The organism is Imhoffiella purpurea (assembly GCF_000585215.1).
GTDB classification, from domain to species: Bacteria; Pseudomonadota; Gammaproteobacteria; order Chromatiales; family Chromatiaceae; genus Imhoffiella; species Imhoffiella purpurea.
In genome coordinates this window covers 1-57265 of sequence record NZ_AONC01000010.1, presented here as the reverse complement: position 1 = coordinate 57265, position 57265 = coordinate 1, and the positions used below count along the sequence as shown (strand labels likewise).

Below are 57265 nucleotides of genomic sequence, written 5' to 3'. Positions count from 1 at the left end.
GGCGTCGTTTAGGTCGTGGTTTTGACTTTGCCATAGCGGAGCCCGTCTGTCTTCACGTCCCCAAGGGAGGAGGAGGGTCTGAACGCTTACCTTTCGATCGACTCGATGCGGCGGTGATAGCTTGCGATAGCGCTAACCGTCAATGTCGGGCTCGGCACTATGTCATGAGCGGGTCGGGTCAGGAATATTATCGGGGTTTCTGGATCGATTGATCGACACCGTCCTCTTTGTTTTTCGCAATCGGCTTGCAGTTAGCCGAAGAGCTTCTCTACAAAGCTTTGTTGGCATGTTCAATGTCCACCCTGTCCAATGAACAGGCTAGTGGTGGTTCTTCGAAGATATCCTGCTCGAGTTGATTTGGCCTTATTCGGCCAAAGCCCGGACGTCTCGTCCATCTCAGATCGATAGACCGTAACGTATCATCAAACCGATGCTCTTGCGTAAAGAGCATCGGTTTGATCGTGCGTCTGCAGTCAGACTGCTGTTTTCCTATAACGATAATCCTTACAGACGAGGACCCCGCATGTTCGAACGACTGAAATCTCCCGCGACGCTCGCCGTATTGATGGGGGCGAGTCTCATCGCAAGCGCTGGTTATGCCCTGGCATTCGATATGGGCAACATGATGAACCCTTCCAGGTGGATGGACGGAGACCGCAACGACGGCCGAGGCAGGTCTTTGCCGGGCAGCTATGGCGCACCGGAGGGTTACCGACCTCCAGGAAGCTACGGCCGCCCAACTGACTGGAACACGCCCTACGGGTACGGTGGCGGCGGTCGTGGCCAGCATGGAGCCCCTGTTCCTGGTTTCCATGGTTTGCCAGGCGGGCAGGGAATGCCCCCCGGATATGCCGGTCCCGGCGTTTATGGCAACGCCCCGGGCGTGCCTGGCCAATTTGGTCGAGCTCCACTCGATTCGCCTCCGTCTTTCTTCAATCATGCCGCGCCCTCCATGTCTCCTGGTCGTGATGCGATCTATGGATCGGGCAATCCGGGTATGAGTGGTCGTTCCGAATTGGACGCCCTGAAAGAGCGGGTTCGGGTCTTGGAAGGCCGCTAGCGTTCTTGAAGCCGCTGGTCAGCCTCCCCGTCAAGTCGTGGGCACCTCGCGTGGGGATCCTCGGATGAGGGGGGCAAAATCGACGAGGGATACGTTGGTTTCTGCTCGTTCTCGCTCAAGATCCTCGGGCTGGGGGCAGGGCGCTTTGGTCGTGGGATCGGTAGTCAGTCATGTCTCGTGCTCATGTGCGTACTCGTTACGGAGTCAAGTTCCTGCAGCGTACGCATCCGCTGGTTCGCTTGCTCAGCAAGGAGCATTCACTGCCGACCATGCATGGCACTCAAGTCTGGCGATCCAGTTTCATGCTGATGGATTATCTGGCTCAGAATCCCCTGACAGCAGGCGAGCGGGTCATGGAGCTCGGTTGCGGATGGGGTTTGCTGGGGATCTATTGCGCCAAGCACTTCCCTGTCGACGTCATGTTGGTCGATGCGGATCCATTGGTCTTTCCCTTCGTCGAGGCGCACATCCGTCTGAACGCCGTCCAGGTGCGGACCCATGAGGTCACCTTCGATCGGCTTGCCGATCAGACCCTCAGAGAGCATGACGTTCTGCTGGGTGCCGATATCTGTTTTTGGCCGGAACTCGCAACGCAGCTTCGGCGTTTGATCGCGCGTGCGCTGTCTCAGGGGGTCCGGCGGATCCTGCTGGCCGATCCTGGGCGAATATCCTTTTTGCGCCTCGCCGAAGAATTCGAACACCGTCACGAGGGAAGGCTCATCTCTTGGAAGGCCCACCGCAAAGTCGGCACGCGCGGATATCTGCTCGTCATCGACCGTTGACCTTGTCGTGCTGGCCGCTCTATTTCGAACCGGTTTCGTTTCCCGGCCCCGCGAAGATCCGATAGGCCGGATTGTCGGTCTCCTCCCAATAGGGATACCCCAGGCCGTCGAGCGACCGGCGAAAGGCTTCGCGTTCCTCGGGCGGCACCTGGGCGCCCATGAGCACGCGCCCGTAGGCCGCACCGTGATTGCGATAGTGGAACAGGCTGATGTTCCAGCGCTTGCCCAGGGCCGCCAGGAAGTTCAGTAGCGCGCCCGGGCGCTCGGGGAATTCCAGTCGAACCAGCGTCTCGTGCTCGATCCCCGGGGCGTGGCCGCCGACCATGAAGCGGACGTGCTGCTTGGCCGTCTCGTTCTCCGTCATGTCGACGACCTCGAAATCCTTCTCGGTGAAGCGGGCGATCAGCTCGGCGCGTTCCTCGTCCCCTCGGGCCAGCTCGACCCCGACGAAGACCTGAGCCCTGCGCGGGTCCGCAAAGCGATAGTTGAATTCGGTGACCTGGCGCTTGCCGAGGGTGCGGCAGAAGGCGAGGAAGCTGCCCGGACGCTCGGGGATCTCGACGGCCAGCAGGGCCTCGCGGTGTTCGCCGAGCTCGGCGCGTTCGGCGACGTGACGCAGCCGGTCGAAGTTGATGTTGGCGCCGCTCTCGATGGCGATCAGATGGGCGCCCCGGATACCGTTGCGCTCGACCCAGCGCTTCAGCCCGGCCACCGCCAGGGCGCCGGCCGGCTCGGCGATACCTCGGGTGTCGTCGAAGATGTCCTTGATGGCGGCGCAGATCTCGTCCGTGCTGACCAGAACCACCTCGTCGACCCGCTCGCGGGCGACGCGGAAGCTCTCCTCTCCGATCCGTCTCACCGCCACCCCGTCGGCGAAGAGACCGACCTGCGGCAGTTCCACCCGCTCTCCCGCCGCCAGCGCGGCATGCAGGGTCGGCGCCTCGGCGGGCTCGACCCCGATGATCTTCACCTGCGGATAGAGCCATTTGACGTAGGCCGCGACGCCGGCGATCAGCCCGCCTCCGCCCACGGGAACGAAGATGGCGTGGGGCGGCTCCGGGTGCTGGCGCAGGATCTCCATGCCGATGGTGCCCTGCCCGGCGATCACGTCCGGGTCGTCGAACGGATGCAGGAAGGTCAGTCCCTTCTCCGCGACCAGTTCCATGGCGTGGGCATAGGCCTCGTCGTAGGAATCGCCGTGCAGCACCGCCTTGCCGCCGAAGGCGCGCACCGAGCGCACCTTGATGCCGGGCGTGGTGCGGGGCATGACGATGGTCGCCTGGACGCCGAGCCGGCTGGCGCCGAGCGCGACCCCTTGGGCGTGGTTGCCCGCGCTGGCGGCGATCACGCCCTTGGCACGGATCTCGGGGGCGAGCTGGGCGAGTTTGTTGTAGGCGCCGCGGAGCTTGAAGGAAAAGACCGGCTGCAGGTCCTCGCGCTTGAGGAAGACCTCGTTGCCCAGACGGCTGGAGAGCTGGGGCGCGCGGGTCAGCGGCGTTTCGTGAGCCACGTCGTAAACGCGCGCCTTGAGGATGCGTTCGATATAGGTATCGGGCATGGCGAACCTTGGTACTGCTCGGTGATGGCGTCATGTTACAGGAACGAATGGCGCTTCATGTCCTGGATCTTGGCGGTCTGGCTGCGAAGGATCGGCGGCCGATGCCGATGTACGGCGTCTCTGGGGCCGGACCCTTCTTGTCCTTGGAGCATGGGCCCGGGGACACCATCTCCACCCTCTGTTGCAGCTGTTCGACTTGATCTCCGCGCTGTTGCGGGGCATGTCGGCGTCGTTGAACCAGCGCAGGGAAAAGGGATCCTATGGGGATGCGGTCATGCGTGGCCGGTTGCGATTCACCTTCGAGCCGTGCTGGTGCGACTCGCCGCGCGTGCTGCACCAAGGAAGTGCGAATTGGATGTTCCGCCGGGCGTGGCGGTCTCGGGTGTGCGGGATCCGCCATGGGTGGCGGCGATACGACACCCCGCTGCAAGGTCGTGGCGCGATTTTTGCAGCAAAGCAGCGTGCCTTGTCTTTTCTTCCTCCCGCCCCGAACGTCCTATCCACTGAGTGACGCGGCCGGCACGAAGGGCGGGCGAGCATCATCAGCTTCCGAGCGAGGTTATGTCTATGTCGATCTTCGAGCGCTATCAGGCACGTTACGAGTCCTCCCGCGAGGAGGTGATGAGCCTGAACGAGTATCTGGATCTCTGCAAGGAGGATCCGAGCGCCTACGCGGGCTCGGCCGAGCGTCTCCTGATGGCGATCGGAGAGCCGACCCTGGTCGATACGCGTGACGATCCGCGTTTGAGCCGTATCTTCCAGAACAAGGTGTTGCGCCGATACCCCGCCTTCTCAGAATTCTATGGCATGGAGGAGTCGATAGAGCATCTCGTCTCCTATCTGAAACATGCCTCACAGGGACTGGAGGAGAAGAAGCAGATCCTCTATCTTCTGGGGCCGGTGGGCGGCGGCAAGTCGTCACTGGCCGAGAAGCTCAAGGAGCTGATGCAGGAGAGGCCCTTCTATGCCATCCACGGCTCGCCCGTGTTCGAGTCGCCGCTCAGCCTCTTCTCGCCGGAAGAGGATGGGGCCATCCTCGAGGAGGACTACGGCATCCCGCGCCGCTACCTGCGCACCATCATGTCGCCCTGGGCGGTGAAACGGCTGCAGGAGTACAACGGCGACATCACCCGATTCAAGGTGGTCAAGCTCTATCCGTCCATCCTGGAGCAGATCGCCGTCGCCAAGACGGAGCCGGGCGACGAGAACAATCAGGACATCTCCTCCCTGGTCGGCAAGGTCGACATCCGCCAGCTGGAGCGCTATGCCCAGAACGATGCCGACGCCTACAGCTATTCGGGCGCGCTCTGCCGGGCCAATCAGGGCCTGATGGAGTTCGTCGAGATGTTCAAGGCGCCGATCAAGGTGCTGCATCCGCTGCTGACCGCGACCCAGGAGGGCAACTACAATGGGACCGAGGGGCTCTCGGCGCTACCCTTCCAGGGGATCATTCTGGCCCACTCGAACGAGTCGGAATGGCAGAGCTTCCGCAACAACAAGAACAACGAGGCCTTCCTCGACCGCGTCTTCATCGTCAAGGTGCCCTACTGCCTGCGGGTCGACGAGGAGGTGCAGATCTACGGCAAGCTGCTGCGCAACAGCTCGCTCTCGCACGCCACCTGCGCCCCGGGCACGCTGGAGATGATGGCCCAGTTCTCGGTGCTCACCCGCCTCAAGGAGCCGGAGAACTCCAGCATCTTCTCCAAGATGCGGGTCTACAACGGCGAGAACCTCAAGGACACGGATCCCAAGGCCAAGTCGGTCCAGGAGTATCACGACTATGCCGGGGTCGACGAGGGCATGTCGGGCATCTCGACCCGCTTCGCCTTCAAGATCCTCTCGCAGGTGTTCAACTTCGATCACGCCGAGGTCGCCGCCAACCCGGTGCATCTGCTCTACGTGCTGGAGCGCCAGATCGCCCGCGAGCAGCTGCCGCCAGAGACCCAGGAGCGCTATCTCGGATTCCTCAAGCAGTACCTGTCCCCGCGCTATGCCGAGTTCATCGGCAAGGAGCTGCAGACGGCCTATCTGGAGTCCTATGCCGAGTACGGTCAGAACATCTTCGATCGCTACGTCACCTATGCCGACTACTGGATCCAGGATCAGGAATACCGGGATCCGGACACCGGCGAGATGATGAACCGCTCCACCCTCAACGAGGAGCTGGAGAAGATCGAGAAGCCGGCCGGCATCTCCAATCCCAAGGACTTCCGCAACGAGATCGTCAACTTCGTGTTGCGCGCCCGCGCCAACAACGCCGGGGCCAATCCCAGGTGGACCAGCTACGAGAAGCTGCGCGTGGTGATCGAGAAGAAGATGTTCTCCAACACCGAGGATCTGCTGCCGGTCATCTCCTTCAACGCCAAGGCGTCGGTGGACGAGCAGAAGAAGCACGACCAGTTCGTCGACCGCATGACCGACAAGGGCTATACCGCCAAGCAGGTCCGGCTTCTGTCCGAATGGTATCTGCGGGTCCGGAAGTCACAGTGATCCGCGGCGGGCCGCCGGAACGGATGCGCGAGCGTCCGCACCGGTGCCGGCGAGTCGATCGCCGAAGGCTGGCGGCAGCCGGCTGGTCGCCCATCGAACGATCAACCGCCTAGACGCAGAGAAAGCAGCGCATATGTCACATTTCATCGATCGGCGTCTGAACGGCAGGAACAAGAGCGCGGTCAACCGCCAGCGCTTCCTCAAGCGCTACAAGACGCAGCTCAAGCGGGCCGTGGCCGATGCGGTCGACAACCGGAGCATCACCGACATCGATTCGGGCGAGAAGGTGGGCATTCCCTCTCGCGACATCACCGAGCCGGTCTTCCATCACGGCAAGGGCGGCGTGCGCGACATGGTCCACCCGGGCAACAAGGAGTTCATGCGTGGCGACAAGATCCGCCGGCCCGAGGGCGGGAGCGGAGAGGGCTCCGGTCAGGGCAAGGCCGGGAAGGGTGGCGCCGGAGAGGACGACTTCGTCTTCGAGCTCTCGCGCGAGGAATTCCTCGATCTGCTCTTCGACGATCTGGAACTGCCCAACCTGGTGCGCAACCAGTTGATCGGGACCACCGAATTCAAGACGGTCCGCGCCGGCTACGCGACCCAGGGCGCGCCCAACAACATCGATGTGGTGCGCTCGCTCAAAGGCGCCATCGCGCGCCGTACGGCCCTCGGTGCGCCTTCGCGGTCGCGCATCCGCGAGCTGGAGGAGGAGATCGAGGGGCTGCTGGCCTCCGGGGTGGCCGAGGACGATATCCAGGTGCGCGAGCGGCGCGAGGAGATCGACCGGCTCAAGACCCGCATCGCCGCGCTGCCCTTCATCGATACCTTCGACCTGCGCTTCCAGAGCTTCGTCAAGGATCCGCAGCCGACCAGCAAGGCGGTGATGCTCTGCATCATGGACGTCTCCGGCTCCATGGACCAGGTGCGCAAGAACCTGGCCAAGCGCTTCTTCATCCTTCTCTATCTGTTCCTGCAGCGCAATTACGACAAGATCGAGGTGGTCTTCATCCGCCATCACACCATCGCCCAGGAGGTGGACGAGCAGGAGTTCTTCTATTCGCGCGAGACCGGCGGAACCGTGGTGTCGAGCGCGCTGAACCTGGCCTACGAGGTGGTGAAGGAGCGCTATGACTCGAGCGTCTGGAACATCTATGCGGCCCAGGCCTCGGACGGCGACAACTGGGATTCGGATTCGGGCGTCTGCCGCGACATCATGATCCAGCAGCTGATGCCGCTGATGCGCTACTTCGCCTATGTCGAGATCACCCCGCGTCAGCACCAGAGTCTCTGGTATGCCTACCAGGAGGTGATGGCCGCCCATCCGCATTTCGCCATGCAGGAGATCGGCGGGGCCGAGGACATCTTTCCCGTGTTCCGGGAGCTGTTCAAGAGGCAGGAAGCATGACCAAGAAACTCATCACCGACTCCTCCGAATGGTCCTTCCCGCTGCTCGAGCGCTTCGATCGCGAGATCGCCAATCTGGCCCACAACGTCTACGGATTGGACACCTATGCCAACCAGGTCGAGGTCATCAGTTCGGAGCAGATGATCGACGCCTATTCGTCGGTCGGTCTGCCCATCTATTACCATCACTGGTCGTTCGGCAAGCAGTTCGTCTCGACCGAGCAGACCTATCGTCGCGGCCAGATGGGGCTCGCCTACGAGATCGTCATCAACTCCGATCCCTGCATCGCCTATCTGATGGAGGAGAACAGCCTGCCGATGCAGGCCCTGGTGATAGCGCACGCCTGCTACGGACACAACAGTTTCTTCAAGGGCAACTATCTGTTCCGTACCTGGACCAGCGCCGACGCCATCATCGACTATCTGGTCTTTGCGCGGAAATACATCGCCCAGTGCGAGGAGCGCTACGGTCACGAGGAGGTCGAGCTGCTGCTCGACTCCTGTCATGCGCTCATGAATCACGGCGTCGACCGCTACAAGCGTCCGGCGCCGCTTACCATGGCCGAGGAGCAGCGCCGTCAGCGCGAGCGCGAGGACTATCTGCAATACCAGATCAACGATCTCTGGCGCACCCTGCCGCTGCACGGGGGTGCGGCCGAGGAGCAGGCCGAGCGGCGCTGGCCCGAGGAGCCCCAGGAGAACCTGCTCTATTTCATCGAGAAGAACGCGCCCTTGCTCGAGCCCTGGCAGCGCGAGGTGGTGCGCATCGTGCGCAAGATCGGCCAGTACTTCTATCCCCAGCGTCAGACCCAGGTCATGAACGAGGGCTGGGCTACCTACTGGCACTACACCCTGCTGAACCATCTCTACGACGATGGCCATGTCACCGACGGCTTCATGATGGAGTTCCTGCAGTCGCATACCGGCGTGGTCTTCCAGCCTCCCTTCGATGTGCCCTATTACAGCGGCATCAATCCCTACGCGCTCGGCTTCGCCATGATGCGCGACATCCGCCGCATCTGCGAGGAGCCCACCGACGAGGACCGCTACTGGTTCCCTGACATCGCCGGAGGCGACTGGAAAAAGGTGCTGGACTTCGCCATGCGCAACTTCAAGGACGAGAGCTTCATCGCCCAGTTCCTGTCGCCGACGCTGATGCGCGAGTTCCGCCTCTTCTCCATCTGCGACGACGATCGCGAGGAGCACATGCAGGTGACGGCCATCCATGAGGAGCAGGGCTATCGGGCCCTGAGGCAGTCGCTGGCCGAGCAGTACAACCTCGGCAGCCGCGAGCCGAACATCCAGGTCTTCAGCGTCGACCGTCGAGGCGATCGCTCCATGACGCTGCGTCACTTCACGCACAACCGCCGGCCCCTGGGGGATTCGGTCGAGGAGATGCTGCGTCATATCCGTCGGCTTTGGGGATTTGCCGTACGGCTGGAGACCGTCGACGATCAGGGGCGGGTCCAATTGATCGGAGAGGCGTGATTGGAGGACGCGGTCGGCCTCCAGCTGGCGGCCGCCAGCCAATTCAGTTGCACGGGGATCTCGTCTAACATCCACATCCTGGCGATCATTGCTGAGTCCGCATCAGAGGCCCGCCGATGAAGTATCGTGCCTATCCGAGATTGGTCTGCCTGTTCCTGGTCCTGACGCCCGCCTGGGCATTCGCGAACGATCTCTTGACCCGTACCCTGGACGCGGTGAGGGATGCCGAGACGGTCGAGATGGCCGGTGTCCCTCTGCTATCCGGCCGCCTTCTGGCCGATTTCTACGCCAAGCGTGGCGGCGAGTTCGTATGGACCGATCCGCGCCGCGTTCGGGCGCTGCTCGATCTGGTCGAGGAATCCCGGTCGGCAGGGTTCTCGCCCCATGATTTCCATGCCGAGACGCTGGGGGGCATGGTTGCCGGGGGCGCGCTCGACGAAGTGGGCGAATCCGAGCGGATCGCGATGGATGTCCTCCTCAGCGATGCGCTGCTGCGCTATGTCCACCATACCCGCTACGGCAAGGTCGATATGGTCGCCATCGACCCGAAATGGAACGACCGTGCCCCGGCCCCAGCGGAGAAGCTCATCGCCGAGATGTCCGGCGCGCTGGAGGCCGAGAACATGGGCGCCTTCATGGCCTCCCGATTCGAGGAGCCTTTCTGGTATCGCGATCTCAAGAAGGGATTGGCCGCCTATGCGGCCAAGGCTCATCTCGAGGACCTGCCTCCGCTGCCTGGCGGACGGTTGCTGACACGGGGCGACCGCAATTCCCGCGTTCCCCCGATCCGCGAGCGTCTGATCCTCTTCGGCGACGAGGATCTGGTCGAGCCCGAGGATCCGACGCTGTTCGACGAGGCGCTGCGCCAGGCGGTCATGGGGTTCCAGCGCCGCTCCGGTCTGTCTGCGGACGGCATCGTGGGGCCGGCGACCGTCGGGGCCATGAACGCCCCGTTCGACGAGAAACGGCTGGCGCAGATCCGTATCAACCTGGAGCGGATGCGCTGGCTCTACGAGGATCTGCCTCCGGACTATCTTTTCGTCGACGTCGCCGACTATCAGGTGCGTCTGATCCGGGACCGGCGGATCCAATGGGAGACGCGCGTCATCGTGGGTACGGCGGAAGCCCAGACGCCCATGTTTCGCGACGAGATGGACCACCTCGTCTTCAATCCGACCTGGTCGGTACCCATCTCCATTCAGAAGAAGATGGGGCGCGTCTCGGCGAGCTATACCCTGATCGATCGTCGTACCGGTCGCAAGGTCTCGGGAGGAGACGCGAGCAACTACAGACGCTATCAGCTCGTGCAGAAGCCGGGACCGCGCAACGCCCTGGGGCGGGTCAAGTTCATGTTTCCCAACCGTCACTCGGTCTATCTCCACGATACCCCGAGCCGCGGGCTCTTCGGGCGCTCGCGGCGAGCCCTGAGTCACGGCTGCGTGCGGGTGCAGGATCCGGAGCGTCTGGCCGAACTCGTGCTCGATGGCTCATCCTGGGATCGGGCCGCCATCGATCGCATCATCGGTGCGCAGCGCACCCGCTACATCAATCTCGATGAGCACCTGCCCGTGCTGCTCTACTACCTGACGGCCTATGCGGACGCATCCGGAACGCATTTTCGGCCCGATATCTACGGTCGCGACGCGGCCCTGCGCGAGGCGTTCCTCGCGGGTCCCGCGCGCGGTGCCCGCATCGCATTCCCCGAACCCCAGGAGCCCGCCGAGGACGAGAGGCACCCACCGAACTCGTCCGGCGACGAGGATGGGGCGTCATCGAATGGTGTTCGTCTCACCCGGGCCGAGCGCTAGAGATATGCAGCGTTTCATGTGGGTAGACGCGCTCGTCTCCTCTGCTCCGCGTCTGGGCTCGAAACCGGAATTCTCGAAATTCCAGAAGGCTGGACGCGATATCTATTAATTGATCTTAATCTTCCCGTGGGCTGTTTTTGCTGGCCGCCGTGTCCTTCCGCCGGTTAGAATGCCGCGTCTTTCACCAGCCGAGGGGTTTTTCCGAGGCGCCCAAACACCAAGTGATACGCGGAGGAAGCGTTTTGGTCAACCGACGCATCTGGCTCACGCCCTTGTTTTTCATCTGTTCGCTCCTGCCCTTCGCCCAGGCCAATGCCATGGTCACCCAGGGCGTCGCCTCCTATTACGGAGAACGCTTCAACGGACGCCAAACCGCCAGCGGCGAGCGATTCAACATGAATGCACTGACGGCGGCTCATCGGACCCTCGAGTTCGGTACCCGCGTCATGGTCACCAACACCTCCAACGGGCGTTCCGTCGAGGTGGTCATCAACGATCGCGGTCCCTACATCAGGGGGCGCACCATCGATCTTTCCAAGGGTGCCGCCCGCGAGCTCGGAATGCTCGGCAGAGGGGTTGCCAAGGTTCGGCTCGAGATCATGGGTGGCGGACGTGCCCCGTCCTCGACAGGGTCCGGCCTGACGGTCGCCGACGCTCAGCAGATGATGATGGATCTCTTCTGATTCGGTTGGGGGTGGGCGGCCTCGATTCGTCCATCCCCCATTCGCTTGTTCCCTTGCAAGACCCCCTGCATGATCGTTCGGCGTGCATCAGCTCTCTGAACGAATCCCCCGCGAGCCTTCGGTAGATCCTTTTCCTCACCGGTCTACGCCAAGCCTCTTGCGGCATCATCCCCGCAGCATCTCCCCTACGACCGGTCATGGTTTACACTTCTGACCGCACGACAGGGCGTGAAGATCGTCTTGGACGGTCTCTTTTCGATAGAGCGGCGGATTCAATGCCCGGGCATGCGCCGATGCGCGCTCTCGGATTGGAGCCGGTGTCCATGGATCAGTGTGAGGGGGTATCGTATGAAGAGGATCGCCGCAGTCTCGTGTCTGATCGCGCTGTTTTTCGGCGGCATCGTCTTGGCCGATGACGACGAGGATGTGGTTCTGAAGCCCGTCCAGAGCAGCCGATGTATCGTTCAGGGGAATTTCGGCTGCGTACTGGCCGAGACGGTCTACGGCGTCAGGGGTGTCTCGTGCGTCGAGGACTGTCTGTCGGTCAGCACTCTCAATACCTGCCGCTTGAGCAACCAGTGCAATTGGGACGCCGCGAGCGGTTGCTTCATCAAGAGCGTTTGCGTCGAGATCAGCGCACTGAACAGTTGCCGCCGTTGGGAGAGGCAAGCCCTTTGTCGTTGATGCGGTCAGGTGCCGCGCGTCTTGAAGCTCGCGAATCGTTGCGTCTTGATCAAACCGATCCGCTCGCTCATTCCCGCCAAGGACATCTCCAGTCCTTGGTCGAGAGCATGGTCGGTATCGCACGCCTGGATGCAGTAATGCTCCACGCCTGCATCGGCGATTCCATGCGCGAGTTCGGCGATCTGCTCGGGCGTCCAGTCCGGCATCAGGGTGGTGCGGACCTCCACGGGCACGCGGGCGGCGAGCAGCAGGTCCAGACTCTCCCAGGCACGCAGGCCCGAGTCGGCGACGCCCGTGATGGCGGGATACTCCCGGGGCAGGGCCTTGATGTCGAGGCCGACCCAGTCGACCAGCGGAAGCAGTGCGCGAAGTCGGTCCGGATAGGCGCCGCCAGTATGCAGGCCGACCTTGAATCCGAGCGCGCGGGTCTCCCGTATGGCCGCGCCGAGTGCGCTTTGGGCGGTGGGTTCGCCGCCGCTGAAGACGAGTGCGTCGAGCAGGCCGATGCGCTGTTCGAGAAATCCGCGGATGTCCGGCCAGGGGATGAATCCCGGTGTGCCAGCGTCCAGCAGGTCGGCGTTGTGGCAGTATCGGCAGCGCCAGGGGCAGCCCTGGCAGAAGACGACGGCAGAGAGTTCGCCCGGATAGTCGATGGTCGTAAGCCTGGTGAATCCGCCGATGCGGAGCCTGTCGGCGTCGGGCGTCGGGGTCGGCTTCAAGCGGGACTCGGTGCAATCGAGCGAATGCTGCTGCGTCGCTTGGTTGAGAGGATGGCTCATGAGGCTTTTCGCTGGTCTCGCCTGTTGGCCAAGGCGCTGAATTCGACGAGCTGGTCGGCTGACGGCAGACAGCGCTTTCGGTTCCAACCCTTCTGGCCGTAGGAGCCGACTTGCCGGCGATTGCGCCAGCGTGTCCCACAAGAGATTCGCCCGCAAGCGGGCTCCTACGGTTCGTCGGGACCGTCTCCTTGGCAGAGACGGGGCCTGTTGCTCTGTACTAGGCGGCGGCCAGCTGCTCGCGGCGCTGCACGGAGCCCTTGGGGCTCTCGTTGAAGTAGCAGCGGTCGGCGTGCTCGGCGCGTTTGCCGGTGTTGAAGGCAGAGACCGGACGATGATAGCCCATGACGCGGGTCCAGACCTCGCAAGGGGTGCGTTCTTCGTCGGTGAGTTGGATGCGTGCGTCGTTCATGGTGGCGATCTCCTTGTATTCGTGCGGGTTGGCGACCCGGTGGTCGTTCATGCGTGTGCTTCGGTAGCCGAGGTCTCGGCCTGTTTGCGCGCGATCAGCTCCTTGTCGCAGATCGGGCAGTATTGGTGCTCGCCGGCGATGTAGCCGTGCTTGGGGCAGATGGAGAACACCGGCGTGATGGTGATGTAGGGCTGGCGGAAGTTTTCCAGCGCACGGCGCACCAGACGGCGGCAGGCGTCGGTCGACGAGATCTGCTCGCTCATATAAAGGTGCAGCACGGTACCCCCGGTGTACTTGGTCTGCAGATCCTCCTGCATGGCCAGGGCCTCGAAGGGATCGTCGGTGTAGCCGACCGGCAGCTGCGAGCTGTTGGTGTAGTAGGGGGTCTCCCGGGTGCCGGCCTGGATGATGTCCGGATAGCGCTTCTGGTCCTCGCGGGCGAAGCGGTAGGTCGTCCCCTCGGCGGGGGTGGCCTCCAGGTTGTACATGTTGCCTGTGCTCTCCTGGAACTCCAGCATGCGGCTGCGGACATGATCGAGCAGACGGGTCGCCAATGCATGACCCTGTTTGGTCGTGATGTCGTCGGCGTCGCCGCTGAAGTTGCGGATCATCTCGTTGATGCCGTTCACCCCGATCGTCGAGAAGTGATTCCGCAATGTGCCCAGATAGCGCTTGGTATAGGGGAAGAGCCCGGCGTCCATGTGACGCTTGATGACCTTGCGCTTGATCTCGAGGCTGTTGCGGGCGATGTCGAGCAGTTCGTCGAGCCGCGCCAGGAGGCCGGCCTCGTCACCCTTGTGGGTGTGGCCGAGACGGGCGCAGTTGATGGTGACCACCCCGAGCGATCCGGTCTGCTCGGCCGAGCCGAAGAGTCCGTTGCCGCGCTTGAGCAGCTCGCGCAGGTCGAGCTGCAGCCGGCAGCACATGGAGCGCACCATGTTGGGCGTGAGTTCGGAGTTGATGAAGTTCTGGAAGTAGGGCAGGCCGTACTTCGCGGTCATCTCGAACAGCAGTTCGGCGTTCTCGCTCTCCCAGGGAAAGTCCGGGGTGATGTTGTAGGTCGGGATCGGGAAGGTGAAGATCCGGCCCTTGGCGTCGCCCTCGGTCATGACCTCGATGTAGGCGCGATTGATCATGTCCATCTCGGCCTGGAGATCGCCGTAGGTGAATGGCTGCTCCTGGCCGCCGATCACAGGCACCTGATCGCGCAGATCCTCCGGGCAGACCCAGTCGAAGGTCAGATTGGTGAAGGGCGTCTGGGTGCCCCAGCGCGAGGGTACGTTCAGGTTGTAGATCAGCTCCTGGATGTACTGCTTGACCCGTGAATAGGACAGCTCGTCGACGCGCACGAAGGGCGCCATGTAGGTGTCGAAACTCGAGAATGCCTGGGCGCCCGCCCATTCGTTCTGCAGCGTGCCGAGGAAATTGACGATCTGCCCGACGGCGGAGGACATGTGCTTGGGCGCGCCGGCCTCGACCTTTCCGGGCACGCCGTTCAGTCCCTCGTTGAGCAATGTGCGCAGCGACCAGCCGGCGCAATAGCCGGAGAGCATATCCAGATCGTGTATGTGTAGGTCGCCCGCGCGGTGGGCCTGACCGATCTCGGGCGGGTAGACATGGCTCAGCCAGTAGTTGGCGATCATCTTGCCCGAGGTGTTGAGGATGAGCCCTCCGAGCGAGTAGCCCTGGTTGGCGTTGGCGGCCACGCGCCAGTCCGAGCGGTCCAGGTACTCGTTGATGGAGCCGCTGACATCGACCAGGGTGCGGCTGTCGGTCCGCAGCTTCTTGCGCTGCTCGCGGTAGACGATGTAGGCGCGCGCGGTCCCGAAATGGTTGGCCGCGATCAGGGTCTGCTCGACGACATCCTGGATGTCCTCGATGTCGGGCAGGCGTCCCTCGCTGAAGCGGTGTGCCAGCACCTTGACGATCTGAGCGGTGAGCAGACCGGTCTCGAGCTGTCCGAACTCGCCCGTGGCCTGTCCGGCGCGCAGGATCGCAGATTCGATCTTGGAGGCGTCGAAACGGACCTCGGAGCCGTCGCGCTTGCGGATGCGCGTCGGCAATGTTGGAAAGCTTGACTGACCGGTTCCCATGGTGACTCTCTGAAAAAAGTGACGCTATATCTTGTGGCGCGAAGTTTAGCCTCAACTAGATGCTGTGTCGACCGGCTTTTGGATTCATTGACAGGGATCAACCTGGAGTCATCTGGGTCTTGCGCTCGAGCGGCCCGTCGTGCGGCGGGAAGACCGCCGGCCGACCTGGAACTGCGCCCATATCCGGGACGGCCGATAGGGGGCGTTTCTGGGTAAGACCTTGAAGATCGCCCATTTGCGACTAGCCTTGACCGTGCCTCCTTCCGATGCCTTCCCCAATTAGGAGTCGGTCTTCTCTTCCGATTCCATCATGATCGAGCGACGCACTCAGGGGTATGATGATGAAAAAACCTAGCTTCACGATGGGATTAAAGGCCGTCACCCTAATCGGGGCGACCGGTCTGGTGGCCATGGGCGCCGTCGTTCCCCGGCAGGGCCATGCGGATGCGATGCTGTTTCCCGTGATGACGCGGAGCCCGTCGGTCGCGACCATCGTGTCGGTCGTCAACAAAGACCCCCAGGGGGTGGTGAATCTCAACTATTTCACCAAGTCCGCAGACCTTGCTTCACCCTGCATCGACGAGGGTGTCAAGCAGGTCGCCGCATCCGGGCGTGAAAACGATATGTTGACGTTCGACGCCTCCGGCGTCTTCCTCTCCAGCGAGGGAGGCGGACCCCTGTTCAACGATCCAGAGACGCTGGCGCCCTATGGCGCCGTTCAGTTCAGCACCACCAACACCGGCGTGGCGCGCGGATTCCTGATCGTCGACGACGGCGACGATACCAGCCAGGGCGGTACCGGGGCCGACCTCTACGGCGAGGCGGTCATGCTCGAGATCGCCGGCGGCGCCGCCTTCGGCTACCGCGCCCTGAATCCGGCGCAGGACGTGGCCTATGCGCCGGCCGCCATTCTTGGCAACTGGGGAGGGCTCACTGCCCTGCTGGGCGAGGTGCTGGATCAGGATCTCGGCACGGGCTTCGCCGGCACCACCTTCATGCCGCCGAACGAATGGACCACCCGTTTCTTCGTGACCCCCGTGGCGGACGGCACGGGTACGGCCGCCGGGCAGCGCGACTGCGAGAACTGCAGCGTGAGCATCTACATCTCGCCCGACCAGGCTGGAACCGTGGCCGGCATGCACGACCGGGATACGGTGATGCGCTCCGAGCCTTTCGCCCCCGCGGCACTGCCGACCTCGGCCAAGAACGTCGTCTGTACCGGCGCGGTCGACATGACGGATATACTGCCGCAGGCCGTGGTCAATCAGATCGCCAGTCAGGGCGGATGGGGCTATGTGCAGATCCGCGCGGGAACCTCGGGGAACGTCGAGAACTCGGCGACCGTCCTCAAGCTCGAATACAACCTGGTCGGCGGTACCGCGACCACCATGCTTTCGCCCGACAGTTCCACCAGCTTCACGGGCACCGTGAACAACGGCGTCTGGCTGCGCAATGCGGGCGTCCAAGGTATCAGCCTCTTTTAGCGGCCGGCTCTGATCCGGCGGCTCTCGGGTGACCGACGTCTGGCGAGCTGCCGATCAGGCTGGGCATGGTCTCCTCGGCCGCTCGTTGGCCGGCCCGGGAGTCATCTATAAGGCGATTCGGGCCGAGACGATATGATTCGAAGACTGCTCTTGGCGGCGGGGCTGATGGCCTCGCCGCTTCTTTTCGCCGCCTCCTCGGAGTGGCGGGTCAACCCGGACGGCTTCAATCCCAGGCTGACGCCGAGGCTGGCGGTGACCCCCTCGGGCAAGCCCTATGTCGCCTATGGCGATCCTCAGGGCCGGCTGCTGGTGCGTCAGCCGGATTCGAGCATCCAGACCTTGACGGCGCCGAACGCGAAGGCGGCGGGCTTCGTGCTGGAGTCGTTCGGCCAGCGTCTCCATGCCGCATGGCTCGAGGGTCGCGCCGGCTCGGCCCCTGTCATCAGACTGCGGACCCTGGAACCCGGTAGCGGCTGGTCGGAGGCCGTGTCGCTCGGCTCGGCGTCGAGGCCCTTGCCGCGTATCCGCATCGCGGGCGACGCTGCTGGTCAGGTCGCCGTCGTCTGGCTGGGGGATGCGCCCGACGAGCCGCAGCCGAGCGCCGAAACGTCTGCCTCGGAGACCTCGCCCAACTACCATCTCTACGGGCGGCGCTCCGTCGACGGCGGGCGGACCTGGGGCGAGACGAGTCGTCTGACGGCCGGCTACGACATCGGGTTCTGGCCGGCGCTCACCATGGCCTCGGGGCGCGTCCATCTCTTTGCCGATGCCCGGCGGGGCGGGGAGACCCTGATCGTCCATGCCGAGGGCGACGAGGCATCGGGCTGGACCCAGGCCGAGCCCGTGAAGGCCATCGGCGGGGTGCTGCTGATCGAGGCGGTCGAGGCCGGGGGCGAGCCCCTGGTCGTCTGGTTCGGCTCCCATGGCAGCGGGAACCGGCTTGAATCGGCGGTGCGCGCTCAGGGCGAATGGAAGTCCTATGCCTTTCCAGGCAGCGAGGCCTACGATATCGGCTCGCTGAGCCTGGCCGCCCGCGGCGAGCACGTCTATCTGGCATTCAGCGCGCGCGGCGCGCAGCAGACGAGCCAGCCGCGCAAGAACCACGTCTATTTCACCCGCTCCTCGGACGGGGGACTGAGCTGGGAGCCGATACGACCCTTCCGCCATTATCCCTTCGCGGTCACTCAGGATACCTTCCCCCAGATGGCGCTGGGGCTGGACGGCAATCCGGTTCTGGCGTGGAACGATTATCGGAATCTGCGCGGCGACCTCTATTACAACCGCTCGGTCGACGCGGGCGCTACCTGGCTGGATCAGGATATCCCGGTGGACGATCCGGGCCGATTCGAGGACCAGCTCTTCCCCTTCGTCGACAATCTGCGCTCCTCGGACAGCGGCTTCTGGCTGATCGGCTCGCGCTACCGCACGGACGACCTGGCCGGGGCGGATCTCTATCTCTATTCCCTCTCCGCCGAACCGCCCTCTCCGGGGAAGAAAGAGCCAGGCGCGGCTCAGGGCGAGGCGCGGCTCGAGGCGCGCGTCACGGATTTCTGGGGCGCCTTGGTCAAGGCCGACTACGAGAAGGCCTATGCCCTGTTCGACCCCTACTTTCGCCGCCGCATGCCCGTCACCCAGTATGTCGGTCAGTCCGGGCGCGTCAAGCAACTGGATTTCAATGTATTGGATACCAACATCGAGGGTCGGGTGGCACGGGTGGCCGTGGAGCTCACCTACGAGATTCCGGAGCTGAGGTTTCCCCGAGGAGGAACCTATTCCAGACCCCCGACCCGAACCAGGCTGGAGGAGACCTGGATCTTCATCGACGGCGACTGGTACAAGGAATATCGAAACGAAATCGGCGATTTCTCCTTCACGCGCTACTGAGGATGCCAGGGTGGCAGCGCATTGCCCCGGCGCGAAGGCTTGACACTAAGCCGCTGTTTTAGCAGGATACCCGCCCTTGCTATCCGGATCTCGATTCCGGTCCGGGATTGACGACCCTGCATCCCATCCCTATCCAAGTCCTGACGAACTCCCCCGACCCACTGCCCCCGATGGCGGATATCCATGTCCCCTAAGCTCTATATTCAAACCTTTGGCTGTCAGATGAACGAATACGACTCGGCCCGCATCGCCGATGCCCTGCGCGAGTCGATGGGGCTGGAGCTGACCGAGACGCCGGAAGAGGCGGATGTGCTGCTACTCAACACCTGCTCGGTGCGCGAGAAGGCCCAGGAGAAGGTCTTCTCCCAGCTCGGCCGCTGGCGTCCCTGGAAGGCCGCGCGTCCCGATCTGATCATCGGGGTCGGCGGCTGCGTGGCGAGCCAGGAGGGCGAGGCGATCCGCACGCGGGCGCCCTACGTGGATCTGGTGTTCGGTCCCCAGACCCTGCACCGTCTGCCGCGCATGATCGAGGACCTGCGGGCCGAGCGGCGTCCGCAGGTCGACGTCTCCTTCCCCGAGATCGAGAAGTTCGACTGTCTCCCAGAGCCCAAGGCCGACGGCCCCAGCGCCTACGTCTCGGTGATGGAGGGATGCTCCAAATACTGCACCTACTGCATCGTTCCCTACACCCGGGGCGAGGAGATCAGCCGACCCTTCGACGACCTGATCGCCGAGGTGGCGGGTCTGGCCGAGCAGGGCGTGCGCGAGATCCATCTGCTCGGGCAAAATGTCAATGCCTATCGTGGCGAAATGGCGGATGCTGAGGGTGAGACGGCCGATCTCTCGCTGCTGATCCGCTATGTGGCGGCGATCGATGGGATCGACCGCATCCGTTTCACGACCAGCCATCCGGTCGAGTTCTCGGACGACCTGATCGAGGTCTTCGCCGAGGTTCCCGAGCTGGTGAGCTTCCTGCACCTGCCGCTGCAGTCCGGCTCGGACCGTATCCTGGCGGCTATGAAGCGTGGGCACACGGCCGCCGACTATGCCGACAAGATTCGCCGTCTGCGCCAGGCGCGTCCCGACATCAGCATCTCCTCGGATTTCATCGTCGGCTTCCCCGGCGAGACCGAGGAGGACTTCGCCGCCACGCTCGCCATGGTCGAAGAGATCGGATTCGATCACAGCTTCAGCTTCGTCTACAGCCGTCGCCCCGGAACCCCGGCGGCCGACTATCCGGACGAGGTTCCGCTGGCGGTCAAGAAGGAACGTCTCGAGCGTCTGCAGCGGCTCATCAATACCAATGCCCAGCGCATCGGCCGCCAGATGGTCGGCACGGTGCAGCGCGTGCTGGTCGAGGGACCCTCGCGCAAGGATCCGGCTCAGCTCTCCGGCCGAACGGAGAACAACCGTGTGGTCAATTTCGACGGCGATCCGGATCGAATCGGCACCTTCGTGGACCTCAGCATCAGCGAGGCCCTTCCCAATTCACTTCGCGGACATCCTACGTCCTGAGCCTACTTGTCTACTCAACCCGAAACGCTGGATCTGCAGCTCGAACCCGAGGACAACGCGCGTCTCGCCAACCTCTGCGGTCAGCTCGATCAACATCTGCGCCAGCTGGAGCGCCGGCTGGGCATCGAAATCAACAATCGCGGTCTCTCCTTCCGTCTCATCGGCGAGCGGCAGTCGATCCAGCTCGGCGAGCGGCTGCTGATCGACCTCTATGCCGATACGGCGCAAGAGGTGCTGACGCCGGAGACGATCCATCTCGCGCTTCAGGCGTCCGGTGCCGACCTGCTGGCCGACGCGGTCGAGGACCGTCTTCCCGAGGTCGTCATCAAGACCAAGCGCGGGCTCGTCCGAGCACGCGGGCCGAACCAGCAGGAATATCTGCACGCCATCCTGAAGCACGACATCAACTTCGGCGTGGGACCGGCGGGGACGGGCAAGACCTATCTCGCGGTCGCCTGCGCGGTCGAGGCACTGGAGTCTGATCGGGTGCGCCGTCTGCTGCTGGTGCGTCCGGCGGTCGAGGCAGGGGAGCGGCTCGGTTTCCTGCCGGGCGATCTGGCCCAGAAGATCGACCCCTATCTGCGACCCCTATACGACGCGCTCTTCGAGATGCTGGGTTTCGAGAAGGTCAACAAGCTGATCGAACGCAACGTCATCGAGGTCGCGCCCCTGGCCTACATGCGCGGGCGGACGCTTAACGAATCCTTCATCATCCTCGACGAGGCCCAGAACACCACGCCCGAGCAGATGAAGATGTTCCTGACCCGGATCGGTTTCGGCTCGACCGCCGTCATCACCGGCGACGTCACCCAGATCGACCTGCCGCGCGGTCAGCCATCCGGCCTGCGCCAGGCGGTCGAGATCCTCAAGGAGGTGAATGGCATCAGCTTCACCTTCTTCAACGCGCGCGACGTGGTGCGCCATGCATTGGTTCAGCGCATCGTCAATGCCTACGATGCCTTCGAGAATCCGCAGCCGCTCCAGGCTCCGCCCCAGGAGAAGACATGAGCGTCTTTTCTCGCGTCCAGCTGGATCTGGACCTGCAGGTCGCGACCGATTGCGCGGATCTGCCGCTGCCGCCCCAGTTCGAGCGCTGGGCCAAGGCCGTGCTGGATGGTCGCCGCGAGCGCGCCGCGATGACCATTCGGGTGGTGGATCGGGACGAAGGCGCCGCTCTGAATCTGCAATATCGCGGGCGCGACCATGCCACCAACGTGCTGTCCTTCCCCTTCGATCTGCCCCCTGGCGTGAGTCCCGAGGATCCGGTGGCCGAACTGATCGGGGATCTGGTCGTCTGCGCCGATGTGGTGCGCCGGGAAGCACTCGAACAGGGCAAGGAGCCGCTCGCCCACTGGGCCCACATGGTGGTGCATGGCGTCTTGCATCTGCTTGATTACGATCATATTACCGACCAGGAGGCGGAGCGGATGGAGACCCTGGAAACATCCATACTGTGCGGGTTAGGATTCCCGCCTCCCTACGAGAACCAGGAAGACCTGGAGGATCATTGACACCTCATGACGAGCGATCGATCTAGCGAGGGCTCGCGATCACGCAATTGGTTCGAACGAATCGGCCAGATGCTGGGCAGCGAGCCTCAGGACAAGGAGCAACTCGTCGAGTTGCTGAAGGACGCCCGGCAACGGGAGCTTCTGGACACGGACGCCTTGAGCATGATCGAGGGCGTCCTGCAGGTCTCCGACCTGCGCGTCCGTGACATCATGATTCCGCGCGCGGAGATGGTGTCGCTTAAGCGGGACGATCCGCTGGAGCGGATCCTCCAGATCGCGGTCAAGTCCGCCCATTCGCGTTTTCCCGTCACCGGCGACGACAAGGGCGAGGTGGTCGGGATCCTCCTGGCGAAGGATCTGCTGTCGTTCTGTCTCGATTCGGGACGCCGCGCCTTCAATATCCGCGACCTGCTGCGCTCGGCCGTCTTCGTTCCCGAGAGCAAGCGTCTCAACGTGCTGCTCAAGGAGTTCCGCGCCAGCCGCAACCACATGGCGATCGTCGTCGACGAATACGGCAGCGCAGCCGGTCTGGTGACCATCGAGGACGTGCTGGAGCAGATCGTCGGCGAGATCGACGACGAGCACGACTATGACGAGGGGTCCGGCATCTTCCAGCGCGGCGAGAACGAATTCAGCGCCAAGGCGCGCACCGCCATCGAGGACTTCAACGAGTATTTCGGCGTCGAGTTCTCCGACGAGGAGTACGACACCATCGGTGGCCTGGTGGTCGACGCCCTGGGGCATCTGCCCAAGCGCGGCGAATCGGTCGAGCTCGGTCCCTTCCGCTTCATCGTGATGCGCGCCGACAGCCGCCGGGTGCATCTGCTGAGCATCGAGCGTCTGGATCCGCCGGACCCCGAGTCCGTCTCCGAGGGCGAGGGCTGACTTCCACCATCGACGCGCGCCGAACGATCGGGTGATGACCATGAACCTTCCTGCCGAGCAAACGACCTTCGATGCCGACCGCTATCTGGTCTGGGAGGAGACGCAGGCCGACAAGCACGAGTACGTCCGCGGCGAGGTCTTCGCCATGGTCGGCGCGCGGCGGGAACACGTGGTCGTGTCTCTGAATCTGGCCGCGGCACTCAAGCAGCGTCTGCGCGGCGGACCCTGCCAGGCCTATATCTCCGATCTCAAGCTGCGCGTGGAGGCGGTGGACGCCTTCTTCTACCCGGACGTCATGGTCTCCTGCGATGCCCGCGACCATGCGGCAAGCCGCTTCATCGAGCACCCGACCCTGGTCGTCGAGGTGCTGTCCGACTCTACCGCGGCCTACGATCGCGGCGACAAGTTCGCCGCCTATCGCACGCTTTCCTCATTGAGCGAGTATGTCCTGGTCGACATCCCCTCGCGCCGGGTCGAGACCTTCCGGCGCGCCACGGAGCAGGAATGGCTGTTCCATGCCTATCCCGAGGATGCGGGAGACTGTCGCCTCGTCTCTCTCGAGCTGTCGATTCCGCATGCGGACATCTTCGAGAACGTCTCGTCGCCGAAGTGAGGAAACCCTATTGGGTGACGCGGCCGAACTTCAGCCCCTCGATGGCGATGAAGACCTCGCGCAGGAAGAGCAGCAGCGCGGCGATGAAGGCGAGCATGGCCGCGACGAAGAAGAGGGCGACGATCAGCGAGACGCCGAAGGAGAAGAAGGCGCCGAGGAAGAGGGTGGCGATGATCGCCGAGACCAGCAGGGCGGTGAAGGTGCAGAGGCTGATGGCGGTGCTGATGAGTTTCGCCCGCAGCGAGAGTCTGCGCAGCTCCTCCTCCGGGGTCATTCCCGTCGGCGCCGTGTTCGGCGAGCTGTTCTCGACTACCCGTGCCCGGTCGACGATGCGTCCGAGCCGATTGGTGAGGACCGTCAGCATGGCGCCGATGCCGGTGATCAGGAAGACCGGGGCGACCGAGAGCTGGATGACGTGTGCGACCGTGGTGATGGGGGTGTCTTGAAACATTGGGTGGCCCGCCGGGGAAGGAAGATTCGCCTGTCCGGGGCCGCCGTGACACCGGCGGCCCCGGGACGGCGCATCATACCCGGAACCGGCTGATGACCTGGGACAGACCTTCGGACTGGCTTGCGACCATGTTGGCGCTCTCGGCGTTGGCGTGCGCGGCCTCCGCCGAGCGCTCGGCGACGTCGCGAATGGCGACCACGTTGCGGTTCACCTCCGAGGCGACATGGCTCTGCTCCTCGATCGCGGCGGCGATCTGGGTGTTCATGTCGAGCACCGAGGACACGTCCTCGGCGATCTCGGCCAGGAAGGTGCCGGCCTGGTCGGCCTGGGTGGCACTCTCCTGTCCTTCCGTATGGCAGTGGTCGATGAGCTGGACGATGTTGTCCGTGCTTTGGTTCAGATTGGCGATGATGCCCGCGATCTCCTCGGTGGCGGTCTGGGTGCGCATCGCCAGCGTCCGGACCTCGCCGGCGACGACGGCGAATCCGCGTCCCTGCTCGCCGGCGCGGGCGGCCTCGATGGCGGCGTTGAGCGCCAGCAGGTTGGTCTGCTCGGCGATGCCTCGGATGACGTCGAGCACCGAGCCGATGGTGTTGGCGCTCTGGGCCAGATCCGCAGCCGCCGCGTTGGATTCCTTCAGTCGCTGCGACAGCAATTGGATGCGCCGGATGGTCTCCTCCACCTGACGATGGCTCTGCTGGGTGTTCTCGCTGGTGCGGCGTGTGCGCTCGGCGGCCATCTCGGTATTGCGCGCGATCTCCTCGATGGTCGCACCCATCTCGGTGATGGCGGTCGCCAGCTGGTCGGCCTCCGCGAGCTGCTGACGCCCTCCCGCAGAGGTCTCGTCGGCGTTGGCCGAGAGCTCGGTGGTGATCTGGGTGAGGTGATCGACCGCATCCTGGCATTGCTGGATGACCTGGCGCATGTTGGCGAGCATGGAATCGAATCCGCGTCCCATCTGGGCCAGTTCGTCCTTGCCTGCGAGGCCGAGCGTCAGCGTCAGGTCGCGGTGTTCCGCGATGTCGCTGATGACACCGATCGCCCGCCCCAGTCCGCGATCGAGGCTGCGCGCGATCCACCAGGTGAGCGAGGCGACCCCCAGCGTGACCAGGAGCGAGAGTGCCAGCAGCCGCCAGACGATGGCGCTCCCTTCCGCCTTCAGCGTCTTGTCGAGATGGTCTGCGAGCCCGTCGAGCAGTGCGGAGGTCTTCTGCATCCCGGCGGCGAGCTCCGCCCGAATGCCCTGATCGGGCGCCAGGCCGACGCGCACCTGCGCCTCGACCAGTGCGAGGAAATCCTGGCGATAGCCTGTCAGCGTGGAAGCCAGCTCCTGGTCGCTCCCGGCCAGATCGATCAGTTTGCGGTAGTCCTTCTCGAACTTGTCGACGTACTTGGTATCGGATCGCAGCATGAAGTCCTTCTCGTGACGTCTCAGCTGGAGGATGCCGGCCAGCAGATCGTCGCGCTGACGGGCGTCGACGCTCCTCTCCGCCCGGTGCACGGCCTCGCGAAGGCTGCCGTAGAGGCCGGATTCCGGATCGAAGCCGATCGTTCGATAGTCTCCGACCAGTTGCTCGAATACCTTCAGGTACCCGTCGAAGGCGTCCTTCAGGGCATCGAGCTCGCTGGCGTCCAATCCCTTTCCTGCGATCCCCTCGCGCAGCTCGGCGAGATGCTCGTCGAACTGGGCTGCCTCCTGGCGCAGCTGCTGGGGATGCGTCTCGTCGAGCTGCATCAGGAACGCCTGCTGACCGAGACGCGTGTGCAGCAGGTGCTGGTGCAGCTCGTAGGCGAGCTCCTTGGCCGCGTCGAGCCGATTCATCTCCGTCCAGGACCACCAGACGCCGAGCATCAGGATCAGCAGCGCACCGACCGACAATGCGGACAGACTGTAGAGTTTATGGCGAATGAGCATGGAATCTCCTTACGTATTTCGATCCGGGACATGGCTCTGATCCTGATCGGCGGACACTCGGCGCCTCATCCGGGAGGTCTGTCCAGGGGACAGAATGGATCGACCGCGATCGTTGATGCAGCCGGGGAGTCGTTGCTTGCTGGGACGCGCATGCACGCCGTCTTCCTCGACGGACCTGTAGGGTGGTGCGATATGGGGGCGGCTGCATGTGCGTCTCGTGTCCGATGCGCGTCGAGGGAAAGGCTGCGGCTGATAATGATCCGAGCGAAGGATTCCTGCTGTCGGATATTCAGCAACTATAGCGGATTCGTCTTGAATTCAAGCCGCCGCTGGCGAGTGCGAGGACGCTGTGTGATTGCCGTCCCTGTTTTTCTGCCGCATCGATTCCATTCATCCGCCCGGAAACCGCGGGAGGCCGGAAAGCCGGGGATCCCGCCCGTGGCTCTCCGGCCCTCGATCAGCGCAGCAGCAGTGTCGGAATCCTGGCCGAACGCAGCAGATCGGAGGTCTTGCTGCCGAACAGCAGGGTCCGGATCGGCGAGTGCCCGTAGGCCCCCATGACGAGCAGGTCGATCTCCTGCTCGAGGACCGAGCGGGCGATGACGTATTCGGCATCGCCCGGGACCAGTGCCGCCTGGGTCTCGAGTCCCGCGTGCTCCAGCGTCGTCCGTGCCCATTCCAGCTGTTTGGTTCCGTCCCTGGTGGTCTTGCCCGACATGAGCACATGGATCGGCAGACCCTGGAACAGCGGGCTTTCGGCGACCAGTTCCACGCCGCGTCGCGCCATGATGCCGCCGTCGAAGGCGAGCATGACCCGGCGCGGTGTGCGGAACTCTTCGGTGACCGCCAGGATGGGCCGCTTGAGCGCGCGCACCACGCGCTCGACGTTGCGTCCCAGGTCGCGATGGGTGGCCTCGGCCGACTCGCCCCGGCGTCCGAGGACGAAGAGGCTCACGCCGGGCTGCTGCTCGACCAGGGTCTCTTCGAGTTCGCCGTGACGCAGGCGCACGTCGGGCGCCGGGACGCCGGCGGCGATGGCACGCTCGCGCAGCCGGTTGAGAAAGAGGCGTCCCTGTTCGCGTGCGGTCTTGCTGCGTGCGGCATCCTCTTCGGACAGGGTCTCGAGCAGATGCTGCTGGGCGTTGAAGCCGATGGTCCCGCTATGGTCGTTGCCGCTGGCGCTCTCGGGATGGCGGTCGAGGATGTGCAGCAGCTCCATCGGAGCCTCCAGGCGGCGTGCCGCCCAGGTCGCCGCCTCGGTCACGGTGTCGGCATAGTCCGAGCGGTCGACGCAGGCCAGGACCTTGTTTTCCTCTTGCATGGCGAATCTCTCCTCAATGTCCCATCAATTGCTCGACCGCGTCGGGCTTGTCGTGGACCGCGAACTTGTCGATCAGGGTCGCACTGGCCTCGTCGAGACCCACGACCTCGACCTCGGTACCCTCGCGGCGGAATTTGATGACCACCTGATCGAGCGCGCTGACGGCGGTGATGTCCCAGAAGTGGGCGCGGCTGACGTCGATGCGCACGCGCTCGATGACCTCCTTGAAATCGAAGGATGCGATGAAGCGGTCGGCCGAGGCGAAGAAGACCTGGCCCGTCACCAGATAGGCGCGGGTGCGGCCCTCGTCGAGCGAGACCGATCCGACATAGAGCACCTTGCCGACCCGGTTGGCGAAGAAGAAGCCGGAGAGCAGCACCCCGACGAGGACGCCTTGCGCCAGGTTGTGCGTGGCCACCACGACGATCACGGTCGAGAGCATCACCACGTTGGCCGACAGCGGATGGTCGCGCAGATTGCGGATCGAGGCCCAGTTGAAGGTGCCGATCGAGACCATGATCATGACCGCCACCAGCGCCGCCATGGGGATCTGGGCCACCCAGTCGCCGGCGAAGACCACCATCACCAGCAGCAGGAGACCGGCGGCCAGCGTCGAGAGCCGTCCGCGTCCGCCCGATTTCACGTTGATGACCGACTGGCCGATCATGGCGCAGCCGGCCATGCCGCCCAGGAAGCCGGTCGCCACGTTGGCTACGCCCTGGCCGACGCATTCGCGGTTCTTGTTGCTCGACGAATCGGTCAGGTCGTCGACGATCGTGGCCGTCATCATGGACTCCAGCAGACCCACGGCGGCCAGCGTGGCCGAGACCGGGAAGATGATCTGGAGCGTCTCCAAATTGAGCGGGATCTGGGGCAGCAGAAACACCGGCAGGCTGTCGGGCAGCTGACCCATATCGCCGACGGTGCGCACGTCGAGATTGAGCCAGATGGCCACGCCGGTCAGTACCAGGATGGTCACCAACGGCGAGGGAACGACCTTGGTCAGATAGGGGAATAGATAGATGATCGCCAGGCCGGCGGCCACCATGGCGTAGACCTGCCAGGTTGCGCCGATCAGCTCGGGAAGCTGGGCCATGAAGATGAGGATGGCGAGTGCGTTGACGAATCCGGTGATGACCGAGCGGGAGACGAAACGCATCAGGTTGCCCAGTCGCAGCCAGCCGGCGAGCATCTGCAGCACGCCGGTCAGCACGGTCGCGGCCAGCAGATATTGCAGACCATGGTCCTTGACCAGGGTGACCATGACCAGGGCCATGGCGCCGGTGGCCGCCGAGATCATGCCGGGCCGGCCGCCGACGAAGGCGGTGACCACGGCGATGCTGAAGGAGGCGTAGAGTCCGACCTTGGGGTCGACGCCGGCGATGATGGAAAAGGCGATCGCCTCGGGGATGAGCGCCAGCGCGACCACCAGGCCGGCGAGCAGATCGTTGCGAACGTTGGGCAGCCATTCCTGGCGGATGGATTTCATGCTGAATCGGGACCTTCGCGAGGAGTGCCGAGCGGGTCGGCGGTGTGTGGAAAAACGCGAAGGCCGGCCGTCTAAACGGCGAGGGGAGGGATCTGAAAGCCGGATGGAGTCGTGGGGAGCGCAGGCATCAGGTATGCGGCATCGCGTCGATTTGTATGCGGGCGTCGGGTTCGAACGCTTGGCGAGCCGGGATGTCTACACGAGAAATCGACCCCTAGAAGTCCATGGTTTGATTGGCAATTCCGCTCAGTCTAACGGGTTTGCCATCCATGGGCAAACCCGAGTTCGGTGCATGCCGTGCGTCAGTCGCTCCGGGCATCTGCGCTGCCAGACTGAGGCGGAGCATGCCGGAGGATCAGCTCCTGGGTCGGGTAGGCGAACTCGATGCCCTCCTCGCGGAAGCGGCGGTTGATCGCCAGGTTGATCGCCTGTTGGATGTCCATGTAGCGGTTGTAGTCCGGTCCCTGGACGTAATAGACGATCTCGAACAGCAGCGCGAAGTCCCCGTACTCGAAGAAATGGGCGCGGTCGAAGCGGGTATGCGCCTGGTCGCGAATGATGCGCTCGATCATCCCCGGGATGCGTTCGAGCAGATCCGGAGGGGTCTGGTAGACCACGCCCAGCTTGAATACCACCCGTCGCTCTTCCATGCGCTTGTAGTTGTGGATGCGGCTGTTGAGCAGGTCGGTGTTCGACATGGTGACCTGCTCGCCCGAGAGGCTGCGGATCCGGGTCGTCTTGACCCCGATCTGCTCCACCACGCCCAGGGTCGAGCCGGTGACCACGAAGTCGCCGACCCGGAACGGCTTGTCCAGGATGATGGCCATGGAGCTGAAGATGTCGGCGAGGATGTTCTGCACCGCGAAGGCGACCGCGATGCCGCCCACGCCCAGGGCCCCGATCAGACCCGTGATGGGGTAGTCGAAATGGGTGAGCACCGAGATGAGCACGATGCTCCAGATGCCGACGCGGATGAAGAAGAGGATCAGTCCGTAGCCGCTGACCGCCGATGGATCCTGCCGCTCGCGGCGGCTGCGCTGGCGGTTGAGATAGTCGAGCGCCCCGGCGCTGGCCCAGATCCCGATCTGGAGCCAGAAGACGACGACCAGGATGCTCCAGAGCCAATCGTGCAGTCGTTCCGGAAGCAGTCCGGAGACCCTCATGGCCGCATAGAAGGCGATGATCACCACGAACAGCTGGCTGGTGTTGCGCACCAGCGCCAGAACCAGGGCGCGGGGGGCGCGCTTCTCGCCGTTGCTGGCGGCGACCAGACGCGGCAGGACCGCGCGGCGCAGCAGCCGTTGCAGCAGTGAGACGGCCGCGATCACCAGCAGGAAGACGGCGCCGCCGCTGATCATGTCCCGCAGATAGAAGCCCTGGTCCTGGAAGACGAAGAGCTCCTTGTTCCACCAGCCCGCGAACCAGGTCGCGGCCTCGTCCATGCGCTGGGCGAAGGAGCGCCGGCTCACCAGTGGATCCAGTTCCTGTTCGAAACGGTCCGCCAGTGCGCTCAGCTGGTCCTCGACGCCGAGCAGATCCTCGGCCTGTCCCTCCTGCGCGTCCAGGGCATCCAGTCTGCGCTTGAGCGCGGTGCGCATGTCGCTGGCGAGCCCCGAGTCGGCGAGTCGCTGGACGAGCATCAGCTGCACCGAGCGCACCGTGGCGAGTTCGTCCTGCAGATAGCGGGTCTCGTCTGCGATGGTGTCGGCGAGCGCGCCGACCTCTTGCAGCCAGCTGGTCAGGGGGGCCTCCTGGTCGCCCTGGTACAGCCGATAGCGGCGCTGCCAGAGGGTGCGGGCCGAGGCGATGCTCGAGAGCGCATGGCGCAGATAGGCGATGCCCTTGCGCGAGGCGCCGAGTTCGGCCTCGCGGGCCGCGACCTCTTCTTCCAGAAGCCGGGTGCGTGACTCGTCCCGATTGCGCTCCAGGCGCCTGCGGGCATCGAAGAGGGCGCTTTCGGCGCGGTCGCCGGCCTGGGTCAGGGCCTCGATCCGTTTGCGGATCTGGGCCTCGCGCGCCGTCAGCTCCTCGATCCGGTCGTCCAGCATCGTCTTGGTGAAGCTGACCGCGTCCTTCATGCGTGCGATCTTGGCGCTCAGCAGGTCGCTGCGCTGTCGGGCGACCTGGGACTCCAGGTGCGTCAGTTCCAGAAAGTCCTTCGCCGTCGCCTGCCGCTGGCGTGCGGCGAGCTCGCCGAGCCGAGCCGCCTCCAGCCGGCGTTCGAGCGCCAGCCGGTCGTCGCCGGGGGCGGCCTGCTCCAGCTGGGTGCGGGCGAGCCGGCGCTCCTGCTCCTTGGTCTCGATCTCCTTGGCCGCCATGTCGGTCTGCTGCTGCGCAATCTGCAGTGCGCGTTCGGCCGCCTCGGCGGCGTGCCTGGCCAATCGATGCTCGCTGTGCAACTGGTCGATCTGGTCGATCGGGTAGGGCGGCTTTTCGGTCAGTCCCTCGCGCTGCAGGGTCTCCTGGGCGGTCTCGATGTCGTTCAGCGAACCTTGCAGCTCCTGGCGCCGCGCGAGCAGGGTCGCCCGGCGCTGCAGAGAGAGCCTCAGATCCAGCAAGGGTTCGAGTCTCGGGTCCGGCACGGTCCCTTCGTCCGGCCCTCCGGGGGCGGGCGGGGCGCCCTCGCGCTCGACCGCCGCGATTCGGTCCTCGATGATCTTGAGTGTCTTGTTGTAATCCTCGGCCGAGGCATCGTCTCCCGGAAGCGCGGCGAGGCCGACCAGGGCGGGGTCCAGTCCGTTCTTGGGTTCCGGCGCGGGCGTGGCCGGGCTGTCGGTGACGGGTGCGTCCTCGGCGGCGGCAGGCGTGTCCTGAGCGAGCGCCGAGATGGAGAAGCAGATGAGCGCGAGGGCGAGGAAGGAGAGGCGGGTGAGGCGAGCGGAGATCACGGATGGACGACTCCCTTGGGCTGGTCATGTGAGCGGAAGGGTGAAGTCGATCAGCTACACAAATATCGTGCCATAGGGCTTGTGTCCCGACGAAACGTCAAGGTGGGTTTGCTCGATCCTCGTCGAGTGAGCGGGCACCTGAGTCGTTCGATGTCCCGCATGCGCCGTCGCTCATCGCGATTGGTGTCGGTCGGGCGGAGGTCAGTGGTGGTGCATTTGACTGGGGGCTGGTGCAAAACCACCGGACGGTTGAGGGTCGGGGAACGATTGGTTCACCATCCCCGTTCCAGTAACGGTCGCAGAAAGCGTCCGGTATGGGATGCTGGGTCGGCGGCGATGGTCTCGGGTGTGCCGGTGGCGATGATCTGACCGCCTTTGTCGCCACCCTCCGGTCCCAGGTCGAGGATCCAGTCGGCGGTCTTGATCACGTCCAGATTGTGCTCGATGACCACCACCGTATTGCCCTGGTCGCGGAAGCGGTGGAGCACGTCGAGCAGGTGCTTGACGTCGTGGAAGTGCAGCCCGGTGGTGGGCTCGTCGAGGATGTAGAGCGTGCGCCCCGTGTCGCGCTTGCTGAGCTCGCGGCTGAGCTTGACCCGCTGCGCCTCGCCGCCCGAGAGTGTGGTGGCGCTCTGTCCGAGCCGGACGTAGGAGAGTCCCACGTCCATGAGCGTCTGGAGCTTGCGGTGGATGACGGCGACCGGGGCGAAGAATTCCAGGGCGTCCTCGATCGTCAGGTTCAGCACCTCGTCGATGGTCTTGCCCTTGTAGCGGATCTCCAGGGTCTCGCGGTTGTAGCGACGGCCCTTGCAGGTATCGCACTGGACGTAGATATCGGGCAGGAAGTGCATCTCGACCCGGATGAGTCCGTCCCCCTTGCAGGCCTCGCAGCGTCCGCCCTTGACGTTGAAGCTGAAGCGACCGGCGGTATAGCCGCGCGAGCGCGCCTCGGGGACGGCGGCGAAGAGGTCGCGGACCAGATTGAACAGCCCGGTGTAGGTGGCCGGGTTGGAGCGTGGAGTGCGACCGATGGGGCTCTGGTCGATGTCGACCACCTTGTCGAACAGCTCCAGCCCCTCGACGGCGCCGTGGGGGGCGGGTCTCAGACTGGCCCCGTTGAAATGACGCGCGGCGACCGGGAAAAGCGTGTCGTTGATGAGGGTCGACTTGCCGGATCCCGAGACCCCGGTGATGCAGCAGAAGGTGCCGACCGGGATGGCGGCGTCGACGGCGCGCAGGTTGTTGCCGCGCGCCCCCAGGATGCGCAGCTGGCGCTCGGGGTCGACGGGCGTGCGCCGTTCGGGGATGGGGATGCGCAGATCGCCCGAGAGATAGCGGCCGGTGAGCGAGGCGGGGACGGCCGAGATCTCCTCGGCGGTGCCCTGGGCCACGATCTCGCCGCCGTGGGCGCCGGCGGCCGGTCCCAGGTCGACCACCAGGTCGGCGGCGCGGATCGCCTCCTCGTCGTGCTCGACCACGATCACCGTGTTGCCGATGTCGCGCAGATGGTCCAGGGTCTTGAGCAGACGGGCGTTGTCGCGCTGGTGCAGCCCGATCGAGGGTTCGTCGAGGATGTACATGACGCCGACCAGTCCCGCGCCGATCTGGCTGGCGAGACGGATGCGCTGGGCCTCGCCTCCCGAGAGGGTCTCGGCGCTGCGCTCCAGGGTCAGGTATTCGAGCCCCACGTCGACCAGGAAGCGCAGCCGGGTGGCGACCTCCTTGATGACCTTGGCCCCGATCTCGCCGCGCTTGCCCGGCAGCTCCAGCGACTCGAAGAAGCGCAGCGACTCGCCGACCGGCATGCGCGAGACGGCCGGCAGGTTGTGCGCGCCGACGAAGACGTTGCGTGCCGCCTCGTTGAGCCGCGAGCCCTGGCAGGCGGGGCAGGGCTGGTGCGAGATATAGCGCGCCAGCTCCTCGCGGACCGTGTTGGAGTCGGTCTCGTGATAGCGGCGCTCCATGTTGCGGATGATGCCCTCGAATGGCTGGGGCTTGGCGCTGCCCTTGGCGTGCGGCAGCTTGAGCCGGACCTTCTCCTTGCCGCTGCCGAAGAGGACCACCGAGCGGACCTGTTCGGGCAGTTCGGTCCAGGGCGTCTCGACGTCGAATCCGTAGTGCTCGCCGAGCGAGCGGATCATCTGAAAGTAATAGGCGTTGCGCCGGTCCCAGCCGCGCACCGCGCCGCCGGCCAGGCTGAGTTCGGGATGCACCACCACCTTGGCCGGGTCGAAGAACTGCTCCACGCCCAGTCCGTCGCAGGTGGGGCAGGCCCCGGCCGGGTTGTTGAAGGAGAAGATCCGGGGCTCCAGCTCGGGGATGCTGTAGCCGCAGACGGGGCAGGCGAACTGGGCCGAGAAGGTGAGCTCGGGCCGCTCGGGTTCGTCGATCCAGCCGACGCGGGCGATCCCGCCCGAGAGGGCCAGCGCGGTCTCGAAGGACTCGGCCAGACGCAGGGTCAGGTCGTCGCGGACCCGGAAGCGGTCGATCACCACCTCGATGTCGTGCTTCTTCTTGAGGTCCAGCGCGGGCGGTTCGTCGAGCTCGTGCAGTTGGCCGTCGATGCGCGCCCGGATGAAGCCCTGGGCGTGCAGCTCGGAGAGCAGACGCTGGTATTCGCCCTTGCGCGCCGAGACCACGGGGGCCAGGAGCATCAGCTTGTCGCCCTCGGGTAGGTTCAGGACCTGGTCGACCATCTGGCTCACGGTCTGGGCCTCGAGCGGCTCGCCGTGCTGGGGGCAGCGCGGCTGGCCGACGCGGGCGAACAGCAGGCGCAGATAGTCGTAGATCTCGGTGATGGTGCCGACGGTCGAGCGCGGGTTGTGCGAGGTGGTCTTCTGCTCGATCGAGATGGCCGGCGAAAGCCCCTCGATGTGGTCGACGTCCGGCTTCTCCATGACCGAGAGGAACTGGCGGGCATAGGCCGAGAGCGACTCCACGTAGCGGCGCTGGCCCTCGGCATAGATGGTGTCGAAGGCGAGCGACGACTTGCCGGAGCCCGAGAGTCCGGTGAAGACGATCAGACGGTCGCGAGGCAGGTCGAGGTCGACGCCCTTGAGGTTGTGCGTGCGTGCGCCGCGGATGCGGATGGTGTCCATGGAATCTGCCGGGGGTGGGTGCCTGGTCGCTGGGTCGCGGGGCTGGATGCGGGCCATGCCGGAGCCGTCGATACCCTACCAGGGGTGCCTGCTTCCGCCTTGGTCAAGCTGCTATTATGCGAAGCTTCGCCGTCAAGAAGCAAAGGCCAGCGGCCGTGAAGTCATCCGATACACCCAATCTCGACATCCCCAAGACCCCCCTGTCGCCCACCGAACGTCGGGCCGCCATGGGGCTTGCCGCCATCTTCTCCACGCGCATGCTCGGGCTCTTCATGGTGCTGCCGGTCTTCGCGCTCTACGCCTACGATCTGCCCGGCGCGACGCCCATCCTGGTCGGTCTGGCCATCGGCGCCTACGGTCTGACCCAGGCGATACTGCAGATCCCGCTCGGCCTGCTGTCGGACCGCATCGGGCGCAAGCCGGTGATCTACGGCGGGCTCGCCCTCTTCGCCCTGGGGAGTCTGGTCGCCGCCATGGCCAGCGAGATCCATTGGGTCATCCTGGGGCGCGCGCTCCAGGGCAGCGGCGCCATCGCCGCGGCCATCATCGCCCTGACCGCCGACCTGACGCGCGACGAGGTCCGTACCAAGGGCATGGCGGCGATCGGGATCAGCGTCGCGCTCTCCTTCGCGGCGGCTCTGGTGATCGGCCCGCCCATCGCCCGCTGGATCGGCATCTCGGGGATCTTCGCCCTGACCTCGGTGCTGGCGGTCGTCGGCATGCTGATCCTGGCCTACGTGGTGCCGGATCCGGATCGCTCCATGGTGCACCGGGACGCCCAGCCGGTGCTGGATCAGCTCTCGGGCGTGCTCGCCAATCCGACCCTCCTGCGGCTCGACCTGGCCATCTTCATGCTGCATCTGACCATGGTCAGCATGTTCGTGGTGCTGCCCCTGTCGATCGAGTCGGCCGGGCTGGCGCCGGTCGATCACTGGATGCTCTATCTGCCAGTGGTGCTGCTCGCTATCCTGGCCATGGTGCCCTTCATCGTCATGGCCGAGCGTCTGGGCAAGGTCAAGCCGGTCCTGCTCGGTTCGGTGGTGGCGCTGGGCGCGGCCATGCTGGGGTTCCATCTGACCCATGAGTCGCTCTGGGTCATGGGCTTTCTGCTGGTCGTGGTCTTCACCATCTTCAATCTGCTGGAGGCCGTGCTGCCGTCACTGGTCTCCAAGGCCGCGCGCGCCGGGGCCAAGGGGACGGCCATGGGCGTCTTCTCCAGCTCACAGTTCGTCGGCGCCTTCCTCGGCGGCCTGCTCGGCGGCTGGGCCCACGCCAGTTTCGGGCCGGATGCCGTCTATCTGGTCGGTGCAGCGACCTCACTGGTGTGGGTCGCTTTGGTCGCGACCATGCGGATCCCCGCCAACCTGACCCGGCATATCCTGACCCTCGGCATGCTGCCCGAGGACGAGGTTCCGGTCGTCGAGCGGCGTCTGCTGGACGTGCCGGGCGTCGAGGAGGCGGTCATCGCGCACGAAGAGGGTGTAGCCTATCTGAAGGTGGACAGCCGCCAGCTCGATTGGGCAAGATTGCAGGCCTTTTCGGCCAGTGTCTGAGACGTAACGTCCGGCTGGCCGTTCGATTTTAGCGAGACTGAGTACGCTCGCGCGAGACGCGGAGCGGGAGGAAGGTATGGCAGGTGTCAATAAAGTGATCCTGATCGGCAATCTCGGGGCCGATCCGGAGGTTCGCTATATGCCGAGCGGCGACGCGGTGGCCAATGTGCGGATCGCGACCAGCGAGTCCTGGAAGGATCGCAACACCGGCGAGCGCCAGGAACGCACCGAGTGGCACAACGTCGTCTTCTTCGGCAAGATCGCCGAGATCGTCAAGCAGTATCTGCGCAAGGGCTCGAAGATCTATGTCGAGGGCAAGCTGCGCACCCGCAAGTGGCAGACCCAGGAGGGGCAGGACCGCTATTCGACCGAGGTGGTGGTGGACATCAACGGCACCATGCAGATGCTCGACAGCCGCCAGGGAATGGGCGGAGGCTCGGCCGCTCCCTATCCCGAGGAGAGCATGTCGGCGCCGCGTGGTGGCGGTCGCGGTCAGCCGTCCCCGGCCCCGGCTCCGTCCGGGGGTTCGGGCGGCAGCTACGGCGGCACGCCCGATTTCGATGACGACATTCCGTTCTGACGACATCCCGTTCAGACGTCATTCCCGACTGAGGATCTGCCGCGTCCTGGCGCGCGGCTCTAGGAGGCTTCATGCGCACCCTGCTGGTAACCGGCGGCGCGGGTTTCATCGGTGGCAACTTCGTTCATTACGTCCTGAACGAGACCGATGCCCGCGTGGTCAACCTGGACGTTCTGACCTATGCCGGCAATCTGGATACGCTGGCCGATCTCGCCGACCACCCGAGACATACCTTCGTCCAGGGCGACATCGGCGACCCCGAACTGGTGATCCGGCTGCTGATCGAGCATGACGTGGATGCCGTGGTCAACTTCGCCGCCGAGAGTCATGTCGACCGCTCGATCGACGGCCCCGGCGCCTTCATCCAGACCAACGTGGTCGGCACCTTCAACCTGCTCGACTGCGCCCGCGTTCACTGGAGCCGGCTCGCGGGCGAGGCGCGCGAGAACTTCCGGTTCCTGCACGTTTCGACCGACGAGGTCTACGGCTCGCTGGGTCCGACCGGGCTCTTCACCGAGACCACGCCCTACGCCCCCAATTCGCCCTATTCGGCCTCCAAGGCGGCCTCGGATCATCTGGTGCGGGCCTGGTTCCACACCTACGGGCTGCCGGTGCTCACCACCAACTGCTCCAACAACTACGGACCCTACCAGTTCCCCGAGAAGCTGATCCCGCTGATGATCCTCAAGGCCCAGCGCGGCGAGGCCCTGCCCATCTACGGCGACGGCGGCAATATCCGCGACTGGCTGTACGTCACCGACCACTGCCGCGCCATCTGGCGGGTGCTGGAGGCGGGCACGCCCGGTGAGGTCTACAACGTCGGCGGCAACAGCGAGCGGACCAACCTGGAGGTGGTGGATACGCTCTGCGCGCTCCTCGACGAGATGCTGCCCGACTCGCCGCATCGCCCCCACGCCCAGCTCAAGAACTTCGTCACCGATCGCCCCGGCCACGACCGCCGCTATGCGATCGATGCCAGCAAGCTCAAGCGCGAGCTCGGCTGGGAGCCTCAGGAGACCTTCGAGTCCGGCATGCGCCGAACCCTGAGCTGGTATCTGGACAATCCAGAATGGTGCCGAAGGGTCACCGACGGCAGCTACCGAGGCGAGCGTCTCGGCGCCGAGCAGGGCTGAGGAAGGAATCACCATGAATCGCAAAGGCATCATCCTGGCCGGCGGATCCGGCACCCGGCTCTATCCCCTGACCCGCATCGTCAGCAAGCAGCTGCTGCCGGTCTACGACAAGCCGATGATCTATTATCCGCTGTCGACGCTCATGCTGGCCGGGATTCGCGAGATCCTCATCATCTCCACCCCGCAGGATCTCCCCAACTTCCAGGCACTGCTGGGCGACGGCTCGCGCTGGGGGCTCTCGCTCAGCTACGCCGAGCAGCCCCATCCGGGCGGCCTGGCCCAGGCATTCCTGATCGGGCGCGACTTCGTCGGCGACTCGCCCTCCTGTCTCATCCTCGGCGACAACATCTTCTACGGGCACGGTCTGGTCGACCAGCTCAGGACGGCGAGCGCGCGCGAGACGGGCGCGACCGTCTTCGGCTACTACGTCTCCGATCCAGAACGCTACGGCGTCGCCGAGTTCGATACCGATGGCCGGGTGGTGAACCTGGAAGAGAAGCCCAAGGCGCCCAAATCCAACTGGGCGGTGACCGGCATCTATTTCTACGACGCCAAGGTCTGCGATCTGGCTCGCACGCTCGAACCCTCGCCGCGCGGCGAACTCGAGATCACCGACCTCAACAACTGCTATCTGCGCCGGGGCGAGCTGTCGCTGACCCGTATCGGTCGCGGCACCGCCTGGCTCGACACCGGGACCCACGAGTCCCTGATGCAGGCCGGCCAGTACATCGAGACCATCGAGAAGCGCCAGGGGCTCAAGATCTGCTGTCCCGAGGAGGTCGCCTACTTCAACGGTTGGATCGACGAGGCCCAGCTGCGCGAGCAGGCCGTCGAGCTGCAGAAGAGCGGTTATGGCGACTATCTGTTGAGCCTGCTGCAGCGGGGGCGCGTATGAAGGTCGTCGAGACCCGGATCCCGGGCGTGCTCATTCTCGAGCCCAAGGTCTGGGGCGACGAGCGCGGCTATTTCCTGGAGACCTATCGCGCCAACGCCTATGGCGAACTCGGCATTCCGCCGATGGTCCAGGACAACCAATCCTTTTCGCGCAAGGGCGTGCTGCGGGGGCTCCACGTTCAACATCCGCACGCCCAGGGCAAGCTGGTCCAGGTCCTGGCGGGCGAGGTGTTCGACGTCGCCGTGGATATTCGTCGCGGATCCCCCACCTTCGGACAATGGGTCGGCGTGACTCTCTCGGGCGACAACAAGCGCCAGTTCTGGGTTCCACCCGGTTTCGCCCACGGCTTTCTGGTGACCGCCGAGTCCGCGCTCTTCGTCTACAAGAACACCGACTACTACAGTCCGGAAACAGAATTCAGCGTGCGCTGGGACGACCCCGCGATCGGGATCGACTGGCCTCTGGAGGGCGAGCCCGAACTCTCCCTCAAGGACCGCGAGGCACTGAGTCTCGCCGACATCCCGGCGCTCCGTCTGCCAGGCTACGAGGATTACGCATGAAGAATACAGCTGGTTCGGCCGCTCGACCCAGGTTGCTGCTGATCGGTTCGAACGGACAGGTCGGCTGGGAGCTGCGCCGCACGCTGGCCGGGATCGGCGAGGTGGTCGCCGCCTCGATCGAGGGCGAGGCCGGTCCGGTCGTCGACCTCATGGACCCCAGCTCGCTGGCCCGTCTCATCGACGAGGCCCGGCCGGATGCCGTGGTCAATGCCGCGGCCTACACCGCGGTCGACAAGGCCGAGAGCGATCGCGAGACCGCCAAGCGCATCAATGCGGATGCGGTGGCCGAGATGGCCGCCCTGCTCGCCGAGAGGGGTACGCCGATCGTCCATTATTCGACCGACTTCGTCTTCTCCGGCAATCTGAACCGCGCTTATACCGAGGACGACACCCCGGATCCGCTCAACGTCTACGGCGAGACCAAGCTCGGCGGCGAACGCGCCTTGCTGGAGTCGGGCGCCAGGGCGCTGGTCTTCCGCACCAGCTGGGTCTACGGCGCGCGCGGGGCCAACTTCCTGCTGACCATGATGCGGCTGTTCAGGGAGCGCGAGGAGCTGCGGGTGGTCGATGACCAGATCGGTTCGCCGACCTGGAGTCGCATGCTCGCCGAGATGACCGCCATGGTGCTCTATCGCGTGCTGCGCGGCGATCTGGACCTGGACCGGGTCGGCGGGCTCTACAACCTCACGGGCTCCGGCCAGGTGAGCTGGTACGGCTTCGCCAGCGCCATCCTGGAGGCGAGCGGTCTCGAATCCAATCTCATCCCCATCCCCTCGTCCGAGTATCAGGCCCCGGCGAAGCGGCCGACCTACTCGGTGCTCGACAACGGCCGTTTCCAGGAGGCCTTCGGTCTGGCGATGCCGGACTGGCGTCTCTCGCTGGGCCAGTGTCTGGAAGAGCTGAAGCGGTAGGCGTTTCCGTACCGGTCTCACGCGCCCTATCGATCCGGGCTACAATCGCCGTGCGCGATGCCTCGGCATCGCGGACACCGTTCGATGAAACCTGGAGAAGAGATGTCGAGACAATGGATATGGCCGATGGCCATGCTGGCCGGACTGGCGTCGGCGAGCAGCGAGGCGGCCCTGGTGGTCACCGAGTCCCTGGATGGCGAGATGCAGACGCGCATCTATCACCAAGGGGTCTATTACGAGCTCGAGGAGGGGCGTCTCCTCAACCGCATCGATCTCGCCCACGATCGCTGTCTGATGGTGAACCATGAGGCGGAGGTCTATTTCGAGGGCGCCTGCGAAGGCTCGCTCGACGAACTCATGGCCACCATGAAGGCCGAGTTCGACCGTCAGCTCGCGTCCCTGACCCCGGAGCAGCGGGAGCAGATGCAGGCGATGGTCGGCGCCATGATCCAGGGATCCGGTCGCGGCGAGGTAGGCTTCGAGCGCGATGGCGCGGGCAAGGTTGCTGGCTATGACGCGGAGTCCTATCGCATCAGCGTCAACGATGTCCCCTATAGCCGGGTCTGGGTCTCCGCGGATCTCGAGGCCGCGATCGGGAAGGAATTCGATCTGGATGCCTACCGGCGCTGGGATCGCCGGATGCGCGAGGAGATGGATGCCATGACCCACCGGCTGGGAGGTCAGGAGAAGGGGGCCGACCCCATGGCCGAGACCTTCGACGCCATCCTCGCCAAGGGCTATCTCGTCAAGGTCGCGCCCAATCCAGGGGCGGACATGATGGGGATGATGGTGCCTTCGACGATCGCCGACGAGGCGAGCGAGGAGATCGAGGTGCTTTCGGTCGAACAGGATCCCGATTTCCGTCCCGAATCCCTGAACCCGCCCGGGGATTACCGGGAGCTCTCATCCTGGACCCAATTCATGCAGGTGGACATCGGTAGCGAGGAGCACGACGACCAGGCTCACGATTGAGCCTGGCCTTCCATGGTCCCGCCGACCGGCGGAGACCCGTCCCGGGTCTCCGCCTCATCCCTTCTCGGGCTCAGACGGCCTGACACATCTCGGTCGTCTCGAGCGTGACGCAAACGTCCGCGTTGGCGGCCGCTTGCGTCTCCTTGACCACCGAGCATTGGCCCAACAGTCCCTGGCGATAGGCGACCAGATCCTCGATCGTTAGCACCGGCATCCCGTGCCGCTCGGCGAAATCGACGATCTCGGGTAGGCGCGCCATGGTTCCGTCCGCATTGGTCAGCTCGCAGAGCACGCCGGCCGGACCGAATCCGGCGAGCGTCATCAGGTCCACGGTGCCCTCGGTGTGGCCTCGACGCGCGAGCACGCCGCCAGGCCTCGCGCGCAGCGGAAAGACGTGTCCCGGTCGGGACAGATCGTCGGGGCACGCATCCTCGGCGATGGCGGCTCGAATGGTCGTCACCCGGTCGGCGGCCGAGACGCCCGTCGTCACGCCTTGCCGCGCCTCGATGCTGACGGTGAAGGCCGTGCCGTTGCGGCTGGTGTTCTGCTCGACCATCATCGGCAGGCCGAGCTGACGGAGCCGTTCCTCCTCGAGACAGAGACAGACGATGCCGCTGCATTCGCGGATGAGCAGTGCCATCTGCTTCTGGGTGATGGTGTGGGCGGGGAAGATGAGATCCCCTTCGTTCTCGCGGTCCTCGTCGTCGACCAGAAGTATCCCGCCGCCTTGGCGGAGATTGTCGATCGCGGTCTGGACGCGCTCCTGGGGTGAGCCGAAACGGCTCAGTAGATCGATGGATAGGGTGGGGTCGAGCCGGTTCTGGCTCGTCTGGTTCTGACCCGCTTGGGTCTGGCTGGATTCGATCTGATTCATGGCTCGTTGAAACGACGTGTCGATTTGCCAGAATCAGGGCGTACTGGAAACGGTCGGTACCAACTACCGGGCAATAGAAAACCCTGCCCCGCGAGGGGCACAGTCGTTACTGCCTTATCCTCTTCCATCCGGACTCTAACCGTCGGCCCCGGAATCTCACCGGATCTGCTGACCCTGTCCGGAGACAGGCGCTCGCGGGCTTTCCGCTGACGCGGAATCACCGCCGGTCGGGAATTTCACCCTGCCCTGAGAATAAGTGACTGGCGTGCTCGGAATCGAGCACGATCTCGATACTACGAGACAGGGCGCGTCGAGGCAATCTCCGGCGGGCGCGCGGTGCGACCGGGATGGTCGCGCCACGCGACCATTCGTGGGTCAGTCGATATGGCCTTTTTGGTGCTGATCGTACAGATAACCGCCGATCGCGCCGGCACCCGTGCCGATCAGCGCCCCGGCACCGGCATTACCGCTCAGTGAACCGATCAGTGCTCCGCCGGCGGCGCCCATGAGCGCGCCGCTGCCGGAGCGTTGTCCCGTGGTGGTGCCGCAGCCGGCGATGGCGATCGCCGCGACGAACGCGAATGGAATGGCAAGCTTGGTCATGGCCGAAGGCTCCGAATGAGGTTGAAGGCTGTGAGGTGCGATCGCTACTTGCACGGATATTTGTCGGCAAGCGCGCGGACCAGACCGACGACCGGCATCTCGTTCATCAGGGTTTCGTCGTCCATGTGTTTCTTGGCCCAGGCGACGAATGCCGCGCGTGCATCGGCGATCGTCGCGGTCTTCGGATAGCAGATCAGCCGTTTCAGCTTCTTACGGTCGGTGACCGCGTCGTGATATTGGATCGTGCCGTGGATGAAGCCCCGGCAGGCGAATGAGGCGGGAACATACTCGGCGGCGCCCGGCTCGACCGAACACACCTGGTAGAGATCCTCGGTGGTGTCGAAATCGATGTCCTCGTCCTGGACCGCGGTGGCGGGCTGGCTGCCCAGCAAGGCCGCCATCGCGACGGCCAGCGTCGCTGCAAGCAAGGGATTTCTCGACATTTGGCTGAATCCTCCCGATCGGTTGATGAAAGCTTCGGCTCGCGATCTCCAGGGAGCCGGCCGTGCGATTGGGCCTCGGCCTCCAATTCATAGCACGATCTGGTACCTGGGCGCATGCCCGAAATGGACAATGCGTGCATGTCGATGGATCTTGCTAGGCGCGCGGTACCGCCGGCCGATTCGTCGAGGCCGACTTTACCCGGTCGAGACCTTTATTTAGGCTACTCGGCGGGTGGCATGTCCCCTTGTTTCGCCGCTCGTTCGCTGCGCCTTCCTGTCGCGAGGGGCAGCCCCAATCGACCCCAAGGAACGACCATGGCCATGATCAAACGACCGCTTGTTTCCGCCATCCTGTTCGGCGTCTCGATCCCGCTCCTGACGGCCTGTGGGCCCATGTACCGCACCGTCTACACCTACACACCGCCCAGCGATCTCGAAGGCAAGCGGTGCCTCAATCAGTGTCTGGCGATGCGCGAGATGTGCCGCTCCAACGCCGAGGGCCGGGCGGCCCAGAATCGATCGAACTGCCAGCAAAGCGCCATGGTCAGCTATACGGCGTGCATCAGCACGGCCAAGAGCGATGCCGAGCGCGCGAAATGCACGGACAGCAGCTATTCGTGCAACGAGCAGGCGAATACCTCGCAATGCGACGCCGACTACCGCGTCTGCTACAGCAACTGCGGCGGAATCGTGGACAGCCGCGAGGTCTGCGTCTCCGGCTGTCAATGATCCAGGGTGCCTCGGCCGCGCCTGATGATCTGGGCCCGGCGGGGCGTGCCTTTCGATTTCTCGCCGGCCTAGACGGACGACTCCCTCCAGAGATACATGCTGGATTTCTTGCCCATGATCCGCAGCTCGAATGCCTCCGAGCAGCGGGTTTGGGCCCATCCATAGCAGAATTGCAGGGGCAGCAGATGCTCCTCGCGAGGGTGGCAGTAGCGGGCCGACGGCGCCTCGGCCCACTGGATCAGACGCCGCTCGCGCTCCTCCTCGTCGAGATCGGGGCTGGAGCAGGTCTCCAGCAGCCATTCCTCGAAGGCCGCGTTCATCGCCGCCGATTCGGTCGTCTCCTGACCGAAGAAGGCCCTCATGTTGTGGAAGGAGAATCCGGAGCCGACGACCAGCAGTCCGTCGTCCTCCAGTCCCCGGAGCGCCCGTCCCATGGCGATGTGCAGGGCTGGATCGAGGCTGCTCGCCAGCGACAGCTGAACGCAGGGGATGTCCGCCTCCGGGTACATGAGCTTCAGGGGGACGAAGAGCCCGTGGTCGAATCCCCGCTTGGCATCCAGCCGGGATGCGATGCCAGCACGGTCGAGTAGCCCGTGGATCTTCTCGGCCAATCGCGGCTCGCCGGGGCAGGGATACTGGATCTCGTAGGACTCTTCGGGGAACCCGTAGTAGTCGTAGATGAGATCCGGACGGCTTCCCGAGGTGATGGTCGGAATCTTCTCCTCCCAATGCGCGCTGACCAGGACGATGGCCGAGGGCTTGGGGTATTTGGCGGCGATGTGCTTCAGGCAGTCGACCATCTCCTCGTGTGCCCTGTCGCCCAAGAGGGGCAGGGGGCCTCCGCCATGCGATAGAAACAGAACGCGGGCATGTTCTTTCATCGGCAACTCTGGTTCGGATCGTTGGGGCAAAAGCGAAGCCTATTGCACCGAGGGAGGTCGGTACAGTGGAATGTTGCCTTCCCGTGTCCATGCCGGCATTGCGAATTGGCCGATTCCGGGTGCCACGAGCCCGATGTCTTGCATAGGCTTCGCGAGATCCTGCGTCAAACCTCCGATGGCCTGCATGGCGGTGATGTTTGGGGATGATGTCGCAATCCTGGGGCGGTGGCCGAGGGCGTGTGGTGTTGGCTGGGGTCGACGGACGGTTCCGTCGGTTCGAATGAGCGGTGCGATTGGCCGGGCTCAGGCGTCGTGACGCTCAACCGAGCAGCGGGATCTCGCTCGGAGCGGAGTCGAGCCGGCCGGTCGGGGTGAACTCGAACAGCCGGGCGACGCCGGTTTCGAAATCCAGCTCGAGACAGCCTCCGCTGTGCTCGTCCGGACCCAGGGTGCCGGCATTGACGATGGTCGTGCCCTCGGGAAAGTGGCGCACCATGCGCCGGTGCGAGTGTCCGTTGAGGATCCAGCGATAGCCTCTGCTGCTGCAGAGCAGTTCCTGGAGCTCGAAGTTGGACTCCAGGGCGTAGCCGCTGTCGTCCGGGTTCACCTTCTTGGTGTCGTGCGGGCCGAGCCCATGGCAGAGCAGCAGCCGGCCCCGAGGCGTGTCGAGCTCAAGGGTCGGCGGCAGTCCGGCGATGAAGTCCTTGGCGGTGGGGGTTAGTGCGCTGGCCAGTGTCGCGTGGGGAAGGTCTCTGAGCACTCCCTCCAGCAGCCAGCGGTCGTGGTTGCCGCGAACCGCAAGCACGCGGTGCGCGGCGAGCAGCTCGCAGCAGCGATCGATCGATCCGGGACCGTCCACGATGTCGCCGGTCGCGGCGATGCGTTCCACCCCGCGTTCCGAGAGCAGACGCAACGCCTGTTCGAGTAGGGCGTCGTCGCCGTGGATATCGCCGATCAGGCCGAGACGTCGAATCTTGTTCATCTGGGCTCCAGCTCAGTCGCGGCCGATCTGGCCGGTCGCGCTCGGGTCGGATAGCGTATCGCCGACTCAGGTCGGATCTTCAACGTCCGTCGGTCCAATACGATCATTTGGGCGTTTCCCAATCCTCCGGGGCGGCGGCAGGCGGAATGAGGTTGCTGTGGATCGACCTTTTCGATCCAAGAAGCGAGCATTTTGCGGTGAGGGTTTCGGTTCATCAATGATTGTACAAAGAGGTGTGTCCCAGTGACGAAACGAGAACAAGACGAAGTACGCGAAGAGCGTATCCTGATGGAGGTGGTCGTGGACGCCTACGGCCCGGAGGAGCGGGCCATGGGCTGGTACTACTACCTCGACGACAGGCTGAGCTTTCCTTTCAAGGCGCGTTGCGCGCGGGAGCGGACGATTTCACCCTTGCGCATCGGTGAGGAGGTGCTCGTCGAGCGCCTGGCCACGGAGGACGAGTGTCTGCAGGAGATCTTCGTCTTGATCACCTGGCAGGACCGGACGCTAGGCCTTCCATTGGCCCAGCTTGACGTGGTCGAGGCCGATGAGGACACGCTCGAGGCCGTCGGCGACTGGCATTACTGGGTGGAGCAGGGTTATTCGTACGGATGAGGGCGAGGGGGCGGAGGCGTCGCTCTTGCGGCGGGGTGGCGAGATCCTGCGTCCTCTTCGCCAAGCATGCGGCGCAATACGCTGGCGCTATTGCGCCCTACATGGGCTCGCCGGATCGTACTGAGGCGTCAGGGTCTGACGCCCAATCCGTCGTATAGATTCCCGCCTCGACGAAGCGGGCAAAGGTCGAAAACGGCCAATCCCGCGCCCGTTCGGCATGGCCGTGCTTCACGGGATTGATGTGGACATAGTCGCAGTGTGACGCGAAGTCGCGATCGTCGCGGATCGCATGCTCCCAGAAGCGCCGCTGCCAGATGCCTCGCTCCCCTCGACGTCGTCGCACCTCGGAACGATATTCGGTCGACGCTATGGCGCGCGAGAAATGCTGTTTGATGGTCCGCCAGCGATTGGCGTAATCGGCATCACCCTCCGGCAGAGTCCAGATGGCATGCAGATGATCCGGTAGCACCACCCAGGCGTCGATGTGGAAGGGATAGCGACGCCGAACCCGCCGCACCGACTCGCGCAACACATCGATATGCCGAACCAGCAGATCGTTCGGATAGCGTTCCAGCAGATTCACCGTGAAGAAATAGGTCCCACCCGGAACCCGAACGCGACGATAGTCCGGCATCCTTCCTCCATGTCCGCCCCACCCACTCCGCCCAATGTAGGGCGCAATAGCGAAGCGTATTGCGCCGTATGGAAGCTGGCGCAGGTCGATCAGGTTGGCAGCATCAGGCGAGACCTCGAAATCCGAGCGGCATGCGGCGTTGGTGTGGCGTTCACGCGAGCCGCTTACCAACCATGCGGCGCAATACGCTATCGCTATTGCGCCCTACGCGGGCTGATGTTATTTGCTGGATTTAAACGATGGAAATTGAATTACATTATGAGATTTTCCAAATGAGCTGTTTGGTGTCTTCGGTCCGCCTTCGGGCGGGGGTGTTCTGTTATCGTCTGTTGGTGTCGAACGCATCATTGACATAAAAAATCGGGCCATTTGTTGCATTTCTGCGTTTTCAGGAGATGGTTCTGCGTTGGCGACAATGTCTACAAAATGCCACCATTCTTTTTTGGCTTCTGGAGAACGGGTTGTGAATGCGAGCAATAAATTAATCTGTCCAGATGTGGCATTGGCAGCTCCTTGAAGCTCTTCTATTGCCTTCCGCATCTCATTGCGGTCGCCTGGGAAAGTAAAATTCGCCACTGTTTAGTCTCTCTGTTGTGTTGATCTATAGTTTTTTCTGTGGTTGGTGTAGCTCTTGCGATTGCTGAATTCACGACTATTTAACGCACGGGAATCTCAGCTGTTGGCTGAAAAATATCATTCATGTCCGATTTTTCTTGTTTATTTTTACTGACAAGCCTCACACTCCGGATCCAATATCGAACAAGCACTCGGCGCCGCCGCCCCATTCCCCTTCCCATTCGGCTTGCTCTTGTCCATCGCGATATAGCTCCCTCCAACCGCGCTCAGCCGATTGGCCTTGCTCGAATCCGCCATGGTGGATTTCTCGACGTGGGTCGCGCCCATGGATCTGAGGTAATAGGTCGTCTTCAATCCCCGCACCCAGGCGAGTTTGTAGAGGTTGTCGAGCTTCTTGCCGCTGGGTTCCTGCATGTAGAGGTTGAGGCTCTGGGCCTGGTCGAGCCATTTCTGGCGGCGGCTGCCGGCCTCGATGAGCCAGCGGGGGTCGATTTCGAAGGCGGTGGCGTAGAGCTGCTTGAGGTCGTCCGGGATGCGGTCGATCTGCTGGACCGAGCCGTCGTAGTACTTGAGGTCGTTGACCATGACCGAGTCCCAGAGTCCGCGCTCCTTGAGGTCGGCGACCAGGAAGGGGTTCACCACGGTGAATTCGCCCGAGAGGTTGGATTTGACGTAGAGGTTCTGATAGGTCGGCTCGATCGACTGGCTGACGCCGACGATGTTGCTGATGGTCGCGGTCGGGGCGATGGCCATGCAGTTGGAGTTGCGCATGCCGACCGTTCGGACCTGTTCGCGCAGTCCCTTCCAGTCGAGCGTGCTGTCGGTGTCCATCTGCAGATAGCCGCCGCGTTCCTCTTCGAGCCGCTTCAGGCTGTCGATCGGCAGGATGCCCTGGCTCCAGAGCGATCCCTCGAAGCTCTGATAGCGTCCGCGCTCGCCCGCCAGTTCGGCGCTGGCCTGGATGGCGTAATAGCTCAGGTATTCCATGCTGAGGTCGGCGAACTGCACCGCCTCCAGGCTGGAGTAGGGGATGCGTACCCGGTAGAGGGCGTCCTGGAAGCCCATGATGCCCAGTCCCACCGGGCGGTGACGCAGGTTGGACTTGCGCGCCTGGGGGACGTTGTAGAAGTTGTAGTCGATGACGTTGTCGAGCATCCGCATGGCGGTGCCGACGGTCTTGCGCAGCCGCTGAGTGTCCAGTCCCTTCTCGGTGACGTGCGCGGCCAGGTTGACCGAGCCCAGGTTGCAGACCGCGATCTCCTGGTCGTTGGTGTGCAGGGTGATCTCGGTGTTCTTCGTAATCATGCCGTTAACCGTCCAGGCATGGGTTTCCGAGTCGACAGTCAAACAATAGGCATCTTCGTTAGGCAACTCGACGCAGTGAGTGAATGTCGCCCATAGCTTCTGAGCGTAACCAGATTTTTCAATGTTACGTAGGTGATGAGTCGCCGCATCTGATTTTTTGTTGGCAGCGAGTTGGGTAACTTCTTCTGCAATTTTGCACCCCTTGACAGAGGTGATCAGCAAACGGTATAGCGGGTTGCTCCAGTATTCCTTGTTTCCGCCATGGCCGTCTGGCATGGGCTTCAGTTCTCGCTCGCGCATTTGATTGATCGATGCTTTGACACTAAAATTCGCCCATAGAATTTGAATATCCTGGATGAATTTCAGGTCTTTTGATGCGAGAACCAAGGTTGTGATTTCCGGGCCGCTCTGAATATGTCCGTCTGCTTGGTAGAGTCCGCGTAAATAGGCGGAGACGGTTTCTTTGTCGCCCTTCCAGATCAGTTCTGGCACTTGCGTCTTGTTGTCGGGAGTGAAACCGTGTTTGGAAAGCATGCGTCTCAGCGGTGCGGACGCGAGACGAGCCTTCTTGTGCTCTAGGTCGAAACGGAATTCGGGCTTGTTGGTCGATGTCGTTCTGAGGACCGTATTCCCATCGAGCAGGCAATGAACGCTCTCTTGTATCCGCTCGATTGCGTCGAAATCGTTTTCCCAGATGTCGATAAAGACATTGTGCTTTCCAAAGGTCCCGTCTCCCGCGATTAAGCCCATCAGGTACGAAAGATCTGGATTATGCTGTTGGCCCCAAAGTCCTTCGATCTGTTGAATGAGAAGCTTGTCGCCAGGTTGTAATTCCTGGGCTTCCACCCAGCCGACTTCTTTCACCCAAACTTTGTGATCAGGTGTGACTTTGTGTGTATAACCTTCTTTGGTTTCTATGCGAACCATCGGGGCATTGGGTCTCGGAAGAAGCATCTCGGATGCGGAATGGATCCCATCGATTCCGACAACCTTGTTCTGTCCGCCAAGCATGTACAGTTCACCGATCGTGAGCATTCCTCGATCGGTGACGACGCGCTGATCGGCGGCGATACAGCATAGATTCGAGGAGTGAACAACCCCGACGTGCTGGTTGGTGTAGCGCAGGTTGCAGGGATCCTTGAAGGCGATCCAGGGATGCCCGGTCTCGAACAGCATGGCCAGCATCTTGCGCCAGAGGTCGACGGCCTTGATGCGCTTGCTCACCTTCATCTCGCCGCGCTCGGCCCGCGCCTCGTAGGCGAGATAGGCCTGCTCGAACGCCTGGCCGCTGAGGTCGTGCAGGTCCGGGGTCTCGTCGGGCGAGAAGAGGGTCCAGTCCCCTTCCTCGGCGACCCGCTTCATGAAAAGGTCCGGCACCCAGTTGGCGGTGTTCATGTCATGGGTGCGGCGGCGGTCGTCGCCCGTGTTCTTGCGCAGGTCGAGGAATTCCTCGATGTCGATGTGCCAGGTTTCGAGGTAGGCGCAGACGGCCCCTCGCCTCTTTCCTCCCTGATTCACAGCTACGGCGGTGTCGTTGGCGACTTTCATGAAAGGCACCACCCCCTGGCTCTTGCCGTTGGTGCCCTTGATGTGGGCGCCCATGCCGCGCACCCGGCTCCAGTCGTTGCCGAGTCCGCCAGCGAATTTGGACAGGAGGGCGTTGTCCTTGATGGCGCCGTAGATGCCGTCCAGGTCGTCGGGGACGCTGGTGAGGAAGCAGGAGCTGAGCTGGGGGCGTAGTGTCCCGGAGTTGAAGAGCGTGGGGGTCGAGCACATGAAGTCGAAGCTGGAGAGCAGCTCGTAGAACTCGATGGCGCGCTCCTCGCGGTCGATCTCGTTGATCGCGAGACCCATGGCGACGCGCATGAAGAATGCCTGGGGCAGCTCGAAGCGGACGCCCTCGGCGGTGTGGATGAAGTAGCGGTCGTAGAGGGTCTGCAGGCCCAGATAGGTGAACTGGAGGTCGCGCTCGGGTCGGAGGGCGGCGCCGAGTCGCGCCAGATCGTAGCGGGAGAGCTGGCGGTCGAGGTGCTCCAAATCGGCGGCGCGGTGGATGTAGGCGGTGAAATAGTCCGAGTAGCGCTCGGCCAGGTCGGCCTGGGTCTCGACGCCGGCGGCCATGTCGAGGAAGCCGAGCGCCTCGCGGCGCAGGATGTCGAGCAGCAGCCGGGCGGCGACCTGGCTGTAGCTCGGTTCGCGCTCGATCAGGGTTCGGGCGGACATGACCAGGGCCTGGCGCACGTCGGCCTCGCGCACCCCGTCGAAGAGATTGCGCAGGGTGTCGTCGAGGATGGACTGGGCGTCGACCGATTCGAGGTCGCGGCAGGCCTCCTCGACCAGGCGGGTCATGCGCTCCAGGTCCAGCGGGCGGGTGCTGCCGTCGGCCAAGGTGATGGAGATGGCGGGCCTGTCCTGGGCCTCGGCGGTCTCGGCGGCCTTCTCGGCGCGCTCGCGGGCATGGGCCTCGCGGTAGAGGACGTAGTCGCGCGCCACCTTGTGCTCGCCGGCGCGCATCAGGGCCAGCTCGACCTGATCCTGGATGTCCTCGATGTGCACGGTGCCGCCGCCGGGCAGGCGCCGGGTCAGTGCGGTCACGACCTGTTCGGTCAGCTCGCGTACACGATCGTGGATGCGGCTGGAGGCCGCCGCCGAGCCGCCCTCGACCGCCAGGAAGGCCTTGGTCATGGCAACCATGATCTTGTTGGGATCGAAGGTCGTGACCTTGCCGTTGCGCCGGATGACCTGGACCTTGCCCGGGACGTGCGCGGCGATCTCGGCCCCTGCGTCGTTGCGCGCCTCGGGCATGGCGGCGTCGGCGACGTCCTGGGTCGGTTGCGCGGGCGACGATTGGGTGGCGGACATGGCTCCTCCTGAGGATCTGGTCTGATGGGATGTTGGTCTGAGGGTGCGGCGCGTCCCGGTTGCCATGGGCGCTCGGCAAGCCTGGGATGATTTTTCGTGCCTCCAATATATACGCGAATCTTAACGAGTCAACTACCATATGTTGTGTTTTATGGAGAGCTGAGTCGGAGCTCTTGCCGGTGGCGCCCGTGGCTGGGCCGGCCTTGTCCGCGTGGCGTCTATACTGGTGCGAATCCATCCCGACTCCTGATCCGTTTGGGACGCGGTGGAGGATGACAACACCAACTAGAGCCAAGAGAGGATGAGTGAGATGAAAGTCAGAGATGCCATGAGCCGTTCCGTCCGTTCCATCGCGCCCGGCACCAAGATCATGGAGGTCGCCTCCCTGATGTGTCTCTATCGCTTCCACGGTCTGCCCGTGGTCGACGACCAGGACCATCTGCTCGGCGTGATCGCCGAGAAGGATGTCCTCCATTGTCTCTTCCCCAAATTGGAGGATCTGATGGCCGAGGGTATCCACCACGTGGATCTGGACAAGGAGCTGGCCCGCTATTCGGACGTGTTGGATCTCTCCGTCGACGAACTCATGACCCGCAAGCCGATCTCGGTCGATCCCGAGGTGCATCTGCTGCGCGCGGCGACCGTGATGGTTCGGCACAATTTCAGACGCATCCCGGTGACGGAGGCTGGCAAGCTGGTCGGCATGCTCAGTTTGGGGGACGTGCACAAGGCCATTTTCCATGCCAATCTACGCGGGGCCCTCAAGGCCGCGGCCTGAGGTTCCGGCCGGGCTGCGGCCGCGCGGCCCGGCGCAGAAATACAAGATCAGTACGACCATAACGATAAGTGTGGGGGTTGGGGTTTCGCCGGCCTCCGCGATTGGAGGATCCGATGCAGTCTTTTCGTCTTGCCTCGTTGGCGAGTCTTGCCTTCTGTCTGTTCACGACCCACTCCGCGCTGGCAGAGGATGCCGCCGGTTATGCCAAGCAGGAATACGACCGGGTCATGTCGCTGACGCCCAGAGCGGACAATGGCCGGCAGGTGTTTTTGACCTGCGCCGTCTGTCACGGTCCCGAGGGCTGGGGAACGGCCGACGGGGCCTATCCGCAGATCGCCGGTCAGCTGAATGCCGTTCTGGTCAAGCAGCTGGCGGACATCCGAGCCGGGGTTCGCGAGAATCCGCTGATGCTTCCCTTCGCCTTGCCGCGGATCCTCGGCGGGCCGCAGAACATCGCGGACGTGGCTGCCTATGTCTCGGCCCTGCCCATGACCGGCCTCAATGGTCGTGGACCGGGTGTCGATCTGGATCTGGGCCGCCGGATCTACGAGGCGAGCTGCGCCGAATGTCACGGACAGAGAGGCGAGGGTGTGGCGGAGCGCATCTCACCCGCCCTGGCCGGTCAGCATTTTCAGTATCTGACGCGTCAGTTCGAGGCCATTCGTTCCGGACTCCGTCGCGATCCAGGCTCCGAGATGTGCGAGTCGGGCGGATTCTCGCCGCGCGAATCCTCGGCCGTGCTCGACTATGCCTCGCGGCTGCCGGTCGCCGAGGAGAAGTTGGCCGATGAGGGCTGGACCAATCCCGACTTTCCCGACCGCCCGGGGGATCGGGCGTCGGTGCCGCCATTATCTCGGATCTCGGTTCAGATCCAGGGCCAGCCCCTCTCGAGCGAATCCCACTGAGACTCCTTCGGCGCCGCGAGCTCGCAGGCGGCGGATTCGATGACCCTCGGTTCGGTGAGCGGATAGGCCGGTATCCGCAGCCGCTGCAGTCTGGCCTGGTAGGCGGTGCAGTACTCGTGGTGAAAGGTCAGGAACAGGGGGTGGGCCGCGATGGTCTGGACCTCGCCGATGAAGCTCAGATAGTTGCGGGGCTGGGCCATGTGATAGTCCGATGGCCTGGAGCGGATGCGGAAGCGCTCCACCCTGGGGCCCCAGAGCGGAAAGACCGAGGGGTTGGAGAGATGCAGAACCACCGCCGCTCCCGTCACCGAGCCGAGACAGGCGGCGATGGGTTCGACCTGTTCCAGCGAGACGAGCGGACGTTCCTGGATGGCGGCGCCCAGACCCTTGGCGGCCGCGGCGAGCAGGCTGGCGTCGATGGTCAGGGCGGCTGGCATCCAGCCGTAGGCCAGGCTCGCCGTGCGCAGGAAGGCGTCGAGCGGGTCGGCGATCGGCGCCTGGGCGGCCTCGAGCAGCAGGGGGTAGGTGCGCATGAAGGTGGTTTCCCTGATGTCGCCGTCATGACCGCTCTTGCGTACCAGTTCGACCGCTTCGTACAGGGTTTCGATGTCCATGCGTGGCCTCTCGGGTTCGGCGGACGGACACCGGACCGGTGCCGCCCGCGATTCGCCGTTCAGGATGCTTGGCGCGTCTCTCGATAATCGTAGTGCTTGATCTTGCGGCGGACGTTGCGTTGGATGATCACGCCCAGGACCGACCATTCCAGTCCCGCGAGCTCGATGTCCGGGTAGAGCGGGTTCAGCGCGACCAGCCGTGCCGTTCCGGATGCATCCTCGACATATTGTCTGAACCAGCGGACCCCCTCCACCTCGGCGAAGACGTAGTGGCCGTGCCGGCACTGGTCCGTCGGCTCGATGATGAGGATGCAGCGGTCCGGGAATTCCGGCTCCATTTCATTGCCCAGCACCTGCAGTGCGTAGGGTTCGTGCAGGCTGCAGCCCGTGCTGTTCAGTGACGGATCTGACATCATTCGTCCTCTTTAGCATAGTTTCAGTGCGTCGAGCGGGGCGCGCCGGGTCTCGGCGTCACTGCTCGGCTCCATTGGCGAATCGATGGAGGCATGGTGGTCAGGGCATGAAAACACAGGGTCAGATGAACCGGGTCTTCGCGACCGAGCGGGTCCACGGGAACCGTCGCGATTGGCACAATCTCCACGGCATGTTGCCATATCTGTGGGAGTTCCGCGGCCGTGCAGCGCTGGCCATCGGCTGTCTGGTGCTGGCCAAGGTCGCCAATGTCGGCGTTCCGCTCATTCTGAAGGATATCGTCGACGCCTTCCAAGATCCGGCCGGGCAGATGCTGGTTCTCCCGGTGAGTCTGCTCCTGGCCTACGGCGCGCTCAAGCTCAGCGCCTCGCTGTTCAATGAACTGCGCGACGTGGTCTTCGCCCGGGTGCGCTACCGGGCCATGCGCCGCCTCTCGACCCGGGTGCTGGAGCATCTGCACCGGCTTTCGCTGCGCTATCACCTGGAACGCCAGAGCGGTGCGGTCAGCCGCGACCTCGAGCGCGGCACGCGCTCGGTCTCGACCATCATGAACTATCTGGTCTTCAGCGTGCTGCCGGTAGTGGTCGAGTTCGCGCTGGTCGCGGTCGTGATGCTCGGGCGCTATTCCATCGACTTCGCTTTGGTGACCTTCGGCACGGTGGCGGTCTATTTCATCTTCACCTTCGCCATCACCGAGTGGCGCATGGAGTACCGTCATCGCATGAACCGGCTCGACTCGCAGGCCAACACCCAGGCCTTCGACAGCCTCATCAACTACGAGACGGTCAAATACTTCGGCAACGAGCGGCTCGAACTGGATCGATACGACGGCACGCTGGCCGAGTGGGAGGAGATGGCGGTGAAGAGCCAGACCTCCATGTCGGTGCTCAACTTCGGTCAGGGCGCCATCATCGCCGTCGGCGTGGCCCTCATCATGACCTTCGCCTCCCAGGGCGTGGTCGACGGCACCATGAGCGTCGGCGACCTGGTGCTGGTCAACGCCCTCATGCTCCAGCTCTTCATCCCGCTGGGCTTCCTCGGCATCGTCTATCGCCAGATCAAATATGCCCTGGCCGATATGGATCTGGTGTTCAAGCTGCTCGACCGCAAGCCAGAGATCGAGGATCGGCCAAAGGCTTCGGCACTGGCGCTGCGCGAGGGCGGAATCCGCTTCGAGCACGTGGATTTCCACTATCAGCCGGAGCGCCAGATCCTCTTCGATCTCGACTTCGCCATCGAGCCCGGTCAGACCCTGGCCGTGGTCGGACACAGCGGGGCCGGCAAGTCGACCTTGTCGCGACTGCTGTTCCGCTTCTACGACGTGAGCGCCGGGCGCATCCTGATCGATGGGCAGGACGTGCGCGACGTCAGTCAGGACAGCCTGCGCGCGGCGATCGGCATCGTTCCCCAGGATACGGTGCTCTTCAACGAGAGCATCTATTTCAATCTGGTCTACGGCCGTCCCGGCGCCACCCGGGCCGAGATCGAGCGTGCCGCCGAGATGGCCCATATCCGCGCCTTCATCGAGAGTCTGCCGGACGGCTGGGATACGGTCGTCGGCGAGCGCGGACTCAAGCTCTCGGGCGGGGAGAAGCAGCGCGTGGCCATCGCTCGCGCCATCCTCAAGCAGCCGCGCATCCTGGTCTTCGACGAGGCGACCTCGTCGCTCGACAGCCGCACCGAGCAGGCGATCCAGCAGACGCTCTCCGAGGTGGCCGAGGACCACACCACGCTCATCATCGCCCACCGGCTCTCCACCGTGGTCGACGCCGACCGCATCCTGGTGATGGAGCAGGGGCGCATCCGCGAGCAGGGCACCCATCGCGCCCTGCTGGAGGCCGGCGGCCACTACGCGGCCATGTGGGATCTGCAGCAGCGCGAGGGCTGGGATGCGCGACTGTCGCCGGGGACCCTATCCTGATGCTGACGTCGAGTGGCCGGGCGATTGCCGGCATGCTGTAATAACCGTCTGCTGGCAGTGGTTTTCACCGCCTGGTTTCCAGTCATTGTCTTTCCGATCTATCTAGGGCAAATCATGAATGAGTTTTTCACGAGCGCGCACGCCATCGATGTGGTCCTGATCCTCATCGGTCTGGAGGCGATCCTGCTGATCCTGCTGTGGCGCAAGGGCCGCTGTCCCTTGTCGCCGGGGCTGACCCTGCTCATCCTGGCCCCCGGCACCTGTCTCTTGCTGGCCGCGCGCGCCGCCCTCGCCGGCGGATCCTGGACCCTGGTGTCGTCTCTCTTCCTCGTCGCGCTCGTCATCCATCTGACCGACCTGGTACAGCGGTGGCGGGAGCGGGCACGTTTCGACTCGACCCGGGACTGAGCTGTTCCGGGCCGCCGGCGCGCCGCGCGGCGCGCAAATGTCAATGCGGGTCGGGGCATTTCGCCCTAGCCTGGAGAGCCTTGTATCTCAATCCATCCTTAGGGGTCGATCGGCGATGGACTGGACAATTGACGACATCCCGTCGCAGAAAGGGCGGTATGCCGTCGTCACCGGGGGTACTGGCGGACTCGGTTTCGAGACGGCGTTCGCCTTGGCGGGCGCGGGCGCCGAGGTCGTTCTGGCGGGCCGCGACGAGGCCAAGGCCACCAAGGCCCTGGCGCGTATCCGGGCCGCGCATCCCGGGGCGCGCGCGCGCTTCGAGCGGCTCGATCTGACCTCGCTCGATTCGGTCGCCGAATTCGCCGGGGGTCTGCTCGACGCGGGGCGCGGTATCGATTTGCTGGTCAACAATGCCGGTGTCATGGCGTTGCCCGAGCGTCAGGTCACGGCCGATGGTTTCGAGCGTCAGATCGCGACCAACTATCTCGGGCATTTCGCCTTGACCGCTCGCCTGCTGCCCCTGCTGCGCTGCGTTGCGGGCGCGCGCATGGTCGCCGTCAGCAGCCTGGCCGCCAACTTGGAGTCGATCGATCTCGCCGACCTCCAGTCCGAGCATGCCTATCTGCCGTTTCGGACCTATGGGATGACCAAGCTGGCGATGTTGATGCTGGCATTGGAGTTCCAGCGCCGCAGCGAGATCGCGGGCTGGGGGGTTCAGGGTCTGGCGGCGCATCCGGGCTGGGCCGGCACCGACCTCATCCGCAACGGGCCCGCTTCGAGCGGCTTGCGCTCGTGGCTGTGGCGGGC

At 64.1% G+C, this 57265-nt stretch carries 48 protein-coding genes and 1 riboswitch; of the genes, 28 read left to right on the top strand and 20 right to left on the bottom strand.

Going from position 1 to position 57265, the window contains the following annotated elements; all coding sequences use genetic code 11:
- Positions 1-1230: 1230 nt before the first annotated feature.
- Positions 1231-1842: a class I SAM-dependent methyltransferase gene (locus D779_RS23260; protein ID WP_081763310.1), complete on the top strand. Its 612-nt coding sequence runs from the start codon at positions 1231-1233 to the stop codon at positions 1840-1842.
- A gap of 19 nt (positions 1843-1861) precedes the next feature.
- Here D779_RS23260 and ilvA read toward each other — a convergent pair whose 3' ends face one another.
- A complete protein-coding gene (gene ilvA / locus D779_RS03780) occupies positions 1862-3400 on the bottom strand; it encodes a threonine ammonia-lyase, biosynthetic (RefSeq protein ID WP_043749641.1) in 1539 nt (512 codons plus the stop codon).
- A gap of 567 nt (positions 3401-3967) precedes the next feature.
- Here ilvA and D779_RS03775 point away from each other — a divergent pair.
- The 6 genes from D779_RS03775 to D779_RS03750 all read left to right on the top strand — a co-directional run bounded on the left by D779_RS03775 (position 3968) and on the right by D779_RS03750 (position 11957).
- A complete protein-coding gene (locus tag D779_RS03775) occupies positions 3968-5890 on the top strand; it encodes a PrkA family serine protein kinase (protein ID WP_043749636.1) in 1923 nt (640 codons plus the stop codon).
- Between the two features lie 133 nt (positions 5891-6023).
- The gene (locus D779_RS03770) at positions 6024-7295 is read left to right on the top strand and encodes a YeaH/YhbH family protein (protein ID WP_043749632.1); all 1272 of its coding nucleotides are present in this window, start codon (positions 6024-6026) and stop codon (positions 7293-7295) included.
- Complete coding sequence (locus tag D779_RS03765; RefSeq protein WP_043749628.1) at positions 7292-8782, top strand: SpoVR family protein; 1491 nt, start codon at positions 7292-7294, stop codon at positions 8780-8782. Before D779_RS03770 ends, D779_RS03765 begins: the two co-directional genes overlap by 4 nt.
- Positions 8783-8898: 116 nt before the next feature.
- A complete protein-coding gene (locus D779_RS03760; RefSeq protein ID WP_043749625.1) occupies positions 8899-10590 on the top strand; it encodes a L,D-transpeptidase family protein in 1692 nt (563 codons plus the stop codon).
- Positions 10591-10832: 242 nt separating this feature from the next.
- On the top strand, positions 10833-11273 hold the full coding sequence (locus D779_RS03755; protein WP_043749622.1) for a septal ring lytic transglycosylase RlpA family protein: 441 nt from the start codon (positions 10833-10835) through the stop codon (positions 11271-11273).
- Between the two features lie 348 nt (positions 11274-11621).
- Positions 11622-11957: a hypothetical protein gene (locus D779_RS03750; RefSeq protein WP_043749619.1), complete on the top strand. Its 336-nt coding sequence runs from the start codon at positions 11622-11624 to the stop codon at positions 11955-11957.
- A gap of 5 nt (positions 11958-11962) precedes the next feature.
- Here D779_RS03750 and D779_RS03745 read toward each other — a convergent pair whose 3' ends face one another.
- The 3 genes from D779_RS03745 to D779_RS03735 all read right to left on the bottom strand — a co-directional run bounded on the left by D779_RS03745 (position 11963) and on the right by D779_RS03735 (position 15238).
- Positions 11963-12736, bottom strand: a complete 774-nt coding sequence (locus D779_RS03745) for an anaerobic ribonucleoside-triphosphate reductase activating protein (protein WP_081763309.1) — start codon at positions 12734-12736, stop codon at positions 11963-11965.
- 217 nt (positions 12737-12953) lie between these two features.
- Positions 12954-13145, bottom strand: coding sequence for an anaerobic ribonucleoside-triphosphate reductase (nrdD, locus tag D779_RS23085; protein WP_043749686.1), 192 nt, complete (start codon positions 13143-13145; stop codon positions 12954-12956).
- A 47-nt stretch (positions 13146-13192) separates the two neighbouring features.
- Positions 13193-15238: a ribonucleoside triphosphate reductase gene (locus tag D779_RS03735; protein ID WP_052347783.1), complete on the bottom strand. Its 2046-nt coding sequence runs from the start codon at positions 15236-15238 to the stop codon at positions 13193-13195.
- A gap of 362 nt (positions 15239-15600) precedes the next feature.
- Here D779_RS03735 and D779_RS03730 point away from each other — a divergent pair, with 362 nt between their 5' ends.
- From D779_RS03730 to D779_RS03700, 7 genes are all read left to right on the top strand, one after another.
- Complete coding sequence (locus D779_RS03730; protein WP_157726310.1) at positions 15601-16722, top strand: hypothetical protein; 1122 nt, start codon at positions 15601-15603, stop codon at positions 16720-16722.
- 132 nt (positions 16723-16854) lie between these two features.
- On the top strand, positions 16855-18606 hold the full coding sequence (locus D779_RS03725) for a sialidase family protein (RefSeq protein WP_157726309.1): 1752 nt from the start codon (positions 16855-16857) through the stop codon (positions 18604-18606).
- 183 nt (positions 18607-18789) lie between these two features.
- A complete protein-coding gene (gene miaB, locus D779_RS03720) occupies positions 18790-20121 on the top strand; it encodes a tRNA (N6-isopentenyl adenosine(37)-C2)-methylthiotransferase MiaB (RefSeq protein WP_043749603.1) in 1332 nt (443 codons plus the stop codon).
- 6 nt (positions 20122-20127) lie between these two features.
- A complete protein-coding gene (locus tag D779_RS03715; RefSeq protein WP_043749599.1) occupies positions 20128-21129 on the top strand; it encodes a PhoH family protein in 1002 nt (333 codons plus the stop codon).
- Positions 21126-21632: an rRNA maturation RNase YbeY gene (gene ybeY / locus D779_RS03710; RefSeq protein WP_043749595.1), complete on the top strand. Its 507-nt coding sequence runs from the start codon at positions 21126-21128 to the stop codon at positions 21630-21632. The genes D779_RS03715 and ybeY overlap by 4 nt, the downstream gene beginning before the upstream one ends.
- 6 nt (positions 21633-21638) lie before the next feature.
- Positions 21639-22517 (top strand): HlyC/CorC family transporter, encoded by an 879-nt coding sequence (locus tag D779_RS03705; RefSeq protein ID WP_043749590.1) that lies wholly within the window; start codon positions 21639-21641, stop codon positions 22515-22517.
- A 40-nt stretch (positions 22518-22557) separates the two neighbouring features.
- Entirely contained in the window at positions 22558-23130 is a 573-nt protein-coding gene (locus D779_RS03700) for a Uma2 family endonuclease (RefSeq protein WP_043749683.1), read from the top strand.
- Positions 23131-23137: 7 nt separating this feature from the next.
- Here the strand turns inward: D779_RS03700 and D779_RS03695 are convergent, their stop codons facing one another.
- The 6 genes from D779_RS03695 to uvrA all read right to left on the bottom strand — a co-directional run bounded on the left by D779_RS03695 (position 23138) and on the right by uvrA (position 34292).
- The gene (locus D779_RS03695; RefSeq protein ID WP_043749585.1) at positions 23138-23581 is read right to left on the bottom strand and encodes a DUF2721 domain-containing protein; all 444 of its coding nucleotides are present in this window, start codon (positions 23579-23581) and stop codon (positions 23138-23140) included.
- 73 nt (positions 23582-23654) lie between these two features.
- On the bottom strand, positions 23655-25496 hold the full coding sequence (locus tag D779_RS03690; RefSeq protein WP_043749583.1) for a methyl-accepting chemotaxis protein: 1842 nt from the start codon (positions 25494-25496) through the stop codon (positions 23655-23657).
- A gap of 457 nt (positions 25497-25953) precedes the next feature.
- The gene (locus tag D779_RS03685; RefSeq protein ID WP_043749580.1) at positions 25954-26817 is read right to left on the bottom strand and encodes a universal stress protein; all 864 of its coding nucleotides are present in this window, start codon (positions 26815-26817) and stop codon (positions 25954-25956) included.
- A gap of 13 nt (positions 26818-26830) precedes the next feature.
- Positions 26831-28306, bottom strand: a complete 1476-nt coding sequence (locus D779_RS03680; protein ID WP_043749577.1) for a SulP family inorganic anion transporter — start codon at positions 28304-28306, stop codon at positions 26831-26833.
- A 302-nt stretch (positions 28307-28608) separates the two neighbouring features.
- Positions 28609-31194 (bottom strand): mechanosensitive ion channel domain-containing protein, encoded by a 2586-nt coding sequence (locus tag D779_RS03675; RefSeq protein WP_043749575.1) that lies wholly within the window; start codon positions 31192-31194, stop codon positions 28609-28611.
- A 272-nt stretch (positions 31195-31466) separates the two neighbouring features.
- A complete protein-coding gene (gene uvrA, locus D779_RS03670) occupies positions 31467-34292 on the bottom strand; it encodes an excinuclease ABC subunit UvrA (protein ID WP_043749680.1) in 2826 nt (941 codons plus the stop codon).
- 116 nt (positions 34293-34408) lie between these two features.
- Between uvrA and D779_RS03665 the strand changes: the two genes are divergently transcribed.
- From D779_RS03665 to D779_RS03635, 7 genes are all read left to right on the top strand, one after another.
- Positions 34409-35845, top strand: a complete 1437-nt coding sequence (locus tag D779_RS03665; protein ID WP_081763308.1) for an MFS transporter — start codon at positions 34409-34411, stop codon at positions 35843-35845.
- A gap of 76 nt (positions 35846-35921) precedes the next feature.
- Positions 35922-36425, top strand: coding sequence for a single-stranded DNA-binding protein (gene ssb / locus D779_RS03660; RefSeq protein WP_043749573.1), 504 nt, complete (start codon positions 35922-35924; stop codon positions 36423-36425).
- A 71-nt stretch (positions 36426-36496) separates the two neighbouring features.
- Positions 36497-37558 carry a dTDP-glucose 4,6-dehydratase gene (gene rfbB, locus D779_RS03655; RefSeq protein WP_043749571.1) on the top strand — a complete coding sequence of 354 codons (1062 nt, stop codon included), beginning with the start codon at positions 36497-36499 and terminating at the stop codon, positions 37556-37558.
- A 13-nt stretch (positions 37559-37571) separates the two neighbouring features.
- On the top strand, positions 37572-38453 hold the full coding sequence (gene rfbA / locus D779_RS03650) for a glucose-1-phosphate thymidylyltransferase RfbA (protein WP_043749568.1): 882 nt from the start codon (positions 37572-37574) through the stop codon (positions 38451-38453).
- Positions 38450-39013 carry a dTDP-4-dehydrorhamnose 3,5-epimerase gene (rfbC, locus tag D779_RS03645; protein ID WP_043749566.1) on the top strand — a complete coding sequence of 188 codons (564 nt, stop codon included), beginning with the start codon at positions 38450-38452 and terminating at the stop codon, positions 39011-39013. Before rfbA ends, rfbC begins: the two co-directional genes overlap by 4 nt.
- A complete protein-coding gene (rfbD, locus tag D779_RS03640) occupies positions 39010-39924 on the top strand; it encodes a dTDP-4-dehydrorhamnose reductase (protein ID WP_043749561.1) in 915 nt (304 codons plus the stop codon). Before rfbC ends, rfbD begins: the two co-directional genes overlap by 4 nt.
- Positions 39925-40026: 102 nt before the next feature.
- The gene (locus tag D779_RS03635) at positions 40027-40896 is read left to right on the top strand and encodes a hypothetical protein (RefSeq protein ID WP_157726308.1); all 870 of its coding nucleotides are present in this window, start codon (positions 40027-40029) and stop codon (positions 40894-40896) included.
- A 70-nt stretch (positions 40897-40966) separates the two neighbouring features.
- Here D779_RS03635 and ribB read toward each other — a convergent pair whose 3' ends face one another.
- The 3 genes from ribB to D779_RS03620 all read right to left on the bottom strand — a co-directional run bounded on the left by ribB (position 40967) and on the right by D779_RS03620 (position 42816).
- Positions 40967-41770: a 3,4-dihydroxy-2-butanone-4-phosphate synthase gene (ribB, locus tag D779_RS03630; RefSeq protein ID WP_081763307.1), complete on the bottom strand. Its 804-nt coding sequence runs from the start codon at positions 41768-41770 to the stop codon at positions 40967-40969.
- A gap of 112 nt (positions 41771-41882) precedes the next feature.
- Positions 41883-42028, bottom strand: a riboswitch (FMN riboswitch).
- Between the two features lie 117 nt (positions 42029-42145).
- The gene (locus D779_RS03625) at positions 42146-42373 is read right to left on the bottom strand and encodes a glycine zipper family protein (RefSeq protein ID WP_043749557.1); all 228 of its coding nucleotides are present in this window, start codon (positions 42371-42373) and stop codon (positions 42146-42148) included.
- Positions 42374-42417: 44 nt separating this feature from the next.
- Positions 42418-42816 carry a Rap1a/Tai family immunity protein gene (locus D779_RS03620; protein ID WP_043749554.1) on the bottom strand — a complete coding sequence of 133 codons (399 nt, stop codon included), beginning with the start codon at positions 42814-42816 and terminating at the stop codon, positions 42418-42420.
- A gap of 321 nt (positions 42817-43137) precedes the next feature.
- On the opposite strand from D779_RS03620, the gene D779_RS03615 reads away from it, so the two are divergent.
- Entirely contained in the window at positions 43138-43545 is a 408-nt protein-coding gene (locus tag D779_RS03615) for a hypothetical protein (RefSeq protein ID WP_232424057.1), read from the top strand.
- 68 nt (positions 43546-43613) lie between these two features.
- Here the strand turns inward: D779_RS03615 and D779_RS03610 are convergent, their stop codons facing one another.
- Positions 43614-44426, bottom strand: a complete 813-nt coding sequence (locus D779_RS03610) for a DODA-type extradiol aromatic ring-opening family dioxygenase (protein ID WP_043749548.1) — start codon at positions 44424-44426, stop codon at positions 43614-43616.
- Between the two features lie 319 nt (positions 44427-44745).
- Complete coding sequence (locus tag D779_RS03605) at positions 44746-45408, bottom strand: metallophosphoesterase family protein (RefSeq protein ID WP_052347781.1); 663 nt, start codon at positions 45406-45408, stop codon at positions 44746-44748.
- A gap of 243 nt (positions 45409-45651) precedes the next feature.
- Here D779_RS03605 and D779_RS03600 point away from each other — a divergent pair, with 243 nt between their 5' ends.
- Positions 45652-46023 carry a calcium-binding protein gene (locus D779_RS03600; protein WP_043749545.1) on the top strand — a complete coding sequence of 124 codons (372 nt, stop codon included), beginning with the start codon at positions 45652-45654 and terminating at the stop codon, positions 46021-46023.
- A 97-nt stretch (positions 46024-46120) separates the two neighbouring features.
- Here the strand turns inward: D779_RS03600 and D779_RS03595 are convergent, their stop codons facing one another.
- The 3 genes from D779_RS03595 to D779_RS20900 form a co-directional block, all read right to left on the bottom strand.
- The gene (locus D779_RS03595) at positions 46121-46657 is read right to left on the bottom strand and encodes an REP-associated tyrosine transposase (protein WP_043749544.1); all 537 of its coding nucleotides are present in this window, start codon (positions 46655-46657) and stop codon (positions 46121-46123) included.
- Positions 46658-46876: 219 nt separating this feature from the next.
- On the bottom strand, positions 46877-47233 hold the full coding sequence (locus D779_RS22070; protein WP_157726307.1) for a hypothetical protein: 357 nt from the start codon (positions 47231-47233) through the stop codon (positions 46877-46879).
- A 147-nt stretch (positions 47234-47380) separates the two neighbouring features.
- Positions 47381-51343 (bottom strand): ribonucleoside-diphosphate reductase subunit alpha, encoded by a 3963-nt coding sequence (locus D779_RS20900; RefSeq protein WP_052347787.1) that lies wholly within the window; start codon positions 51341-51343, stop codon positions 47381-47383.
- A 367-nt stretch (positions 51344-51710) separates the two neighbouring features.
- Between D779_RS20900 and D779_RS03585 the strand changes: the two genes are divergently transcribed.
- Together D779_RS03585 and D779_RS03580 are read left to right on the top strand one after the other, a co-directional pair.
- Positions 51711-52178 carry a CBS domain-containing protein gene (locus D779_RS03585; RefSeq protein WP_043749540.1) on the top strand — a complete coding sequence of 156 codons (468 nt, stop codon included), beginning with the start codon at positions 51711-51713 and terminating at the stop codon, positions 52176-52178.
- Positions 52179-52291: 113 nt separating this feature from the next.
- On the top strand, positions 52292-53083 hold the full coding sequence (locus tag D779_RS03580) for a c-type cytochrome (RefSeq protein ID WP_043749661.1): 792 nt from the start codon (positions 52292-52294) through the stop codon (positions 53081-53083).
- On the opposite strand, the gene D779_RS03575 is transcribed toward D779_RS03580, so the two are convergent.
- Positions 53044-53697, bottom strand: a complete 654-nt coding sequence (locus D779_RS03575) for a hypothetical protein (protein ID WP_052347779.1) — start codon at positions 53695-53697, stop codon at positions 53044-53046. The genes D779_RS03580 and D779_RS03575 overlap by 40 nt on opposite strands.
- Before the next feature lie 59 nt (positions 53698-53756).
- Complete coding sequence (locus D779_RS03570) at positions 53757-54110, bottom strand: S24 family peptidase (RefSeq protein WP_043749652.1); 354 nt, start codon at positions 54108-54110, stop codon at positions 53757-53759.
- 125 nt (positions 54111-54235) lie between these two features.
- Between D779_RS03570 and D779_RS03565 the strand changes: the two genes are divergently transcribed.
- The 3 genes from D779_RS03565 to D779_RS03555 form a co-directional block, all read left to right on the top strand.
- Positions 54236-56050, top strand: coding sequence for an ABCB family ABC transporter ATP-binding protein/permease (locus D779_RS03565; protein ID WP_043749649.1), 1815 nt, complete (start codon positions 54236-54238; stop codon positions 56048-56050).
- 114 nt (positions 56051-56164) lie between these two features.
- Positions 56165-56458 (top strand): hypothetical protein, encoded by a 294-nt coding sequence (locus D779_RS03560; RefSeq protein ID WP_043749538.1) that lies wholly within the window; start codon positions 56165-56167, stop codon positions 56456-56458.
- 115 nt (positions 56459-56573) lie between these two features.
- Positions 56574-57265 (top strand): SDR family NAD(P)-dependent oxidoreductase (locus D779_RS03555; RefSeq protein ID WP_043749536.1); only part of this gene is annotated, 692 nt, incomplete at its 3' end.

Excerpts from the sequence above, each read along its gene's own strand:
- D779_RS23260 (WP_081763310.1), top strand. The coding sequence starts at position 1,231 with ATGTCTCGTGCTCATGTGCGTACTCGTTACGGAGTCAAGTTCCTGCAG.
- ilvA (WP_043749641.1), bottom strand. The coding sequence starts at position 3,400 with ATGCCCGATACCTATATCGAACGCATCCTCAAGGCGCGCGTTTACGAC.
- D779_RS03775 (WP_043749636.1), top strand. The coding sequence starts at position 3,968 with ATGTCGATCTTCGAGCGCTATCAGGCACGTTACGAGTCCTCCCGCGAG.
- D779_RS03770 (WP_043749632.1), top strand. The coding sequence starts at position 6,024 with ATGTCACATTTCATCGATCGGCGTCTGAACGGCAGGAACAAGAGCGCG.
- D779_RS03765 (WP_043749628.1), top strand. The coding sequence starts at position 7,292 with ATGACCAAGAAACTCATCACCGACTCCTCCGAATGGTCCTTCCCGCTG.
- D779_RS03760 (WP_043749625.1), top strand. The coding sequence starts at position 8,899 with ATGAAGTATCGTGCCTATCCGAGATTGGTCTGCCTGTTCCTGGTCCTG.
- D779_RS03750 (WP_043749619.1), top strand. The coding sequence starts at position 11,622 with ATGAAGAGGATCGCCGCAGTCTCGTGTCTGATCGCGCTGTTTTTCGGC.
- D779_RS03745 (WP_081763309.1), bottom strand. The coding sequence starts at position 12,736 with ATGAGCCATCCTCTCAACCAAGCGACGCAGCAGCATTCGCTCGATTGC.
- nrdD (WP_043749686.1), bottom strand. The coding sequence starts at position 13,145 with ATGAACGACGCACGCATCCAACTCACCGACGAAGAACGCACCCCTTGC.
- D779_RS03735 (WP_052347783.1), bottom strand. The coding sequence starts at position 15,238 with ATGGGAACCGGTCAGTCAAGCTTTCCAACATTGCCGACGCGCATCCGC.
- D779_RS03730 (WP_157726310.1), top strand. The coding sequence starts at position 15,601 with ATGGGATTAAAGGCCGTCACCCTAATCGGGGCGACCGGTCTGGTGGCC.
- D779_RS03725 (WP_157726309.1), top strand. The coding sequence starts at position 16,855 with ATGATTCGAAGACTGCTCTTGGCGGCGGGGCTGATGGCCTCGCCGCTT.
- miaB (WP_043749603.1), top strand. The coding sequence starts at position 18,790 with ATGTCCCCTAAGCTCTATATTCAAACCTTTGGCTGTCAGATGAACGAA.
- ybeY (WP_043749595.1), top strand. The coding sequence starts at position 21,126 with ATGAGCGTCTTTTCTCGCGTCCAGCTGGATCTGGACCTGCAGGTCGCG.
- D779_RS03705 (WP_043749590.1), top strand. The coding sequence starts at position 21,639 with ATGACGAGCGATCGATCTAGCGAGGGCTCGCGATCACGCAATTGGTTC.
- D779_RS03700 (WP_043749683.1), top strand. The coding sequence starts at position 22,558 with ATGAACCTTCCTGCCGAGCAAACGACCTTCGATGCCGACCGCTATCTG.
- D779_RS03695 (WP_043749585.1), bottom strand. The coding sequence starts at position 23,581 with ATGTTTCAAGACACCCCCATCACCACGGTCGCACACGTCATCCAGCTC.
- D779_RS03690 (WP_043749583.1), bottom strand. The coding sequence starts at position 25,496 with ATGCTCATTCGCCATAAACTCTACAGTCTGTCCGCATTGTCGGTCGGT.
- D779_RS03685 (WP_043749580.1), bottom strand. The coding sequence starts at position 26,817 with ATGCAAGAGGAAAACAAGGTCCTGGCCTGCGTCGACCGCTCGGACTAT.
- D779_RS03680 (WP_043749577.1), bottom strand. The coding sequence starts at position 28,306 with ATGAAATCCATCCGCCAGGAATGGCTGCCCAACGTTCGCAACGATCTG.
- uvrA (WP_043749680.1), bottom strand. The coding sequence starts at position 34,292 with ATGGACACCATCCGCATCCGCGGCGCACGCACGCACAACCTCAAGGGC.
- D779_RS03665 (WP_081763308.1), top strand. The coding sequence starts at position 34,409 with ATGCGAAGCTTCGCCGTCAAGAAGCAAAGGCCAGCGGCCGTGAAGTCA.
- ssb (WP_043749573.1), top strand. The coding sequence starts at position 35,922 with ATGGCAGGTGTCAATAAAGTGATCCTGATCGGCAATCTCGGGGCCGAT.
- rfbB (WP_043749571.1), top strand. The coding sequence starts at position 36,497 with ATGCGCACCCTGCTGGTAACCGGCGGCGCGGGTTTCATCGGTGGCAAC.
- rfbA (WP_043749568.1), top strand. The coding sequence starts at position 37,572 with ATGAATCGCAAAGGCATCATCCTGGCCGGCGGATCCGGCACCCGGCTC.
- rfbC (WP_043749566.1), top strand. The coding sequence starts at position 38,450 with ATGAAGGTCGTCGAGACCCGGATCCCGGGCGTGCTCATTCTCGAGCCC.
- rfbD (WP_043749561.1), top strand. The coding sequence starts at position 39,010 with ATGAAGAATACAGCTGGTTCGGCCGCTCGACCCAGGTTGCTGCTGATC.
- D779_RS03635 (WP_157726308.1), top strand. The coding sequence starts at position 40,027 with ATGTCGAGACAATGGATATGGCCGATGGCCATGCTGGCCGGACTGGCG.
- ribB (WP_081763307.1), bottom strand. The coding sequence starts at position 41,770 with ATGAATCAGATCGAATCCAGCCAGACCCAAGCGGGTCAGAACCAGACG.
- D779_RS03625 (WP_043749557.1), bottom strand. The coding sequence starts at position 42,373 with ATGACCAAGCTTGCCATTCCATTCGCGTTCGTCGCGGCGATCGCCATC.
- D779_RS03620 (WP_043749554.1), bottom strand. The coding sequence starts at position 42,816 with ATGTCGAGAAATCCCTTGCTTGCAGCGACGCTGGCCGTCGCGATGGCG.
- D779_RS03615 (WP_232424057.1), top strand. The coding sequence starts at position 43,138 with ATGATCAAACGACCGCTTGTTTCCGCCATCCTGTTCGGCGTCTCGATC.
- D779_RS03610 (WP_043749548.1), bottom strand. The coding sequence starts at position 44,426 with ATGAAAGAACATGCCCGCGTTCTGTTTCTATCGCATGGCGGAGGCCCC.
- D779_RS03605 (WP_052347781.1), bottom strand. The coding sequence starts at position 45,408 with ATGAACAAGATTCGACGTCTCGGCCTGATCGGCGATATCCACGGCGAC.
- D779_RS03595 (WP_043749544.1), bottom strand. The coding sequence starts at position 46,657 with ATGCCGGACTATCGTCGCGTTCGGGTTCCGGGTGGGACCTATTTCTTC.
- D779_RS20900 (WP_052347787.1), bottom strand. The coding sequence starts at position 51,343 with ATGCCCGAGGCGCGCAACGACGCAGGGGCCGAGATCGCCGCGCACGTC.
- D779_RS03585 (WP_043749540.1), top strand. The coding sequence starts at position 51,711 with ATGAAAGTCAGAGATGCCATGAGCCGTTCCGTCCGTTCCATCGCGCCC.
- D779_RS03580 (WP_043749661.1), top strand. The coding sequence starts at position 52,292 with ATGCAGTCTTTTCGTCTTGCCTCGTTGGCGAGTCTTGCCTTCTGTCTG.
- D779_RS03575 (WP_052347779.1), bottom strand. The coding sequence starts at position 53,697 with ATGGACATCGAAACCCTGTACGAAGCGGTCGAACTGGTACGCAAGAGC.
- D779_RS03570 (WP_043749652.1), bottom strand. The coding sequence starts at position 54,110 with ATGTCAGATCCGTCACTGAACAGCACGGGCTGCAGCCTGCACGAACCC.
- D779_RS03565 (WP_043749649.1), top strand. The coding sequence starts at position 54,236 with ATGAACCGGGTCTTCGCGACCGAGCGGGTCCACGGGAACCGTCGCGAT.
- D779_RS03560 (WP_043749538.1), top strand. The coding sequence starts at position 56,165 with ATGAATGAGTTTTTCACGAGCGCGCACGCCATCGATGTGGTCCTGATC.